Source organism: Pseudoduganella sp. LjRoot289, from assembly GCF_964252925.1.
Lineage (GTDB): Bacteria > Pseudomonadota > Gammaproteobacteria > Burkholderiales > Burkholderiaceae_D > Rugamonas.
In genome coordinates, this window is the sequence record NZ_CAXUPN020000001.1 from 2795854 (window position 1) to 2852956 (window position 57103).

Consider the following 57103-nt stretch of genomic DNA (forward strand, 5'->3'; position numbering starts at 1 on the left):
TGCCGTCTCAACGAGAATAAAATTGATAAATGTTTAACATATGCAACGCGACGCTGCAGTTCTAATAATTCAATATTTATAATCGTTCTTAATCGGCTGCGTTATCATGCTGTCGCGGGAATGAGGCGACAATCGAATCGATATGGCTCAGAACTTACAGCGGGGATTTTTGGCTGGCTGAGCACCTACAAGGTACACTGTTTTTAACAAAAAAGTAATTGCTTTGTGTGCATATTATTTTTTGCCAGAGGAAAATAGCTTACCCGTTGCTATCATGCAACATTGATCGCTCCAAATATGAAAGCTTCCAATTTAGAAAGCACTTGCGCGCCATGTCAGACCGTCGGTTCCCCATGTTGGATTGATGATCAAGGTTCGTGGTGTTACAAGAATGAGCATGAGCGATATTCCCATTTTTGATGGGCATGGCAGTGTGCCAAGAGGGCATGTACGCCTGCCATGATTTCATTATGCAAGTATTGGCGTCGGGCTCAGCCCGCGGTATTTCAGCAGTCACAGGTTCAAGAAGCATCACTGAGGAACTCCCCATAGAGCACGCCGGTTGACGTGTTGAGGGCCGGGGTCCCCACCGACCGCAGCTCGTCAGAGAAGTGTTGATACGCCCCGCCATAACCGAACGTCAACGCGGTGCCGCGCGCCCAGCCGCCGCCCTCCCGGTCCATGGCGAATGCCACTTCCGCGGGCTGCACACGCCGTCGAAGCGAAACACATCACGGGGTGTTCAAGGTCAGCGCAGGGACGATACCATCCCCGACATCGGTATCGGTATCGGTATCGATCAACTGTACTGAAAAGCTTCTAATTTCAGTCTTTTCCGAAGAAGCCTGCACACTCGCAGCACCGAGCGTCAGGCAAAAATAAATGGGCTGCGAACTAATATTTTCCTATTGCACATAATTCCTACTCGAAATAAAAATTAGACTAATTAAAAAGTAAGAATTGCCAATAGATTTAACCAGAAAAGGAAAGAATAAGCGAACGATGTTACCGGTGCGGTGGAGTAAAACCATGAATGGCGTGATGAAAATCCGCGGCCACCAGGCCGTCATCGCATACCATCAGCTTGACAGTCCTTTTGCCAGTCGCGTGAACCGGATTCGACTACCGCGGCGAGCCATCGCGGCAGGCGTGGCCCTCGGTCCGCTCGCTCGTTCCCGCTGGGTTCTTGCAAGCAGGACAAGACCAATCCTGCTCGTCCCCGGCCAGAAGTGCTTGCGCACATTCGGCGGAGTATCCGTTCCTCTCCAGGTATGCAATCGCGTCCGGGATGCCAAGCATAAGCTCGTACACCTTCGCGACTTCTATCATTTGCGACCGCAGCATTAATTGTCTTTGAGCTCGCATTTTTTCGCCTTAGTATCAGATGAAAACGTAGCTAAAGTATATTTGTGCGACGCAACAGAGACAATCAGAAAGGTTGCTTCTTTCCATGAACCAACGGGATGCTTGATAAATATCAAAACATCGGCGGATTCCGTGCGAAAAACGTGACAATTACGCTCAGCAGCCTTGCCAAAGACCGCATAGGCTGCACGGCACCGCAGGCCTGCCACGCGAGCTAGCGCGCGGCAGACCGCAAACGCCACCCTCTCGGTGGCGCTTCCTACAAAATTTACAGCTTGCCGACACCTGCGGTAGCCGGTACGGAGACCGCCATATCGGTGGTCGCGTCCACCGAATAGCCATAGTAGCTGGATGGCGTGGCCGACGGCGTGGAGGCCGGGCTGGCGGCCGACGGCCATGGCGTGCTGGAGATGTTCACCAGCGAATTGGCGCTCTTGGCGGTCGAACTGAGGTTGACGGACACGCCGTTGAGCAGATTGCCGCTGTCGAAGATATACGGCGAGCAGCGCGCCGTGCTCATGCCGGACAGGGCCGCGCAATTGCTCAGCGCGCTGCCGGACGTGACCGACGCGCCTATCGTGTCGCCTGCCGATGCGCCGCCGGTGATGTCGAACACATTGTTCTCGGCATACAGCTTCGAACCCTGGCCCGACGTCAGGCCCACCATCCAGTTGTAGAGCGTCACGCTGTTGCTGCCGGCGAAGTAGTTGTTGTAGAGGTGGACCATGCCGTAGCGTACGCGCGGCTTGCGCTGCACCAGGTTCTGGAAGTAGTTGTGGTGGAAGGTCGTTTTCAGCACGCCCGGATTTTCCGCCGTCAGGCTGGCCGTATCGGTGCCGCCCATCAGCATGGCCTTGTCGTGGTCGTGCAGGTGGTTGTACGACACGGTGATCAGGTTGGCCGACTTGGTGATGTCGAGCAGGCCGTCATGGTGCTGCACATGATAGAGCTCGCCGTCGTACGGGGCCGCCCACACGGACGGGAACTGGTCGTCGGTGCGCGCGCCGTCGGAGAAGGTGCAGTGGTCGATCCAGACATGGGTCGCGTACTGGATAGACATGGTGTCGTAGTTCGAATTCCAGCGCCCGCCCGAGTCGGTCGGATCCCAGGCGGTGAAGAAGTCGAACGCGTCTTCGAAGGCGACGTTGCGGACGACGATGTTGTCGACTGGCGCGGTCGAGCCCGTACCGCTGAGCATGAGGGTGCCGTGGATGATCTTGGCGGTCGCGCCGTTGCCGATGATCGACGTGTTCGACGGCACGGTCAGGACCACGTTTTTCTTCATCTGGTTGCTGGCGCAGGCGCGCGCCGCTTCGACCGGATCGCTCGACGGCGGTACGTTGGCGTAAGGCGGCTTGTAGGCGGCCAGGTAGTCGTTCCAGATCTGGCTGAAGGTGGTGTAGCCATACGCGGCGCAGGTGGTGCTGTTGGCGTTGGCGTAGGTCACATAGTCGTCGGCCGTCAGTTCAGTGCCGGCCGCGTTCTGGTTCAGGCTGATGGTGCCCGAGATGTAGATGATCTTTTTGCTGGTGTCCAGCGTTCCGCTGAAAGCGCCGTTGGTCTTGATGGTGGCGGTGTTGCCGTACAGGGCCTGGATCAGGCCGGCACGCGTGCTGACGGTGTAGGTCTTGGCGGCGGTAGCGCCGTCGCCGCCGGTGGTGCCCGTCCCGCCCAGGTTGTTGGTGCCGGTAGCGGCCCAGCCGGTCGCGCCGAGCGAGGAAATCTGCGCGCTGGCGTTGGCCCCGGACAGCACCGCCACAGCGACGCACAGCGCCTGGCATATTTGTTTTTTTATCATTCTCATAGTCTCCAAGATGGATTGGTTGGGTGTTTTTTTGGTCAGTCCAATTTGACGATGCCACATGAACAACGTTAATGTGGTCTAGTCAATTTTCTATTTGGTCAGGCCAATTAAACCAGTGCAGTATAGATCAGCAGAGCCAGAATCGGTCAACCGGATGTGGGATGTGGTCAGGCCGCCACACTTTAGAATAGATCATCATTGCAAACCGCCAACACACCCAGCCAGGGGAGCCGGACGGCTCCCGCGCCGACAAGCTGGCCTCCCTCGCCGAGAGCGCCAAAATTTCTGGATAGAAAGCGAAATTTCCCGAGACTTAATTGCATATTACATTTTGTGAGAATTGTCCTACACTGTATTTGGGTTATCATTTAGAAAACTTGCGATGTAGAAAATATAACGATTTTCTGTTGCGAGACCGCATCAGAATTGTTACAAGAGCACGAAATCTGCACACAATTCAAGCGAGCCACCGTACTGATGTGTTAGAATTTTTCTACACTGCAACGGGTAGAGTCAAAATGAAAACATTTACTATCTCGGCAATTGCGTTTTATTTCTTCTACGTACTGAACGGATTGATGGCGCCGAGCCACGCTCAACGCGCCAACAGCGCGTGTACGAATGTAATTGCAGGCATCGACAACGGTGCCAAAACGAGCAACAACTGCAAGCGCGACGCGCTGGTGGTACAACAGGTCGCAGCGGCGATCCCAGGCAACTGATCGAACGCTGGCAGGATCCAAGTCCGGCCTGTTCGAGACAGGCCGGCGTCCCCCGACTCACTGACATGCGCCCTGGCCGGCAGCCGCTGGCTATACTCGGTCATGGGCAAAATATTCATCGGCATTTCCGGTTGGCGTTACGCGCCGTGGCGCGGCGTGTTCTATCCGCACGCCCTGGCACAGGGCCGCGAGCTGGAATTCGCCTCGCGGGCGCTGCCGACCATCGAACTGAACGGTTCGTTTTATTCGCTGCAGCGGCCCGCCAGCTACACCGCCTGGCATGATGCCACCCCGCCCGGCTTTATCTTCAGCCACAAGGGCAACCGCTACATCACGCACACGCGCAGGCTGAAGGATATCGAAACGCCGCTGGCCAATGTGCTGGCGTCGGGCGTATTCAATCTGCGCGAAAAGCTCGGGCCTTTCCTGTGGCAGTTGCCGCCCAATTTCAGCTTCGACGCCGAGCGCGTCGAGCACTTCCTCTCGCTGCTGCCGCATGACACAGAGGCGGCGCAAGCCCTGGCCCGCAAGCACGACGCGAAGATGGCGGGCCGGGCCGCGCTCGATATCGACGCCAGACGCCCGCTGCGCCACGCCATGGAGATACGGCACGCAAGCTTCGGCGATCCGGCCTTCATCAAGCTGCTGCGCAAGTACAAGGTGGCGCTGGTGGTGGCGGACACGGCGGGCAAATGGCCGGACTACGAGGATGTGACGGCGGACTTCATCTACATCCGCCTGCACGGCGAGGAGGAGTTGTACGCCAGCGGCTATTCGGACGCCGCGCTGGACCGCTGGGCCGCCCGCATCAAGGCATGGAGCAAAGGTGGCCAGCCATCGGACGCCAGGCTGGCCTCGCCCACGCTCCCGCCCAGGCGCGCCAGCCGCGACGTGTACTGCTACTTCGATAACGACATCAAGGTCAAGGCGCCGTTCGATGCGCGCAAGCTGATCGCCAGGCTGGGATTGGAAGACGGCCTGGCCGATATCTGACTAGCCGCCGCCGGGTCTTCCGGTCTTCGCGTGGTGACGGCGCTGCGCATGGTAGATGCCGGTGTGGCCGGAGAACAGATAGCTCACCACGCAGGCCAGCGCCGCGTAAGGCGCGATTTCAGGGCCGAACAGTTCGATCGCCATGACGGTGGAGGCGATCGGCGTGTTGGCCGCGCCGGCGAACACCGCGACGAAGCCCAGCCCCGCCAGCAGCGAGAACGGCAAATGCAGCAGCGGCGCAAGCGCGTTGCCCAGCGTGGCGCCGATATAGAACAGCGGCGTCACTTCCCCGCCTTTGAAACCGCTGCCCAGCGAGGCCACCGTGAAGGCGAACTTGCCAAACCAGTCCCATGGCGCCAGCGGCTGCCGGAACGCGTCCGCGATCACGGGAATGCCGAGGCCGATGTAGCGCTCGGTGCCGATGGCCCACACGGCCAGCGCGATCACGGCGCCGCCCAGCAAGGGCCGCAACGGCGCGTAGCCGATGCGCCGCTTCATGAACGCGCCGGCCGCGTGCGTGGCCTTGGCGAACAGCATGCCGGCCAGGCCGAAAACGACGCCGGCCGCCATCACCGCCAGCAACGCCAAGGCGGTGACCGGGGTGCCGGCCAGCCCTTGCGCACCCAGCGCATAGTGCGTGTGCTGCACGCCCCACGCCAGGCCCGCCTGGTCTGCGACGATGGCCGCCAGCATGCAGGGGAAGATGGCGTCGTAGCGCATGCGGCCTACGGCCAGCACTTCCAGGCCGAAAATGGCGCCGGCCAGCGGCGTGCCGAACACGGATGCGAAACCGGCGCTGATGCCCGCCATCAGCAGGATGCGGCGGTCCTCATGGCGCAGGCGGAACACGTGGGTGAGCTGGTCGGCCAGCGCGCCGCCCATCTGCACCGCCGTGCCTTCACGGCCCACCGAGGCGCCGAACAGATGCGACACGATGGTCCCGCCCAGCACCAGCGGCGCGAGACGCAGCGGGACCACTTGCTTGGGGTCGTGGATTTCGTCGATCAGCAGGTTGTTGCCCGCTTCGACCCCGCGGCCGAAGCGCAGGTAAATCCAGCCGACCGCGAAACCGGCCAGCGGCAGCAGCCAGACGATGGCGGGATGCGCCTGGCGCCACGCCGTGGCCGTGTCCAGCGCGTACAGGAAGAATGCCGACGCCGAACCTGCCAGCGCCGCAACCAGGCTGGCGATGACGGTCCATTTGGCGAGATAGGCGTAGGGCCGCAGGAGGGGCTGTAGATAATAAGGTGGTATCAAAGTCGGGCCATCGTAGCAAAGGAATGGCAGCCCGGCAAGCCGGCCACCGCCTTCGCCGTCAGAACCAGGCCACCAGTTCTGCCGCGACCGCGCGCCCGACCTGGGTGCGGTTGCGCACGTCGGTCACTTCGCCATGGCCGCCGCCGAACAGGTTGGCGCCCGTCAGCGACAATTCCAGTCCCGGGCGCAGCCTCCACGCATAGCGCATGTCGGCGGCGGTGTAGGCCGGCACGTCCGGGTTGGAGGCGCTGGCCACACGGCGCACCGCCACGTCGAACTCGCGCGTATCCGCCAGCTGCCAGCTGGAACGTAGCGAGGCCGTGTACGCCGGATCGGCATCCATGCGCTGCAAGGCCCTGCCGAAGTCCCTGATGCCCGGCTTGAGCCAGGAGTCCTGGTGCTGCGCATACACGGCGGCGCTCACGCGCCAGGCCTGCGTGGCCTGCCAGCTGGCCCACGCCTCCACGCCGCGCGTGGCAGCCATCATGTTGTTGGCGTAGAAAAATTGACGCTTGCCCGGAACCTGCTCTTGCGTGCGCAGCTTATCGTACAAGGCGCGGTACAGGTTCACCGAATACAGCAAGCGCTCGCCGGCCTTGCCGCGATAGCCCACTTCGAATACGCGCGCCGTCTCGGACTGGAAATTCGGACCGCCTATCAGCAGGAACGGCGGCACGCCGGGCACCACCGGATCGCGGTCCTGGCGCGACGGCGCGCGCACCGTGCGCGACGCCGCAGCCCACAGCAAGCTCTCCGGCGTCGCCTTCCATGCCAGGCGCGCATTGGGCAGAAACTCATTGCCGGTGTAGTCGTTGCGCTCGGCGCGCAGGCCCAGCGTGAGGCGCAGCGTATCGGTCAGCGTGATGTCGTCCTGCGCGAACAAGCTGGTCCAATTCGCATTCTGTCTGGCGGGCAGGAAGCCGAAGTAGACGCTGTTCTCGAGCCGGTCGCGCGCATGGCGGTACTGGCCCCCGATTGCCAGCGCGTGGCGTCCGACGGGCGCCGGCGTGTACTGCGCCTGCAGGTCGAGTATGTCCAGCTTCTCGCTGACAAAGGGCGGAATCTCGCGTTCGGTGCGGTCGTAATAGGCTTGCACGCTGACGCTGCCGCCCGCGTCGAGCTGCCGCGTCCAGCGCGCCAGCAGGTTGCCGCCGCCGGTCACCACATTACCCAGCGGGACCACCGTGCCCGTGACAACGTTGCCAGGCTGGGGCTGCCCGCCGCGCGCACGGTAGACATCCCCCTGCGCGGTGAACCTGTCGTCGCCCGCCTTCCAGTCCGCGCGCAAGCCGGCCTGCGTCTTGTGGCGGGCGTCGTCCAGTTCTGTTCCGTTGGCCGTCTCGGTATTGCGCATGACGAAGCTTTTTCCGTACACGCGATAGGCGCCGTTCTCGCCGAGTGCGCCGCCATAGCGCACGGTCGCATCGGAGCGCTGGTTGCCTGCGCCGGCCGCCACGCGTCCCCCCTGAGTCGCGGCGGCGCTCTTGGTGATGACGTTGATGACGCCATTGACGGCGTTGGTTCCCCACAAGGTGCCGCCCGGCCCGCTCACCACTTCGATGCGTTCGATGTCGTCCAGCGGCACGTCCTGCGCGTCCCAGAACACGCCGGCGAACAGCGGCGTGTACACCGAGCGGCCGTCGACCAGCACCAGCAGCTTGTTCCTGTCGCCGGCAAAGCCGCGCGCGGTCACGGTGTAGCCACCGCTGCTAATTTGCATCACTTGCAGATTGGGAGCCAGACGCAGGGCTTCAACCAGGCTGGCGGCGCCGGAACGGCGTATGTCGCCGGAAGAAATGACGTAGACGGCGGCAGGCGCATCGGCCACGCTTTCTTCGCGTTTGGAAACGGAGGTGATGCGGATACTGCCAAGTTCTTCCAGCGACATGCTGGCGAACTTGTCCTGAACAACGGTTGCCAGGGCGGAGAGGGTCTGCAGGCCAAGCACTGCACCGGTGAAACAGCTTTTCAAGGCCATAAGCACACTCCCGCGATTGAAACATTGTCTACAATCATACCCGCTTTAAGAATGCTTGCGATATGCGTTTTTTTTATATAATGCGCGACATGACGCCACAAATTCAAGCTTTCTTCGACGCCGCCACGTCCACCGTCACCTACGTCGTGTACGACGCCGACGGCGGCGACTGCGCCGTCATCGATTCGGTGCTCGATTATGATCCGAAGTCCGGCCGCACGTCCACCCGCTCGGCCGACCTGGTGGTCGACTTCGTGCGCGCGCACGGCCTGCGCACGGCATGGCTGCTGGAGACGCACGCGCATGCCGACCACTTGTCCGGCGCGTCTTATCTGCAACAGGAACTGGGCGGGCCCATCGCCATCGGCGCTGAAATCCGCACCGTGCAGAACGCCTTCTCGCACGTCTACAACTGCAAGGACGGCCACAACCTGGATGGCTCCCGCTTCGACCACCTGTTCGCGGCGGACGAGGAGTTCCGCATCGGCGCCCTGCAGGCGCGGGCGCTGCACGTGCCGGGCCACACGCCGGCCGACATCGCCTACCAGGTGGGCGACGCGGTCTTCGTCGGCGATACCATGTTCATGCCCGACGTGGGCACGGCGCGCTGCGACTTCCCCGGAGGGAGCGCGAGCACGCTGTACAAATCGGTGCAGCGCCTGCTGGCGCTGCCGCCGGAAACGCGGCTGTTCATGTGCCACGACTATCCGCCGGCCCAGCGCGAGGCGCGCTGGGAAGTGACGGTGGCCGAACAGCGCGCCGCCAACATCCATATCCGCGACGGCGTCGGCGAGCGGGAATTTGTCGACATGCGCACCGCGCGCGACGCGACGCTGCAGATGCCGGTGCTGATCCTGCCTGCCATCCAGGTCAACATCAGCGCCGGCCACCTGCCCGAGCCGGAAGACAACGGCGTGCGCTACCTGAAGATACCGCTGAACGCCATCTAAGCTTTCGCTTCCTTTATTTCTCGATCACCGGGGCGCGCCCCAGCGGCTGCTCCATATTGGCCAGGAACCAGGACAGCGTGGACATCACCGCCACGTGGCGGCGCAGGTTTTCCGGATCCACCTTGTCCAGCGTGTCGGCCGGCGTGTGGTGGTAGTGGAAGTAGCTGGCGGTGTCCACGTGCGGCTGGAACAGCGGCACGCCGTCCTTCTCCAGCAAGTACAGGTCGGCCGCGCCGACGTGGTCGCGCCGCGTGAACACGCCAGCGCCCATAGGCTGCAGCGCCGCCTGCACCGGCGCGAAGTACTTCTCCGCCTTCGGCTCGATACTGCCCATGATGCCGAACGGCCGGCCGCCGCCGCTGTCGCTTTCCATCGCCGCGAACTGCTTCACGATATTGCCCTTGTTGGCGTCGTGGTAGGCGCTGCCGCCGCGCGTGCCGTTCTCCTCGTTCATCCACGCGATCATGCGGATGGTGCGGCGCGGCTTCAGGTTCAGCGCCTTCAGCGTCTGCAGCACGCCCATGGCGCCGGCCACGCCGGTGCCGTCGTCATGGGCGCCGGTGGCCAGGTCCCACGAATCGAGGTGGCCGGAAACGATTACGATCTCGTCCGCCTTGTCGGTGCCGGGCAGGTCGGCGATGACGTTGAAGCTGTCCGCGTCGGGCAGGTTTTGCGGCGTCAGCGTCAAGCGCATCTTGACCGGACCGCGCTTCGACAGGCGGCTGATCAGCATCGCGTCTTCGGCCGTCACGGCGGCCGCCGGAATGCGGTCGGCCGCCGTCAGGGCGGTCGCACCGGTGTGGGCGATACGGTAGTCCGCGCCGCCCACCGAGCGCACCAGTACCGCTGCGGCGCCCATCTGCGAGGCCACTTTCGGGCCGTTGGTGCGGAAATTGGAACCGTGGCCGTAGGCCGGGCCGGCCAAGCCGCGGTCGGCCATTTCCTGGTCGAACTTCACGTCGAACAGCACGATGGCGTTCTTGACCTCGGCCGCGCGCACTTTCAATTCATCGAAATCGCGCACCACGACCACCGGCGCGGTGAGGCCGGCGGCGGGCGTGGCGCTCGATCCGCCCAGCGCGGTCAGCACCACGCGCTGGCTCAAGCCGGCCGGGCGGCCCGCATAGTCCACCAGCTCGGCCGTCTCGGCGCCGCGCACCCAGTGCGGCACTTTCACCGGCTGCAGCGTGACGGTGGCGCCCAGCTTGCGCATCGCCTCGGCCACCTGCTGCACGGCCGCCGCCGCGCCGGGGGAACCGGACAGGCGCGGGCCGATCAGGTCCGTCATGTCGGCCAGGCGTTCGTAGGCGTAGTCACTTTTCATCGCTGCGTCGCGGATTTGCCCCAGGGTGGCGGGGTCGTTGGCTGGGGCGGCGATCGCGCCGGCGCTCAGCATGCAGCTCATCAAAACGGTCAAAACGGTTTTCATGCGGGTCCTATGGTTCGGGTTAACAATAAGGACGCAAACGATAACGTATTTAATAACGTTGCGCAGCAGTTTTTGGCCTTAAACTAGGCGTTCCACCTTCTTCCGGAAGCAGCCATGCTTAAAGGACAATTGTGCACGGTGCGCCACCTGCTCACCGCAGACCTGAATACCTTCATCGCGCTGGCCAACGACCTGCCCTCGCGCGGCGATTACTTTTCGTCGCAGTTCAAGTCGCCCGAAACCATGCGCAAGGAATTCATGCAGAACGGATTCGTCACCGAGGACAGCGAGTTGTTCGTGGTGGAGGACCAGTCGCACCACATCGTCGGCGTCATCACGCATTTCAAGAGCCGCACGCCGACCAGCCGGGAAATCGGCTACCGCCTGCTCGAACCGGCGCTCGCCGGGCGCGGCTACATGAGCGAAGCGACGCAACTGCTAGTCGATTACCTGTTTAAAGTGCATGTCTGGCACCGGCTGGAGCTGCTGATGGCGCCCGCGAACGCCGGTTCGGTGCGCATCGCGCAAAAATGCGGCTTCAGCGAGGAAGGCACGCTGCGGCAGGCCTTCTTCATCAACGGACGTTATCAGGATGTCAGGATCTACAGCCTGCTGCGCCCGGAGTGGGAGCGCGGCAGGTGAGCGGCGGCGCCGTCGGCCGTGCTTACATGCCCGTTGTTACATACCCGTCCGCTTTGTAAGAATGTGTATATTCGTTCCGTGCGCGCGGCGGACCGGACTATAGTGACACCCATACGACGGCGACACGACCATCCCGGTCCGGGCCGAGCAGAGGGGAACACCATGCTGATCAAAAAATTCCTGGGCGCGGTTGCAGTGCTGGCCACCGTTGCCGCCTCGTCTTCCGCCATGGCCGCGGGCGACCGTGACTTCAACACCGCCGCCGGCGCCGTCATCGGCGCGGCCATCGGCAGCCAGAACGGCTCGGGCGGCGCGGTGGTCGGCGGCCTGGTTGGCGCGGCGGTCGGAAATAGCCTGAGCACCGGCCGCCACCACGGCGGCGGCACATATGTGTCGACCCGCGTCTACGCGCCGGCCCCGGTGTATTACGAGCCTGCGCCGCAGCCGGTGTACTACGCTGCCCCGCAGCCGGTCTACTACGCCCCTGCGCCGCGCTATTACCAGGAGCCTGCCGTGGTCTACGTGGAACCGGCCCGCCCTTACTACTATCGCGACTACCGCCATGGCGACGGCTACTACCATGACCGCGGGCACGGCCACGGCCGGGGCCACGGTCACGGCTACCGCTAATCCCCGCCAGCCCTCCTCAACGGCCTGACGCCCTCGCGGCGCAGGCCGTTTTTCACGTCCCCCCGCTAGCTTTCCGCAACGGCATGCCGCCGTGCGGGGAGCATCATGACAGCAAGCGACAGCATCATCACCCTTGAACTGGGCCATTACCGCCTGCGCGAGCAAATAGGCGGCTCCGCTTATGGCGTCATCTGGCGCGCAGAGGGACCGCGCGGCACCCGCGACGTGGCGCTCAAGCTGATCAACGAAGCGCAAATGGCGCGCGCCCTGCCGCCGCAGCGCGAACGCTGGATCGCCAGCGCCTCGAACGAGATCACCTTCCTGCAGCGCCTGGAGCCCTGGGACGAGCGGCATATCGTGCGGCTGCTGGACAGCGGCTGGCACAACGGCCTGCCGGTGCTGGCGCTCGAATTGCTGAACTGCGACCTGGGACGCCACATGAAAACCCTGCGCAGCCAGCGCGCACCGCTGCCGTTGGGGCGCCTGCTGGCGTGGATGGCGCAGCTGAACCAGGCACTTGCCAAGGTGCACCAGTACGGCTGGCGCTACCTCGACCTGAAACCGGCCAACGTCCTGGTCGACGCGCAGCTGGGCAGCGTCAAGCTGGCGGACTTCGGCACCAACCGTCGCCTGGACGCGCTCAACGCGCATTCCTATGCCGGCACCGCCAACTGGCAGGCGCCGGAACAGTTCTTCCCGGCGGACGGCGGCTACGTCACTGGCACGCATAGCGATTATTTCGCTCTTGGCGCCCTGTTCTACTTCATGGCCACAGGTGCGCAACTGCGCTACTGCGGCGACTGCGCGCAGGCCTACCGCGAGCATCACACGGCAGGCGCGGACGTGCTGCTGCGCCGGCACGGCGGCTTGCCGGCAATTCTGCAGGCCGACGAGGAAGCCCTCTTCGTGCGCGCCATCCGCGCAGTGGGCGCTCCAGGGGCTGCAGGTTCCGGCGGCCCGGCCTTGGCGGACGAGCGCCCGGATTCCTGCCGCGCCTCCGCAGGGCAAGCCGCGGATGCCGCGCTGCGTCTGCTGCGCCAGTTGCTCGCCGCCGAACCGGACGCGCGGCCGCGCCATGCCATCGACATCAGCCGGCAGCTCACTGCCATCGGCGCCGCAGCCGGGCTGGAAGTGGCACTGCCGCTACGCAGCGTGGCAGCATGATGCGCAGCCGTCTCTTCTCAGCCACGGCCACGCTGCTGCTCTTGCTGACAGCATTGCAGGCATGGAGCCTCCTGCGCGCACCGGCAGCATGGTTTCCCGCCGCCATTGAAGTCCGGCTTGACCGCGGCGAAACGATCACGCTGGGCACGCGCGACCTGGCTGCACCGTCAGCCGACCGCGCGCATCTGCAATTGCGGCGCGATGCCGGCGGCGCCTGGCTGCTGCGCAACCTGAGTACAGGGAGGCCGGTGATCCTCTACAGCGGCGACGACGAACAGCGCATGGGCAGCGCGCCGCTGGCCGGCTTGCGCCAGTTTCAGATCGGCGCAACAGTCTTCGCTGCCCCGCCCCAAAACGGCGGCCGGGCCCGGTTCGGCGCAAGCGACACTCAGTTCAGCTTCGGCGGCGGAACATGGCGCTACGACGGCGCCACGCTGTACCGCAACGGACAGGCCCTGCCCTCCTGCCCGGACGCGCATGCCGCCTCGCAACTGGTGGCGCTGTGGAATCGCGCCGTGCCGCGCGCGTGGACGGTGGCCCGTCCGCTCATCTTCGGCGGCAACCTCCATTGCGGCAACCGCTTGGGCTTGCCCGGCGTGGATCCCGGCGCAGCCATCCTGGCACGCCGCGCCGGGCAGTTGCAACTCAGCGCCGGCAACCAGGACGGCGGCCACACCGCGCTGCGCATTACCGGCATAGCCAGCAGCAGCCCTGCCATTCCCGACAGCATCGCCAGCATCAACCCGCAGCCCGCCGACTTGCGGCAGCAAGAACAGCCCCTGGCAGAGATCACCGCCTTCAGTGTCGGGCGCACGCGTTACCAGATTGCTCCGGACACCGCCGGCAGCAGCATCAAACTGCTACCGGCGCGCCACGTTGCGCTGTTCACGGCGCCGGATGCGCGTCTGGGACCGCATCTGGGCTGGCAATGGCAGCAGCGGGAATTGTGGAACCTCCGGCCGGCGCCGCTCGTCCTCGCCCTGCTGGCAGTTGCCATCTTCGCCCTGGCAATCGCTGGTGCCGCACAGGGGCGCGGCGCCGACGCCGTTCCGCCCGCTCAGGGCTCCACCTCCGCATCCAGCTCCGGCGCCAGTCCCCGCACCGCCCGGGTGCAAGGGACATGGGGAGTAGTGCGCAACGGGACGATGGCTGCAACGGATCCCACAGCAATGGCCCTCGCGTCGGCAGCGCTGCTGGCGGCTGGCGTGGCCGCAGTGCTGGCGCAGCGCGGCGGGCAGCCGGCCAGCGCAGCATGCTCATTACTGCTCGGCGCAGCCGGCCTTGCGCTGTGGCTGATCGCGCCCAAACGCCTGCCGCTGCCGGTCGCCGCCGCGCTGGTCCTGCTGGCGGCGGGCCTGCTGGCGCAACTGGAGCTGGGCCTGGGCGCGGGCGAGTCTTCCTGGCTGCGCTACTACCAGAAAAGCACCGCCCTGCTGGCCGCCGGCAGCGGCGCGGGTGGGCTGTGGCACTGCTGGAACCGCACTGCACGGGGCATCACTCCCCAGCGCACCATCGAATGGCTGCTCGCCATCGTCGCCGCCGCTGCCCTGGCGGCGCTGGCCGCGCAAGTGCTGTGGGGCGACGAAACCGGCGTGTTCGACTTGCAGCCCGTGGAACTGGCCAAACTGGCCCTCACCGCCCTCACCGCCCACTGCCTCGCCCTGCGCATGGGCTGGAACGATCCCGGCTACCGCCAGCACGGCCAGGCCGCACGCCTGCTGCAACTGGCCGCGCCCGCACTGCTATTTCTCTTCCTGCTCGGCCTGGCCCTGATCCAGGTGGACGACTACTCGCCGCTGATCCTGCTGCTGGTGTGGAGCTTGTCGATGGCCTTCTCCTACGCCATGGCCGCGCACAAGCGCGCCATGGCGGCAGGCTTGGCCGCCATGGCGCTGGCGGCGGTGGCCGGCATCGCCATGGTGCGTGGCGCCGGTGCCGACGGCATGGCGCAATGGCCGCTGGCCGGCGGCTTCTATGCCGACCGCTTCCAGGTCTGGCTGGCGCCCTCCGCCCATCCGCACACCGGCCAGCAACTGCTGCTCGGCGCGCGCGCCATCGCCGACGGCGGCTGGCTGGGCGCCGACAGCATGCTCGGCCTGCGCTCGCTGGGCATGTCCGCCGGCGGCGCCGTCAACATCCCCGCCGTGCAAGACGACTTCGCCCCGTCCTTCTTCCTGAACCGCCACGGCCTGCTCGGCGCGATGCTGCTGTGGGCCGGGCAAGCGGCGCTGGTGGCCGGCATGCTGCACCTGGCCGGCCGCGCCTGTGCGGCCGCCGCGCAGGCACGCGACTTCCGCCATGCCTGGCTGGGCCGCTTCCGCTATTTCGCCCTGTGCGGCGGCGCCGCCTTCGTGCTTGGCCATCTGCTGCTCTCCTGGGGCACCAATCTCGCCATCTTCCCCATCATGGGCCAGCCCATGAGTTTCCTGTCCGCCGGCGGCAGCCACCTGCTGTTTTTCCTCTGCCCCCTGCTAGCTTTCTGTGCGGTCAGCGCGCAATCATTAGAGGAGAACCTGTCATGCCGATCTACGTCCAACACGAAGTCCTAGGCCGGATTCCGGATGTCTTCAACGCCGAAGCCATCTGGCAGGCACCGGGACTGGCGCTGTTTTCGCGCCGGCCGCTGCTGCGCGACCTGCTCGAACGCTGCCCGCGCGAACATCGCGGACGGTCGGCCACGCGCTGTTTTTCCCACGTGACGCTGATGCTGCCGCAGGAGGAAGTCGACGACGACTACCACCTCACGCGCGGCAACCGCGCGCGCGAACTGGCGCGGACGCTGACGGCATTGCATCAGAAAGACTTCGGCGACCTGCTCGGCAGCGATCAGGTGCGCTACGACGTGCTGGGCAAGGAGGAGCTGGCGCCAGGCGAAGTGGAAGTGCGCTTCGGCCACGCGGTCTATCTGCCGGCGCCGGACGAGAAAGCGCTGTTCAACGTCAGCGTATCGCGCGACAGCGCAGTATGGAAGCCGGTTTGCCCGGTCTATCCCGGCCAGCGCCTGGCGCTGATAGGCGGCAGCGAAGCCAGCGCAAGCTATATCGCCAGCGGCTGGCCCTTCGGCGACGACGGCGCCATCCTGCTGCTGAACGACGGACCGGACGCGCAGCCGGTGGTGCAGATGCGCCCCAAGGACGCCTTCGACTGCAGCTTCGACGCCAGCCATGGCCACTACGTCATCAAGTCCCGTCGCGGCGTCGACGCGCAAGGCGGCAGCGCGCGCCTTCTGCTGAAGATCACCCGCAGCAGCTCCGCGCCGCCCGTGCGCACCGTGCCACTGCCCGAGTTCAGCGCCGCGCCCATACCCGTCCCCGCAACCGACACCCAAGGCACAGGCGCTGGGCGCCCTGCCGCACAACCGCGAGCGGCAGCGGCAATGCCAGGCAGGCCGCAAACGCCGGCGCGGCCGGCGCACGCCGGCAGCGGCCCCTCCGTCTGGCAGACGCGCCCCAACGACAGGCCATCGCTTGAAGACCTGACCGCCGTACCGCTGCCTGCCAGCTGCCGCCCAGCCGCGCGCGGCGGAGAAACCGATGCGACCTATGCGCCCGTATTGCAGCGCCAGCGCGTCAGCCTGGTGGCGCTGGCCTTGCCGCGCCTGAGCCGCTACCGCGACACCGGCGCCACCTCGCTCGAAATTCCGTTCAGCCGCGCGCTCGGCCTGAACGCCGATCCCGCCGCCGACAAAGCCATCAGCTTCCTGGTCGACGCCAGCGATGAGCTGTATGCGTGCACCGACGGCGGCCGCCAGCGCATCAGCGCGCCGGCCAGCTTCACCCCGGTCGACGCACGCGCCATCCGGCTGCTGGCGCCGCCGCCCGAGATGGCGGAACGCTATTGCGCAACCTTGTGCCTGGCGCAACCCGTCGGCACGACGGTCGCCGGCGGCGCGCGCTTCAATTTCGGCCGCGGTTCGCCGGCGCTGGCCTGCCTGCGCGTGCTCGACTCGCCGCGCTTCCTGCGCAGCGGCGACGGCGGCGGCGCCAGCGCCGACCGCATCGGGCTGTCGCGCAACGCCTTCAGCTTCGAAGCGGCTGTGCAGGGCTACCGGATCAGCCGCCTGTCCGCCACGCAAGCGCTGTACCACCTCGACGAGCACCTGCAGTTTGTGTCCAGCATCGCCGATGCGGGAGCGGACGCACCATACCTGCTGCCGGCTGGCCACCATCTCGTCGCCGGCCACTACGTGCTGCGCTTCGAGGCGTGAGCGCAGCCATGCGACCCGAACTATACCTCGGCGCCTGCGCCATCCTGGGCGGCCTGGCCATCACCCTGGTGCTGGCCTCCTGGCTCACGCCGCACGCGTGGTGGCGGCGTCCCACCGCGCGCAACCTGTTCATCGTCTGCGCCGGCACCTGGGCTTTCGGCAGCCTGATACTGAACTTCGCCATCGCCCCGCCGCCGCACACGGCGCAGGCAGGCTTGCCCGGCGCCTTCTCGCCGCGTCCGGTGGCATTGGCGGCAATGCCTGCCGCAACGTCCGCAGCAAGGTCCACGGCGCCGTCCACCGTAAAGTCCACGGCCGCGGCGGCGGCGCCACGCTCCTACCGCGTCCACCGCGACCTGAACCTGCGCGCAGCCGCCAGCGTGGAAGCGCCGCGCCTCGCCTTGGTGCCCGCCGGCGCCAGCGTCACCCCCACCGGCCTCCGTTCCGGCGACTGGTGGCAAGTACGCACACTTGCAGATGGCAAGCCTGATACCGGATGGGTAAGCAGCCTGTGGCTGCGGCGCGCAGCAGAATGAGCCGAAGCGAAAGCGGCGCCGGGTGCGCCGCCCGCATTTCGGCTAAGCTGCCCTATACCCCGCCAACAAGGCCACCATGTCATCTCCGCGCGCCACGCTCAATTTCGGTCCCCATCTCGACATCGCCGCCCGCAGCGCCGCCAGCGCCAGCAACAGCCACGTGCTCGAAAACCAGGACAATTTCGTGCTGGTCGACAGCAGCGGACGGGCCGTCATCATGCACGCCGAAATCGAGCGTGCGCTGCAGTTGCCCAACTGGCCGCAGGGCCATGTGCGGCTGGCGGTGCTGGACGGCATGGGCGGCCACGGCTACGGACGCCAGGCCGCCGAGGCGGTCGCCGCAGGCCTGTTGCGCATGCCCGCCTGCGCCACGCTGGAGGCGCTGACGGCGCATCTGGACGCGTTGCACGCCCATTTGCAAGCGCAATTCAGCTCGCCGAGCGACAAGGGCAAGGCACACCGTCCCGGCACCACGCTCACGCTGCTCGAGCTGCCTCCGCAACAGGCGCCTCTGCTCTACCATGTCGGCGACTCGCGGCTGTACGAGATCACGGCGGAGCGCGCGCTCTCTCTCACGATCGACCATGTGCCGGCCACCGTCTGCGCCATGCATGGCCTGTTGGGCGCACAAGAGTGGTGGCAGCAGGTGCACGGCGAGCATCGGCCGCAGATCGCGCAAGCCTTCATCCTCGGCAACGCCTTCGCCGATCCGCAGCATCTCGACGACGCGCTGTGCGCGCTGGACGAGGCGCGCCTGCCCGCCTTCCTGCAGCCGCTGGCCGACCGCCGCGCGCTGGCCGTGCGCAGCGACGCGGTCTACCTGCTGGCCACCGACGGCTTCTGGGCCTGCCGCCGGCCGCAGGAATGGATCGCGCAATGGCCGCAGCTGCTTGGCCGCCTGGACAGCGCCGGCGGCGCCATCGACATGCTGTTCGGCGCCTACCGCGGCGCGCCGCCGTCCGGCCTCCTGCTTGACAACCTGACAGCGATCGCGCTGCGTTTCCCGGCCGCGCCGGCAGGCTGCAATGATGATGAAACGGCACTGCCCCAGGCGCGTTCGCAATCATTTTGACAACAGGGCTGTTGCATCGATGGCGCAGCCGCCTGACGCGGCGCAAAAAATGCCGGGCGACATCGCCACGGACGGGCAAAAGCGCGTAAGCTCTTGTTTATGCCGCCGGTCCTGAATCCATGAAAAAATGCAGCAATACTGACCACCCGCACTGCACCTTCTGGGTCATGCCCGGCGAGGATGCCTGCGCCGGTGGCCATGCGCAGTCTGCAGCCGCGCCCACCAGCTACGACATGCTGAGTGCCTTGCGCAGCGCCCGTGCCGCCGCCCCGGCTGCGGCGCACGATGTCGTCCATGGCCGGGCCCACGGCGACACCGGTCCCGCGCCCGCCTACCAGCCGGCGCGCGCGCGTCCGCAGCTGCACATCAGCGGCTTCGATCCGCGCGCGGCAGGCGGCCGCCAGACCCTGAAAATGGAATTGCGCGGCATGCCGGAAGACTGCGCGCCGCAACTGGCTATTCATCTGCAATCCGAATTGATACCGAACGGCGCCTCGCGCCAGCAGTTCGTGCGCGCCGCCGACGGCAGCTGGCGCCCGGCTTTTATCGAATTCACATCGAAGAACAAGGAACACGGCCAATACCAGATCAGCGCCGAAGTGCTGAGCCAGCACGCCGGCTTGGCCACGCGCCGCTGGGAGTCCGTCTTCGTCATCCTGGTGCCGCGCCTGGACGCCACGCTGACCGAAATCCACCGCATCTTCCTCAGCACGCACAAGAATGTGCGCGTGCTGGCCGACGATGCCTCGATCGCGCGCCTCAACGTGCATGGGGGCATCCAGGGCGGGCATCACCTGGACATCGACGTCACCGCGCGCAACGCGGGCATCGCCCACGTCAACCTGGAAGCGCCACAGGGCAAAGTGGACATGGGCTTCTCGACCATCGCCTGGGACGAGGACCTGATCGAAATCGCCATGCCGCGCAGCGAGCCTGTGCACCCGCACCCGTCCTTCTCCGCCAGCTTCGTCAACGCCGCGCCGGAAGCGGGCGCACAGCGCCAGATCCGCCTGTTCGCGCTGGACGAATGCGCGCTGGGCCGCTTCGAGCTGGTCGATCCGGAAGCGGACGTGCTGCTGCACCATTTTGCCGACGCCGGCCCGGACGCCAGCGGCCTGACGCGCCGCCTGTCCGGCCGCCACGCCGTGATCCGCCGCGCCGCGCAGGGCGGATTCGACATTGAAGACGTGTCGCGCTACGGCCTGCTGCTGGACGGGGTATGGCCGGGCAAGCACAAGCCGGTACGGCTGCGCCAGGGCATGCGCATCGAACTGAGCGCCAGCATCAAGGGCATCGTGGTGCTGCAGGTGTCTGCCATCATGCCGCACGGCGTGGTTCTGCACCGGCTGGACCAGGGCGCGCAGGCCGAATGCTTCCTCCTGCTTGCGCCGAACTGCCATCCCGGTTACCCGATGCCGGCCTTCCAGGCCACGCCGCAAGCGGCGGCGCTGCCGCTGATCGTCCACCACGACGGCGGCTTCTGGCACCTGGACGCGCTCACCGGCAAGGAGACCGCGCTGGCGCCCGCCACGTCGCTGGAAAAACTGAGCCGCGTACCGCGCCTGACCCGCTTCGCCAGCGAACCTTACCCGGAGAGCTGGATCATCCGCACCGGCGCGCAAGACCTGCACAGCACCGTCACCGCAAGCGATATGCATACGGCCTGAGCTGGGCCGAGCTTACGGCTTATGGCCCCCGCCTGCGCGGGCACGGCACGGCGCGTCAGAGCGGCTGCGGCTCCTTGTCGGCCGGCCGCTTGGGCAAGGGAATGCGTTCGGTTTCGCCGGGCACCTGGGCGAAACGCTGCGCTTCCCAGTCCTCGCCCGCCTGCACCACGCGTTCCTTGCGCGAGGACACAAAATTCCAGAACATGAAGCGGCGGCCATCCAGCGGCTCGCCGCCGATCACCACGAATTGCGCGGCCGATCTGGCCAGCACGCGCTGCGCGCTGCGGGTATCCAATAGCGCCATGGTGTGCAGCGCCAGCGGGGAGCCGTCGATTTCAAGCTCGCCGCTGATCGGGTAGATCGCCGCCTCCGCAGGCAAGCCGGCCAGGCCGATCTCCTGGTCAGCCTGCAGCGCCACGTCCAGGTACAAAGTCTGGCTGTAGGTCTTCACCGGCGAAGTTTTGCCGAAAGCGGTGCCGATCAGCACGCGCACACTGGCGCCGTCCACCTGGAACGATGGAATGGCCGCCGACGGCGTGTGCTCGAAGCATGGCTCGTCCTCCTCGTGCGCCACCGGCAGCGCCACCCACAGCTGCAGGCCATGCGTACGGTGCGGCTGGCCCACCAGGTCTTTTGGCGTGCGTTCGGAATGCACGATGCCCTTCCCCGACGTCATCAGGTTGATCGCGCCCGGTTCTATGCGCTGGAAAGTACCCAGGCTGTCGCGGTGGTCCATCGCGCCTTCGAACAGATAGGTCACCGTGGCCAAGCCGATATGCGGGTGCGGCCGCACGTCATGGTCCGCATCCGGCGCCACGTCGATGGGGCCGAAATGGTCGAAAAAGATGAAGGGACCGACCGCCTGCTTGACCGCCGACGGCAAATAGCGGCGCACCACGAAGCCGCCGCCCAGGTCCTTCTCGTGGCCCTTCAACACATTGGAAATAGTCATGGCGGCTTATCCCAGCACGGTGCTGATTTCGGTCGTCACGGCCGTCATCAGTTTATGGATCGGGCATTTCTGCGCGACGGACAGCAATTCGGCGCGCTGCGCCTCGCTCAAGTCGCCCGTCAGGTGGACCGTGGCGGCCAGCCGGTACACGCCTGTGCGCTCCTCGCTGTCGTCGCGCTCCGTGGTCACTTCCACGTTCTCCAGCGGATAGCCTTTGCGCTTGGCAAACCAGACCACGGTAAGCGCCTTGCAGGCGCTGATGGCCGCGTCATACAGGTCGTGCGGCGAAGGGCCCGCGTCGTTGCCGCCTTCCTCTATCGTGCCGTCGACCGAAATCAGGTGGTTGCGCACGTGCGCAATATGGCGCATCGGCAGCGACTGGTCACGGATAACTTTAATGCTCATGGGTCTTCCTTGGTGCATAGGTCTTGGAAGCCACAATGTACACCGTTTGCCGCGCCTTCGCCTATCCCATTAGAAAGCGAATCTCATGACATAGCTCAAACCTGCGCCGCTTATGGCTGGCAATCGGCGCTTGCGCTTCTTACAGTCTAAAGGTACTGAAAAAAACCGGAGACTATCATGAGCGAGATTGGCGGTGCGATCGACCTGGGGAAGATACCCGAAAACGAATTCGATCCCGAGCTCGGCCTGCGCGTGGCCGTGGTGCGCGAAGGCGCAGTGCTGGGCTCCACAGTGGTGAAAGCGGGCAAGCGCCGTGAGCCGATACGTTTCGCGGTGCAGTTTGAACCGCCCTTCCTGCCCGGTTCCCGCCTGCCCTGCCCGGTGCGCCTGCTGGTCGGGCCGGACGTCGGCGACCAGGAACTGATGGGCATGGACACACTGCAGGTGATGGTGGACCTGCCGCCGAAAGACACGCAACCCGGCGCCTCGGCGGAGACGGGCCCCGGCGCCGGCGACGAAGCGGCAACCGAGGCCGCCAACGAGGCTGAAAACGCCGGCGACTTCCACGTCGACGTCGGCACGCTGGAAGTGGCCATCTCCCTCTACCATTGCTGGCTGTTCTGCTGCCGCAGCTACACCATCCGCGGCCGCGTGGTGTGCCGCCACTGGCAGTACAATCCGGCCACCGGACAGTGGAGCTTCTGCGACGCGCCGGTGCCCGGCGCCACGGTCGAGGCCTACGACGTGGACCGCATCTTCATCTGGTACTTCCGCGACCTGATCAAGTCGGCCGTCACCGACGTCAATGGCAACTTCGTCATCCAGTTCCGCTGGTGCTGCCTGCGCTGGCGTCCCTGGCTGCTGCAGAACTGGGGCATCGACTATGAACTGTTCAGCCAACTCCAGGAGCTGCTGGCCAAGGCCGGCCTGCGCCTGCCAGCCCTGCCGCCCGGCAACGGGCCGGACCCGCTCTACCTGCAGCAGATCGCCGCGCAAGCGGTGTCCCTGTCCAGGAACCGCAGGCTGCAAGCGCCCGGCGTGGTCGACGAACCCATGTCGGCCGAGTCGCTGCTGGCGGTGCTGCCGCCGTCGCCGGAGCTGGCCGCGCTGCATATCTGGCCCTGGTGGGACCGCAACGATTGCGCGCCGGACGTGGTGTTCCGCGTGACCCAGCAGTGCAGCGACCAGCTGCGCGTGATCCGCAACGAAGCCAACGCGCAGATCCGATGGGACATCCCGACCAATCTGCACGTCACCTTGCTGGCCAACAGCCAGGCCTGCTGCCTGCCATCCTGTTTCGACCCCGAGTGCCCCGAATGCCTGAAAGTGACCTTCGTCGGCTGCGTCGCGACCGAACAGCTGGGCGTGACGGCAGGCCCGCCGGATTTGCGCGGGTATGCCTACACGGCGCCGACGCTGGACCGCCCTTTCTACGGCTCGCTGCAGATGCGCGGCGGCGCAGGTGCCGATGTCGACTACTTCAAGGTGCAAGTCTCGCGCGACGGCGGGCCGTGGAGCGACCTCGCGGTGCCCGCCTTCGACGGCTTCTCGCGCAGCTACTGGGACGGCAGCACGGCCGTGGTCGCTCCGGCGCCCGCATTCACGCCCATCCTGAAAAACGGCCAGACCGTGATGGTCACGCGCAAACACTACGAGGATCTGCATCCTGCCATTCCGCGCTTCGGCGGCGCCGTCATCTGGTACGACTACGACACCCTGTTCTACTTCGACACGCTGGCCAACCCCGGCCTGACGCCGGACGCGCTGTACCAGCTGCGCTTCGTCGGCTATTCGGCCGATGCGGCGGACAACCTTGTGCTGTCGAGTGAACGCATCCTGCCGGGCTGCGGCCAGCAGACCACGGAGTCGGTCTACATCCGCATCGACAACCAGGCCATGGTCCATGCCATGCCGACCGCGCTCCATCCCTGCGGGCCGGGCACGGTACACGACTGCACCAGCGAGCCGGATTGCTATATCCGCGACATCTGCGTCAACGAGGGCACGGCCGGCCAGTACTGCATCAGCGCCTGCGACATGGTGCGGCTGTCCGCCAACGACACGCTGACGGTGCACTTCAGCGTCACCGTGCCGCCCACGGTGCAGGACGGCCACCTGGACGCCTACACGCTGACGGCCGAATACGGCGTGGCGCAGACGTTCGACATCGGCACCGGCGTGCACGGCACCTTCAGCCCGGACCCGACCTTCGAAGTCGGCCCGACCTATCAGGAGGCGCTGCTGCAGGGTTCGCCCCGTCCGCACTGGTACGGCGGCCATTACAAGGTGACGCTGCGCGGCACCGACTTCGATCGCTGCTGCGCCTACATCCTGCGTTTGCGGGCGTGGAAGCGCACGGCCAACTGCAGCCATCCGAGCAACGTCCACCACAACGAGTTCGAAGTCGCCTTTACAATACTGCGGCCGGAACTGTGTCCCGATGTTTGCCCCGAACCGAACGGGCAACGGGACTAGGCGCTGCCATGGCGGGCGCCTGGTACGAATTGCTGCTGGCCCTGCTCGCGGTCTGGCGCGTGACGCACCTGCTGCACCGCGAGGACGGACCGTGGGATGTCATGGCTCATTTGCGGGAGTGGGCCGGCGAAGGCTTCCTGGGACGGATGATGGACTGTTTTTACTGCCTGAGCCTGTGGGTCGCGCTGCCGCCGTCGCTCATGCTGAGCACCGGCTGGCAGCACTTCGTACTGCTGTGGCCCGCGCTGTCGGCCGCCGCGATCATGGTCGAGCGCGCGCGCGGCGCGCTGCGCCGGGAGGAGGATTGATATGGGATGCTGCGGAAGCAAGCGCCAGCAGGTGGTGCAGAAGATTCAAGCGGCGCGCGGCGGGCCGGCCGGCGAGCAGTCCGGTGTGCAGGGACGCTGGGCGGCACGCATGGCGGCCGGCGTGCCCTTCGCCACGCCGGCCACCGCATCGCCAGCGCAGATGCAGCGCGCCGCGCCGACTGGCGTGCCTTTCATTTATGACGGCCTGCCCGAGCTGGTGGTGACCGGCAGCGCAACCGGCCGCCGCTACCGCTTCGCCGCGCGCGGCGCCCGCCTCATGGTCGATGCGCTGGACGCCCCCTCCATGCGCAAGACGCCAAAGCTGCGCTGCCTGGCGTAGGGCGGGTTAGGAAGCGCCCGCCGACGTAAGCCGCCCGGACCGGCCCGCGCGGGCAATGGCGGCTTACGCGAGCTTGCGCGCCACGCGGAAGCCGACGATGTCGTTCGCCAGCACCGCCGAGTAACCGTTGCGCAGCGCCGAGCGCAGATAGCGCGGCTGGTAGAGCCACGACCCGCCGCGCAGCACGCGCCGCACCGGGTCGCCGCCCTGCTCCCACGCGCCGCCATCGTTGGGCGCGCCATCGTAATTGTCGTGCACCACGTCCTGGGTCCATTCCCACACATTGCCGTGCATGTCGAACAGCCCCCACGGATTCGGCTGAAAGGCGCTGACCTTGGTCGTGCCGTGCCGGAACTCGCCCTTGACGCCATTGTTATAGGTAAAATTGCCATCGTAGTTGGCCATCTCCGTACTGATCTCGTCGCCGAAACTGAAGGCCGTGTGCGTGCCCGCGCGGCAGGCGTACTCCCATTCCGCCTCGCTCGGCAGACGGTAAGTCTGCCCGGTTTTCCCGGACAGCCAGGCCAGATACTTCTGCGCGTCGTTCCAGCTCACGCCCACCACAGGATGTTCATCGCCCTGTTTGAATCCCGGCGAAGCCCAGTCCGTGTCCGACATCGACTCCCAGCCGGTCGCCCGCACGAACTGGCGCCACTGGCCCACCGTCACCGGAAAGCGTCCCATGGCAAACGAGTAATCGATACCCACCCAGTGCTGCGGCGTCTCCCGATCCAGCCAGGACTTCTGCGAACCCGCCTTCATCGCGATACCGCGCTCGTACTCCGACGAGCCCATCTGGAAACGCCCGGTCGGTATCAGCACCAGGTCCGGCCCAACCCCGTTACCGTCCACAAAGCGGTCGCGCAGCACGCCGTTAGGGTCCGCCACCGGGCTGCCGGGCGTGGGCATCAGCGCCGCCAGCTCGGCCGCGTTGCGCTGCGCCTGCTCCTTGCGGTGGCGCTCCTGCTCCGCGCGATAGGCCGCCTCGGCCTTCAGTTGAGCGGCCTTGCGCTGCTGCTCCTCCTGCGCCTGGCGCGCCTTCAGCGCGTCGGCCTCGCGCCGCGCAAGCAGCTGCTCGCGCAAGCGCGCCTTGCGCTCTTTGGCCGCCTCCTCCGCCTCGACGCGCTGCTTGCGTTCCAGTTCGCGCCGCTGCTGGTCCAGCTTTGCTTTCTCGATGGCCGCCGCCTGCGCCTCGGCCTGGCGGCGCCCGGCCAGTTCGGCCTGGCGTTTCTGCTCCACCGCGCGGGCCTGCTCGGCGCGCGCCGCTTGTTCCCGCTGCTGCTCCTTGGCGCGCTGGCGTTCGCGCTCCTGCCGCTCCGCCGCCTGCGCCGCCAGCTCTTCCTCGCCAGGGCCGGCCGCCTGCTGCAAGGCGTCCAGCAGCTCCGTCACCGACTGCGGCCGCTGGTCCCGCGCATAGGCGAAACCGCGCTGCAGCACCTGCCATTCCACCTGGTTCAGCGCGGCGGGTGCGGACGGCAGGAACTGCGCATTGCGGCTATCGTCAAACGGCAGGCGCCCTTCGAGCAGCTGGTAGATCATCACCGCCACCGCATACACGTCCAGCTGCGGGCTGGGCTGACGCTGGCTGGCGCCCGCTTCCGGCGCACGGTAGCCGGTGGTGCCCGCGTTCGGCGTCTGCAGGCCCAGGCTGCTGCCCGCATTGCGCGCCCGCGTCGCAATGCCGAAGTCCAGCAGCTTGACCTCGCCCTTCTGCGTCAGGAATACGTTGCCGGGCTTGATGTCGCGGTGCACCAGCTTGTACTTGTCCCACGCGTAGTCCAGCGCATGCGCCAGCGGCCGCAGCAAGGTCTGGATCTGGTCCGGCGTGGCGTGGCCGTGGGCGGCCAGCCAGTCGTCCAGGTCCTGCCCGTCCAGGCACTCCATGATGATGAAGTAGCTCGACGTGGCGGGGTCTTGCGCCCATTCATACACCCGCACGATGTTCTCGTGCGCCAGGCGGCGCGCCTGCGTCGCCTCCTCGATCAGCAGCTTGGCATGGGTGGCGCTCTGCGTCAGTTGCGGCGGCAGTATCTTCAGCGCCACCTGGTCGCTATGTCCCAACTCCTCGTGCGTGGCCAGATCCGTCGCGCGCCACACCTGGCCCATGCCGCCCAGGCCTATCAGCCGCTCCAGCCGGTAGCGGCGGTTTTGCGGGCCGATCTCCTGGCCGGCCATCAGGCCCAGCTCCGTACCCTGTCTTAATTGTATCGGTGCCGCAGTCGTTGCGGCAGGCGCAGCACTGCCTCCCAGCGGCGAATACTCGGCGTCCAGGATAGCGTTTTTGCGGCGGTCGAACTCCTGCAGGCTCAGTAAGCCGTCGTCGTGCAAAGCGCGCAGTTCGCGTATCTTGTCTCTTGCTGTTTGCATCGTCACGCTTATAGAGGTACGCCGCATTCGGCGCAAAATTTCGCGTTCGGCCGGTCGTCCGGAACCTGGTGGCCGTTGACGCAGTACCTGTGCCGATGGATGTGCACCGGCGCCCCCGCCTGCGCCACGCCCACTCCGAGCTGCATCTGCGAGCTGAGGGCGTTGGCGTGGGTGGCGTTCTGCAGCGTCAGGAGATCAAGCTGATGCTGCTTGTCCTTCTGCTCCTGCGCGTCGCGATGGGCGCGCTCCTGCGCCACTTGCTCCTGCATCATGCGCATCGCATCGGCCGGGCTGACGCTGTTTTCCGCCTGCACCACCGCGGCCATGGCCTGGATCTGTTCCGGGCTCATACCCGCGCGGACCTGCTCCTTCATCACCTGCGCCAGCGCGGCGGCATTCGGCGCGGCAGCCATGGCGACCTTGCCGGTGTCGCTCAGGTGGCCGATGGTTTCAACCCGCGCGATGTCGATGCGCGCCAGCTCTGCCGCGTGCGCTTGCTGCGCCAGCAGCGTGTCGTAATCGCCCTTCCAGCGCGCGAATTTCTCTTCGCGCTCATGCTCCATCTTTTTGAGCTCGCGCTGCCAGTCGGCTTCCTGCTCGCGCTGCTTCAGCGCCAGGCGCTGCTCGTCCACCGCCAGCTGGTCCAGCATGGCTTGCTTGTTCAGCGTCTGCGCCTGGCGCTGCTGCGCGCCGTCCGCCTCGATGGTGCGCAGCAGCTTCTCGTACTGGGCCACGGCGTCCGCGGTGGCGCCTTCGCGCCGCATCCGGTCCAGCTTCTGGTTGACCTCCGCCACCTGCACGGTGTTCTCGGCGTCCTTCACCGCTTCGCCGCGCAGCAGCGCGCGCTGGTGCGCCAGCTGCTGCTGGTCCTGCCATTCCTGCACGCGCTCGGCCTCGCGCTTGCGCGCGGCGTTTTCCAGCGCCACACCGTGGAAGCGCGCCTTTTGATGCTCGGCCTCGAGTTCCACTTCGCGCTGCTGCGCGTCCGCTTCGCTCTTGCGCAAGCGCAGCAGTTGCGCGCGGCGGTGCGCCTCGTCCTCGATCAGCAGCGCCTGCGCCACCTGGTTCTGGATCTGCTGCAGGTGCAGTTGATGGGAGAAGCGCTGCTGCGCCAGTTGCCGCTGTTCCAGCGCGGCCTGCTGCGCCAGTTCCAGTTCGGTGCGCATCTTGATCTGTGCCAGCTGGCGCACATGCTCCCAGTCGGCCACGTCGCCGGCACGGCCGGCCTGCTTCTTCGCCAGCTCGTGTTCCAGCTCGATCAGCGCCGCGCCGGCACCCCGGTCGAAGGCATGGCGGCGGGTTTTCGATTCGATGATGCGGCCGTACAGATCCACTTCGCGCGCGCGGATCGCCTGCACGCGCTCGGCCTCCTGCTGCGCCAGTTCCGCCTTCTCCACGGCGGCATCCTGGCGCAGTTCGGCGCGGCGGAAGTCGCTGCGGATCTTCTGCTCTTCGCGGAAGATGGCCTGCCATTCCTCCTCGTTGTACAACTCATCGAGCTGCTTGACGTGCTCCAGCTGCACATGGCGCTCGTCGGCCACCAGCCACAGGGAGCCGATGCGGTCGCGGTTATGGTCGAATTTATCGTGCCGCAGCGCCAGCGTTTCCACTTGCGCCACCGCCAGGCCGAATTCCGCGAGGCGCAGCTTCAGCGCGGCTTGCAGGCGCTCGTCGAGTTGCGGGCGCAGGTCCGGGTTGTTGCTCATGTCGCGGATGGAGCGGCCGCCGATGAATTCGGCCGCCACCTGGCGCACCGAAGACGCAAGCAGGTCGTGCAGGTGCAAGGTCGTGACCGTGCCCGGCACGGTCATGAAATGCTGGGCGAAAGCGGCCACGTTTTCCACCTTGATGCCGGCCGTGAAACGAGCCGACACTTTCAAGTGCTCGGCGGTGTGCAAGTCGCTGAACGAGAACTCCACCGGCAGCGGCGTGGTGCGGGTGATCAGGATTTCGGCATGCTGGTCGCGCAGCAGATGGTTCAGGCGCGTGAAGAAGCCTTCGAGTTCGTATTCCCCCTGCGGCACTTCGGTCGCCCTGTCGGCCTGCAGGATGTAGGCGCGGGTGGTGGCCGGCACGCGCAGGGTCTTGTTGAAGATGCCGGACAGCTGGCGAACGCTGAAATAGACGGCCAGTTCATCGCTGGCGGGGATCCAGCGGTTGTCGCGCAGCACAGGCTCATTGCGCGGCGCACCGAGGATCACGCCGCAGTTCGTGCAGTAACCCAGGCCGGCGCCATTTTTATGCTCGCAGCGCGGGCATTTGACGCCGCCAAAACCAAACATTCGGAACATGTCGAACTCCTTGTTAGCCTTATCTATTCCAACATCCCCAGCCGCCCCGTCCATCCGGATTTTAGCAGGGCAGCCGCTTGTCTTCTTGCGCACGATTCAGATCACGCCGATACGCTCTATGCAGGCCAGGGAAGCGCCTGCGGCGCGCAGCGCGCCGGCGTAGGCCGGCGAAATGTCGTTCTGCCAATCTTTTGGCAGCAAAACCCGGTCGCCCTGGACTGCTTGTTTTAGTATCAACTCCAGTTTGGCCTCGCGGCCCTCGACCGTGTCCACCCGGCCCGCGTGCCAGGCGCTGGAACAGCCGCTGGCGACGATGCGCCCGCGCGGCACGAATTCGCGGCCACGCGCCAGGCGGTCGGCCATCACCAGCGCCAGTTCGTAGGAAGCGCCCTGGAAGCGCGGCTGGCCGAAGCGCACCACGGTGCGCCAGCGGCCCAGTGCCCTGCCATCGAAATGGCGTGCACCGGACAGCGCCTGGCGCACCGCCAACTGGGCGGTCAGGCCGACGCCGGGAACCGCTATCGTGTCTTCCTCCCCCGCGTCGGACTGCTCGGCAGGGTAAACGCTGACTTCAACCCAGCAGAGGCTATCGTTGATGCCGCCGCTGTGCAGGGGGAACCAGGCCCGCGCGCTCGAGACGGCGGCCGACGGATCGGCGTGGCCGGTCAAGCCGCCCAGATGGGTCAGCAGCAGGCTGGCAATCCCGCCGCCCAAGGGGGTGGACGTGGGAGATGGCAACGCCGGTCGCGCTCCTTGCGGTCCTGCAGTCACTGGCTCGACCGCCTCCGCCAGCTCCCCTTCCTGCGCGCCGCCAAGTACCGCCACGGCCGGACAGGGACTGGCTGGCAGCGCCCGCAGGCCGGCCGCGGCCAACGCCGGCTGGCCGGTGACTCCGCCCAGATGCCAATGGTCGGACCAGCCATGCGCGTAGGCCAAAGGCTGCGCCGGCTGCCAGACCCCGCGCACCATGCGGTCGGCCAGCACGGCGGCCAGCTCCCAGCCGCGCTCTTCGGCGTCGGGCGCGATGTCCATGCTGAGCACGACCTGGTCGCGGCTGTCGAAACGGGATTCCGTGTGGCGCGCAAGCCGGACCAATTCCTGCATCCGTTCGCTCAGCGCCGGGGCGCCGGCGACCACGCATTTCACGTCGGCCCGGTTGGCGCGGGGGCGGCGGCTGGCGGTAACGGTCAGCACCCGGCCATCGGAGAGCACGCAGCGGCATTCCGCGTTGGCAGGGAGTTTGCTGGGAATCGCGCGGTTCATGATGCCGTCTCCTCCACGCGGACGAGCCGGCGCTGGTTTAAATGGTAGTCAAGATTGGCGAGCAGGCGGTCGGCTTCGTCGAGCAAGGCTTCCAGCGCCGGTTCGCCGGCGGCTGCCTGCGCGGGCGCCGGATGCAGCGCGTGGCCGGTGGCGATTTGCAGCCGGGCCAGCAGCGCCCATGCCTGGTCCAGCGCCTGCGCGGCCAGCGCGCTGTGACGCGCACGGCGCTGCTGCTGGTCGTGCGCCAATGGTTGGCCCGGCGCGGCCCATGCCAGCGCAGGCATCGTGTTCACGTCCAGTGCGATCAGGGCGATGCGCTGCAACAGGCTGCGGTGCGCCAGAAAGACGGTAGGCCCCGGCGGCAATGCCGCCAGCCGCAGGCCGCTCGACAGCACCGGGAGTTCCAGGAATAAGCGGCGCAATGCATGCGCGTCAACGGCAGGCAGCTCAGACGCGGATGGCTGACGGCCAGGCAAGGCGGCACGGTCCTGAACCGGTTGTGCATTGGCATGGGCGTCGGCATGGGCATGGGCATTGGCATTGGCATTGGCATTGGCATTGGCAGCAGCAACGCAATTGGCTTCGGCATTGGCGTCCGCATTGGCATTGGTTTCGGCATCCGAAGCGGCTCTGTAGCTGGTACGGGCGGCGTTCTCGGCAGTCATGGCTGCGGGGACCGAGGCGGTGGCCCCGGAGCGGGCACGCAATTGTGCCGCGTAATCGACCTGGTCGCCAACGTCGACGGGAATGCAGTCGTCCACCGTGATGCCGAACCGTGTGTAGAGCAGTTGATTCAGGCCCGCCCTGAAAGCGTGCCATTCGTCCAGCGAGGTGCAGGGCGGCAGTTCGACCGTACCCTGCCTCAGCGCGTCCTGCACCGCCGCTTCGACGGCAGCCGCAAGCTCGGCGAGCGTCAGGGTCTCCTGCACTTCGCTGAACAGGTAAAGATCGAATCGCTGCTGCGCCACGCGCGGGTCGGCGGCATCGATGACGAAGCTGATACGCAATCCCATTTCGGGCGCGGCTGCGAAAGGAACGATATCCACGCAGTATGGACCTGGATGAAAGCAATAAGCCATCTCAGCTTCACGCGCACTCGCCGCCGCCACGCGCCGTGACTGGCCCAGTTCATTAAAGACGATCTGCACGCACTCCGCCGGCGCCTTCTCACCCCGCAAACGCAGCGCCACCATGCCGCCTCCCAGCTCCGCAACGGGAGCGGCGCTGCTGTTGCCACGACTATTGCTGCGACTATTGCTGCGGCTATCGCTGCGGCTATTGCTGCGACTGTTGCCGCGACGGCGGGCGAAAGAGAACAGGCCCATGGTTTAACTCGCCACCGGTTCGACAGCGAAACTGGCGCCGTACAGCTGGAAATGCGGCATCGGCGCAGTATCGAACGGCCAGGGACGCTCGCACTCGCCGTCCGCATCCAGCCGGCCTTGCAGCAGGATGGCGCCGCCGCCGTCGACCACGCGCAGCATCGGCAATTCGCGCAGCAGCCGCGCGGCGAACGGCGCTTCGGCCTCCAGCTTCAGGATCAGCTGCCACCCGTCGCCCCGATGATTGGGCAGGAAATGCAGCGTCCAGTGGCCATCATCCGTCACCAGTTCCTCCAGCACCGCGCTGCTCGACGCGGCACGCAGCAAACCTGCGCTGCCCCGCCAAACTGCGTCGTTCGCGGCTCCGGCGGCCGCTCCATCCGGCGTCTCATCGCCCCTTTTCGGCTCGGCGCGGCCTTGCAGGGAAAGTTGACGGAAGCGGCGCAGCGTCAACGGTGACGCTTGCAAAGCCTGGCGCTCGTTGGGTGTCAGCGCACGGCTGCCGTCCAGCGCTGCCAACAGCACGGCGTCGGCAAGCATCAGGCGGTCGTGCGGAACGGCGCGCGACAGCAGCAGCCGCGCTTGCAGTTTTTGGTCTGGCGTTGTCATGTTCGGTTCCTTGCGTTGGCTGCGTACAGCTTGTCGATCGCTTCATTGCGCCGCTTGCGCAGGGTCGGCATCGAGATTCGGTCCAGCGCCGCCAGTTGCTGCAGTGTCGGCAACTCGCCAGTGGCGGGATCGAGCCACTCGCCCGGATAGCTCTCGTCCTCGGCGCCCAGCAGCTTCTGGTAGACCGCGAGCCGGATCGGCAGCGACTCTTCCTTCAGCACTTGCAGCATGCGGCTGCCGCCGTCCTGCGCGGCGGTCGCCAACTCCATGAAGCGGAGGGGCAAGGAAAGGCTGGCGGCCAGCGCTTCGTCCGCAGTTGCCAAGGCAACTGGCGCCAGGGCCGGACGCCCCGCAAAGCCAGCCGGCCCAATTACGCCCAAGCCGGTGGTGGCGTCGGTTCCGGCATCAGTGCGCGTGGCCGTAACGGCGCCCGTGCCGGGACTGGTGCCGATGTTCGACGCAGCTTCTCCCGCCCCTGCAGCACCAGGATCGTCGCCCTCATCCGCATCGTCGTAGCCGCTGAGGGCATCGCAGGCGGCGTCGAACTCGTCGCCCTCGTCGCCCTCGTCGCCCTCGTCTTCTTCGCCTGGTGGCTGCAGTATCAAGTCAACCACGTCCGCCAGCGGCGCTTCCTCCTCCTGCGCTTCCGAGTCGCCAATCACGCGCAGGTAATCGTCCAGCCACGCCGTAGCCTCGTCCTCGTCGCCCAGCCAGTCCTCGCCGCCGCCCGCATTGGCCGACAGCGCCTCGTATTCACCGATCTCCGCCATCAGGGCCGCGATCTTGGCCGGGCTGTTCTTCAAGCTGGAAAAGCGCTTGGATTTGGTGTGCAGCGGCCCGGGCGAGCCGCCGAAGCGCTCCAGCGATTCGCTCCACCGTATGACCCACTCGGCCTTGCAGCCGCCGATGGCCTTCATCTGCCGCGCTTCAATGGGAATGCCCACGGCCGCCCGGCCCAGAATGGCCGCCACCTGCTCCGCATGTTCGCGCCAGTTGGCGAACACCTGCTCGATCTCGCGGTAGGCGGTATCGAGCATGCGGTAGGTGTACATTTTGTTCGGACTGCAATCGCGCGCCGTGGTCACGACGTAGTTGTCGGCGTCCACCTTGTCGCGCAGCCCCGAGTACATATCGTTGAATTTTTTGCGCAATATGCCGTCGCTGCCCGGGTCGAGCCAGAATGGGCCATGTTTCGCATGCTCGCCCGCGATGGCCGACACGAGCGCGCTCCAGTAGGACGGCTGCGCCTGCAGTTCAAACGCGAGGCTCAACGCCAGCTCGGACACGCTCTCGCCATAGCTGTTGCCTGCTGCGTCGCCGCGTCCGCCGCGCTGGCACAGTTGAAGCTCGGCGGCCAGCGTGTCGGTGTAGATGTCCAGCTGCTCCGCTTCCCGCTCGCTCTCCAGCAGCAGGCGCAGGTCCATGCGCCGCACAGCCAGCAGCGAGCAGCGGCCCAGGAGCTTGCGCACCTGTTCCCATCCATGTTCCTGATAACGCGTTCCCGGCAGCCGCATGCGATCCCGTTGAGCAGTGGTTGCGCCGCCGGACCATGGGGATCATACGGTCTGCGACGGACACTTCAAAATCATGCCACATCCCGGCATGTTGCATTGCCCGGCTTACACGGCTATTTACCCCTCTGTTCGGCGTTCTGGCCGCCACGGGCGGCCATGCCGGCCAGCAGCGCGGCGACCATGGGTGCGGCGTGGTCGCCGCCGCTGGCGTCCGAATGGCTGACGAATGCGGCCATGGCGAGGCGGTGGGTCTGTCCCGGCAGGCTGCCCGGCTCCAGCCAGCCGGTGAACCACACGGTGGCGGCGCTGTCGCTGACCGGCGCGGTGCCGGTCTTGCCATACAGGCCGCGGCGCAGCGGCGCCAGCGCCGGGCCGCCGAAGGCATGGGCTGCCGTGCCGGCGTCGACCACGCCTTTCATGCCGGCGCGGATGCGGTCCAGCCGCACGCCCAGCGCCGCCGGCTGCGGCGCCTGGGCGGCCTTGCCGTTCAATTCCAGCAGCAGGCGCGGCGTAACGGTGGCGCCTTGGCCGATCGCGGCAGACACCAGCGCCATTTGCAGCGGCGTCGCCTGCATGCGCAAGCCGATGGCCATCTGGCGCAGTTCGTGGCGGGTGTGGACAACGTCCATGCGGGCGGGCGTGGCCTGCAGCGCGTCATAGGCCGACCAGGCGAAATCGTCCGGCAGCAGGCCGCCGTCCAGACGCAGGCGCTGCTCGAAACCGAGGCGGTGCGCGGCGGCCATGATGGGCCGCACCGGGTCGAGCGCACCCGGCTCCAGCGCTTGCAAGCCTGGCACGCCCCCATCCGGGCGCCCGAACAGGCTGCGGTCGCTCAACTCGCTGGACCAGGCGAACCAGGTGTTCAAGCTGTAGGTGATCGCTTGCGCCAGTCCCAGCTTGCCTTCCTGGGCGCGGCGGTCGAGGCTCTGCTCCTTGTAGTTGGTGATGTGGGCGCGGCGCTCGTTGGCCGGCTGGCTGACCGGATACGTCGCTGCGCCGGTCTGGAAAGCGTAGCCCCGCTGGCGCGCGATGGCATTGATGGCCGACAGCGGCATCCCGCCCAGCAGCGCGTCCAGCTTGGGATCGGATTTCGCGGCCAGTTCAAGGCCGACCGCGCTGACGATCTTGAATGTGGAGCCGGGGCTGCGGTGCGCGCCGCCGTCGTGCTGCAGCGCCGGCAGGCGCAACGGGCTGCGGGCCGGGTTGGCGCGCTCGAAGTCGCGCACTTCGGACCAGTCGGCGGCATGCACGGGGGCGTTGCCGGCGCCCGCCGCGGCGAGAATATCGCCGGTTTCCGCGTCGAGGATGACCAGGCCGGCATGCCGGCCCTGCGGCGGCGCCCGGCCAGCCGTACAGGCCTTGCCATCCCAGCGGCCGCGCTGCATGCCAATGCAATCGAGGATGTGCTGGCTGAGCGCCTGCAGCGGCAAGTCGAGCGAGAGCTTGCCGAGCGAGGGCTTGCCGTCAAGGCCGGCGCCGCCCGCCGCAGGAACGCGGGCCAGCATGCCGGCCAGGCTGCTGGCGTGGCCGGGGCCGACGCCGAGCATGGCCGCAAGACCCGCATCCAGAGCGGGCGGCGTGCTGCCGCCATCGGCCCACAGCAGCGTTCCGTTGCGGTCTTGCAGCTGGACCGGCGACGCGGGCTTGCCGGGCGCTGGAGCGGCGTCTGGCATGCCGGTGTCCAGCGGCAGCCATGCCAGACGTCCCGCAACCACGCGCAGATGCCGGTACTGCTGGTCTCCGGCCACCGCGATATTGGTCATGTCCAGCGGCTGCACGTCCACGGTGACCGCGTGGGCGCCCGGTGCGGGCTTCAGCGTGAGTTGCGTCGCATCGCTCAACGAGCCGCATCCCCTGCCCGTGCAGGCAGCGCGCATCTCGGCGCTCGCGCCGCCGACGGCAAGAACGCGTCCCGCCACCAGCAAATGCAGCACGGCCTCGCCTGCATGCTCCGCCGCCGGGCGGGCCGCAGAGGCGCCCGCTGCCGCCGGCATTTGAGCCGGCCCCTGGGCGGCCCGGTTGATCGTCAGGCGCACGGTACTGGCGGCGCTGGCCTGGGGCCAGTAGGCGACACGCGTCCATGGCTGCCAGCCCTGCGGCAGTTCGGCGAACAGACGGGCGGCGGCGGGCGGCATCTGCGCCGTGGCGGACAAGGGGCTGTCGCCAGCGCTGGCCTCCCATGCCGGGCCGGACTTGACGCGCCACGCCAGCAGGCGGCGTTCGCTGTTGTAGATATCGATCTGCTGCCGCACGTACGCGCCATCAGCCTGATAGTAAAGGCGTTTGATCAGCTTCGCGGCTGCGTCGTCCAGCCGCACGTCCTTCCATTCGCCCAGCTCCGTGGCACGCGTCGACGCGCCGCCGGCCAGCCACTGCGGCAGATCGCGCGGGGCGATGGCGACCATGCCGCTGGCGTCCAGCCTGATCAAGCCCTTGGCCTGCAGGGCCAGGAACAGCGCCTGGTCTTCCAGCGCTGTGCCGGGCCGCGGCGGCAGCGTGTAGACGCCAGCTTGCAAATAAGCTGTCACCGCAGCGCCGGAAGATGGGAAGGCTGCCACCAGCACCTTGCTTTCGGCGTCGGCCAAACGGCCGCCGGCAAGCCAGGCGCGCTGCGCAATGCCTGCCGCCGCGCCATCGGCCGCCGCAACAGGCTCCGGCACCGGTAAACGGTACAGCTGCACCAGCAGCTCCCCCGCCTGCGGACACGCGACGCTGGCACGGCGTTCGATGCGCATGGCCGCGCCTTCGCCCCAAGCCAGCCATCCCTGCCGGCGAAAGGCGACAGTGGCATCCCCACCCTCAGCGATACGGCCCAGGCTTGCATCGCCCAGCCAGCGCGCCGCCAAGCCCGGCGCGCTGCGCCAGGTCAACTGGAGCGGTTCTCCGCTGTCGCTGTCGAAGTCCGCGCGCGCATTGCCGCTGATGCGCACCTCGGGCATGTCCGCCGTCGCGGCCGACTCGCCGCCTACCACCAGCACATTGCGCAACGCGCCGGACGCGGCGCCCTGCTGGCTCGCCATCCACCGCTGCACGTCGTCAAAGCGGTAACCCAGCCGCAGCGGCACCAGCCGCGTACTGCCCGGATCGCGCAACTGGCTGCACAAGTCAACGCGCACCGTGCCCATGCCTTGCATGCCTGCGAGCGTCACCACCGCGCCGCCCTTCACGGCACTGAACCGCACGCCTGCGCGCCGCTCGACAGCCAGCGTGGCGCCCGGCAGCGCGGACTGATATACGGCGGCTGCATGGCTCGCGCTGGCGGCATCCGCCGTGGTGATGGTGACCGCGCCAAGGTAGCGCGCGTGACCGACGATGACAACCGCGCCAAGCACGGCGGCCAGCACGCCGGACGCGACCAGCCACACGGCCCGGCGCGGCACAGCGGCGCCATGCGCGCGCGTGACCGGCCTGCCTGCTGACACGAATGCGAGCCATGCCGCGGCACCGGCAGGCGTGGATGCACGCGTCCCTGCGCGCAGGTTGCGGCGGCGGCGCCAGCTGCGCTGACGCTCTCCCATGGCCTGCAGGAGGTGACTGATGATGGCTCGCATATGCCCCTCGCGCTGGAGTTGTCGGTATGGCTGGGATTAGCGGAGGGGCGCAGAAAAGGTGCTGCAGAGGCCTTCGTCTTATCGCCGGATTTTGCATCTCGCGCCGCAAAATCGGCGGCTCGTCGCAATCCGATGGCCGCCCGTGGGGCGTTTGCATACAGTGCAGTCATCGGAACACAGCACCAAGCCGCACAAACCCAACCACCCACCACTTGAAGGAAGATTAAAATGAACGTCCTGAAAAACTTCGAAGCCCTGTTTGTCGTGACCCTGGGCCTGGCCTGCGCCGCCAACTACGTGCTCGATACCGACACCGCGGCCACCGCCGAAGCCCAGCCCATCGTCGCCCGCGCCGCCGGCCCCGCATTCGCTGCCAAGGACCTGCAAGTCGTCGTGGTCAGCGCCAAGCGCATGAGCGCCGAACAGAAAGCGCAATCGCTGCTCGACGAGCGCAAAGCCAGCGCTTCGTACAACGCCGGCGCCACGGGCAAAATTTGAGCCCCGCCCTGAACATTCGCCTGCACGCCTTGCGCTAAAAATCAACGCGCCCCGCGTGGCAGGCGAATCCCGCCTTTCTGTGCGCTAGCGCACACCAGTCTGTCCAAAGCTGTGTCAGTTGTAAGAAGTTGCATCATCGTTTCCCGCTCCGTTATGCGCTTGATATAGTGAATTCAGCGTCACACATCAACGGAGACCATCATGTTCAAGCCTACCCTTTATGCCGCCGCCGTGCTGGCTGTCAGCGCAGTCTTTGCGCCGATGCAAGCCTCGGCCCAGGTGAACGTCGACCTCGTGATCGGCACCGCGCCGCCCCCGCTCCGTTTTGAAAGTGTGCCGCCTATGCGCCATGGCTACGTCTGGGCACCGGGCTACTGGGACTGGCAAGGCCATCGCCACGTATGGGTGAGCGGCCACTGGATGCGCGAGCGTCCCGGCTACTACTACACGGAGCCGCGCTGGGTGCAATCAAACGGGAACTGGGTCCGCCATGACGGCCGCTGGGACCGCCGGGGCCGTGGCGATATGGACCACGACGGCATCCCGAACCGCTATGACCGCGACCGGGACGGCGACGGCATACCCAACCGCTACGACCGCTACGACGGCCGGAATTACAGCCGGGGCCATGACCGCGACCGCGATGGCATACCCGACCGCCACGACCGCGACCGCGACGGCGATGGCGTGCCGAACCGCCGCGACGAGCGCCCGGACAATCCGCGCCGGTATTGATTCGCCGGGCATGGTGCGATAATGGCGGCATGCCAAATGCAGACCACGCGACCGAACATGACCTGACCACGGCGGCTTACCAGGGCGAACGCACTAAGAGCCGCCGCCTCGCCAAGACAGCGGGGATCACCGAAACGGAAGCGCTGTTGCGCGTCCTTGAGCAGGCAGCCGGCCCCGCCGGACTGCCTGCTTTGCTGTTGGCGCGCGCGCAACAGCGCGGCGCAGACCAGGCCCGACGCGCCGCCAGGCTGCGCGAGCGCGCCGACAAGCTCGCCGTCAAACAAGCAAGCCGCCAGCCGCCGCGAGGCGCATGGAGCGCCTGGTTCGACGGTTCGGCGCATCCGAATCCGGGCAAGCTGGGCATAGGTGGATTGCTGTGCGGGCCGGACGGCCAGCGCACCGAGATCAGCGAACGCGCCGGCCATGGCAGCAGCAGCGAAGCCGAGTACCTGGCACTGATCGCCTTGCTGCAGGCAGCCGTCGCGGCGCAGCCGCCGGTGCTGGTGGTGCACGGCGACAGCCGCGTGGTGATCGACGATGTGACCGGAGCGACAACGGCTTCGGCGGGGCTGGAAGAGCAGCGCGCGCAGGCGCTGTCATTGCTGGCGCAGCTGGGGAACGTCACGCTGCGCTGGGTGCCGCGCCACCGCAACGGCGCGGCGGACCGCCTGTCGCAACAGGCGATCGCATCATGGTTGGAGCCTGCGGCGCAGCCGCTACTTCCTGTGCTACATCCTCCGCTGCTACCTTAGGCGGCCAGCGCGGTGTCCAGCAGGCCCATGTCGGCGCTGGTCATCAGGCGGTCGATGTCGACCAGGATCAGCATGCGCTCGTCGATGGTGCCCAGGCCGACGATGTATTCCGTGTTCAGCGTGGAAGTGATTTCGGGCGCCGGCTTGACCTGGTCCGGCGTCAGGATGGTCACGTCGGAAACGCTGTCGACCACCATGCCCACCACGCGGTGGCCGATGTTGAGGATGATGACGACGGTGAACTGGTTGTAGGTCGGCTCGCCCACATTGAACTTGATGCGCATGTCCACGATGGGCACGATCAGGCCGCGCAGGTTGATCACACCCTTGACGAACACCGGCGCGCTGGCGATGCGCGTCGGCGCTTCGTAACTGCGGATCTCGCTGACCTTCTGGATGTCGATGCCGTATTCTTCCTGGCCCAGCGTAAAGGCGAGATATTCAGCGGCGGCCGCGACATTGGCGGTCGAGTTGGCGTCGGTGGACATGGTTTCCTCGATTGGTTACTTGCAAAACGGAAGTTCAGAACTGAACAGAAGGTGCTTGATGTTACCGCAAGTCAAGAGCGTCCGCATTAAATAAATACGCCGTGGCAATACTTCAAAAACAAAGCACTATGGCCTTCCTGCCAATTCAATGCCACAATTGCGCAGCACGCACAAGGAGACCAATGAACACACTGTTAAGCAGCTGGCACCCGCGCCTGGTGGCGCTGGCCACCGCAGCCGCCGAGGACGACGGCGCGCACGACACCAACCATCTGCACCGCGTGTGGCGCAACGCCACGCTGCTGATGGACGACTATCCTGAAGCGGACGCACTGGTGGTGCTGGCGGCCTGCTACCTGCACGACCTGGTGAACCTGCCGAAGAATTCGCCCGACCGCCACCTGGCTTCGCGCCAAGCTGCGCTGCTGGCCAGCCGCCAGTTGGCCGAACTGGGCTTCCCCGCCGAGAAGCTGGCCAACACCGCGCACGCCATCGAAACGCACAGCTTCTCGGCCGGCATCAAGCCCGAAACCATCGAGGCGAAAATCGTGCAGGACGCCGACCGCCTCGACGCGCTCGGCGCAGTCGGCCTGGCGCGCATGTTCTACACCGCCGGCCGCATGGGCTGCGCGCTGGCGCACGCCGACGACCCGATGGCGCTGCACCGCGACCTGGACGACAAGGCCTATTCGCTGGACCACATCGACGTCAAACTGGCTACGCTGCCGGGCAAGATGCAGACCGCCGCCGGCCGCCGCCTGGGCCAAAGCCGCCTCACCGAGCTGATCGCCTTCCGCGACAGCTTCATCGCGGAGTGGGCCGCCAGCCCCGCCACGCCATAGTTTTCCGCACCGTTCATCCATGACCAGTCCAAGCGAAACCGTCCCCCTCTCCACGACCTCCAACGGCAACCTCAAGTTCGTTCTGGTGTGCGTCTTCATTGACATGCTGGGCATCGGCCTGGTGGTGCCGGTGCTGCCGATACTGGTCGGTGAATTCGTGCCCTCGCGCGACCAGCAGGCGCTGTGGTACGGCATCATGGGCGCGGTGTTCGGACTGATGCAGTTCATCTTCATGCCCATGCTGGGCGCCGTCAGCGACAGGGTCGGGCGCCGGCCAGTGCTGCTGTATTCGATGGCCGGCATGTGCATCAACTTCCTGTCGACGGCCTGGGCGCCCAACCTGGCCTGCATGTTCATCGGCCGCGTGATCGGCGGCGCCTCGTCGGCCAGCATGTCGGTGGCCTCGGCCTATGCCTCCGACATTTCAACCCACGAGAACCGCGCCAAGAGCTTCGGCAAGATAGGCGCGGCCTTCGGCCTGGGCTTCATCGCCGGGCCCATGCTGGGTGGCCTGCTGGGCAGCATCAACCTGCATTTGCCGTTCTACGTGGCGGCAGGCCTGTCGGCGGCCAATTTCATCTACGGCTATTTCTGGGTGCCCGAATCGCTGCCCGAATCGCGCCGCTCGCCGTTCAAGCTGACCCGCGTCAACCCGCTCGACGGCCTGTTCAAGCTGGCCCGCCGCGAAGACATCCGTGGCCTGATCATCGCCTTCGCACTGATGACCTGCGCGCAGATGATGCTGCAATCGACCTGGGTGCTGTACACCAATTTCCGCTTCGACTGGAGCCCGGGCCAGAACGGCGCCGCGCTGTTCTGCGTCGGCATGGCCGCCGCCGTGGTGCAGGCCGGCCTGCTCGGCATCTTCATCAAATGGTTCGGCGAAGTGCGCCTTACCTTGATCGGCCTGGCCTCCGGCTGCATCACCTACATGCTGTACGGCCTGGCCACGCATGGCTGGATGATGTACCTCTTCATCTGCTGCAACCTGATGGCGTTTGCCGCCGGGCCCGCGCTGCAAGGCATCATCTCCAAGTCCACCGACGCCAACCAGCAGGGTGAGCTGATGGGGTCCCTGCAGTCCATCAGCAGCATCGGCATCATCTTCATGCCGCTGCTGGGCAGTGCGATACTGGGCGAAGTGAGCCACCTGCCGGCCAACGACTGGCGCATCGGCAGCAGCTTCTTCGTATGCGCGGCGATGCAGGCGGTCGCCATCCTGGTGGCGCGGCACTACTTCCGCCAGCACCACATGAACCTGAAGGCGCCGCAAGCATGATGGGACATGCCGAGCTCAAAGCGCTGGCCGCAGCCGCACTGCTCTCCCTGGGCGCCCTGGCCCCGGCCGGCGCCGAGTGCTCGCGCGACATCGCCGTGCCGGTGGCGCTGATCGGCGTGAGCATCACCAACAACAACGGCACCGTCGGCGGCATTTATCCCGAAGCGCTGCGCGCCGCCAGCGCCAAGGCGGGCTGCAACCTGGTCTTTTCCGTGGTGCCGCGTGCGCGCCTGGAAGTGCTGTTCGAGATCGGCAAAGCAGACATCCTGGTGCCCGCGTCGCGTACCGCGGCGCGCGACCAGCTCGGCATTTTCGTGCCCATGATAGGCCACCGCGCCACGCTCATTTCCGTGCAGGGGAACCGGGCGCCCATCACCAGCGCGCAAGAATTGCTGGACAAGCACGAACTGCGCGTGGCAGTGGTGCGCGGCTACGACTACGGCGAACAGTACCAGGCCCTGATCAAAGAACTGGCCAAGCAGGGACGCCTGTTCCAGGAAGTGGACACCGTGGCCATCGCACGGCTGATGCAATCCGGCGCGATCGACGTCACCATCATGGGACCGACGACCTTCTCCGGCGCCGTCATGCGCGAGCCGCGCGTGGCGGGCCTGATGGACAAACTGCGTGTCGAGCCGATACCGGAGCTGCCATGGAGCTATAGCGGAGCTTATGTGTCGCGCCGCTCGCTCAAGCCTGAAGACCAGGCGGCCGTGCTGGAGGTGATCGAGAAAGTGGCCAAGTCGAGCGTGGTCATGGAAGGCTTCCAGCGCTACCACCGCGCCGATATCCTCGCCGAAAGCGTGCGGCCGCGCTGAGCGTCCGCCTGCAGCGCGCGTGTCCGGCTTCGTCGTCGCCGCGTTCGTCCTGCGCGAGAAGATCAGCCACCTGCGTCAGCCACCTGCGTCAGCCGCCAGCGCTACGCCGCCATCGCCCTCATCACTTGCGGCGCGGCGCTGATGCGCTACGCTTGAAAAGTGGGTAGCACCGCGGTCGACCAGGGGGAAATGACCTTCCAGCCAAGACGTTCATAGAGCGCGCGTCCGTCCTTTGTCGCCACGAGCAGCCGTTCGCGCGCATCCGCCCGGGAGGCGATGGAATCAAGCGCCTGCATGACGACGCTGCCCAGGCCACGGCGCCGATGGGACTCGGCTGTTTCAATCTGGTCGAATACCGCGCACCCGCCGTGCATCACCACGCGTCCCGCCGCTGCCTGTTCCTGGCTGTCGTGCATCACCCGGACCACATGCGCGCCGTGCTGCGTATCGAAGGCCAGTTGATACCCTGGAGGCGCCGCAACGTTGACCGGCGATAGCGACGGCCCCGTCATGAGGTAGCCCGGGCTTTCGACATGCCAGCGCGCTGGCAGCGCTTGTCTCAAGACCTCGGGATCGACCGCGGCCTTGAGAAAAATGTAGGGATCGCGTATGCCGTCGGCGCAGGCTTGAAGCGCAGGTCCCGCGTCGACAAAAACGTAGCGCCGCAACTGCGCCGGCATGCCGACATCAACCAGCAGGCCGCCGCCATAGGGAATCGGCAGAGGCACTCCCCGCGACAGGCTCCAGCCCGTGAGCCAGCGTTCAATCAGTGCAAGATCTATGGTATTCAAGCCGGCTCTCCGTTAAAGTCAGGTCGATAGCCTAGCATTGATTCGGCCTCAATAGACCCCAGAAATCATCTCCTGGAAAAATCTGTCATAGGTGCCATCATTTTTCAACTCAAGCAGGCCGGCATTGAATTTTGCAGCCAGGTAGGCGGTGCGCGGCCGGTGCGCCGGGAAGAGCAGGTAAGCCGGCGTCGTCCGCAAAGGGCGCCGCTCGGTCGCAAACAGTTCCTTGATCCCCGGCAGAAAAAATTTGGCGTTCGACAGCAGCATCCATCCCGAAATCTCATCCATCGGGAAGGCATCGATCCGTCCGACCGCCACCTTCTTCAGATTCAGCAGGTCGCGCGCCGCGACCTCGACATTGAGCTGTCCGGTCTTCGCCAGCTCCCAAAATTCGGCCGTGTAAGTGTAGCCCAGGGTGGCGCCGAACTTTACGCCGCCAAGATCGGACAACGTTTGCCAGTGCGGAAACGGTTTGGATTTCAAGTGGAAAAACACCTCTTGATGGTGCGAAATCGGCTGACTGGGCACAAAATCGTTCTCCAGGGCCTGGCTCGCGAACCAGAATGAGCTGGCGTCATAGCGCCCTACTTTTGTTTCAACTTCGGCGCGCTTCCAGGGCATATAGCTGAATTTGGCATCTATCCCCTTGCGGGCAAACGCCGCGCTGACGACCCGATTGATAAAACCGCCGTGCCTGGCCGTGTCCGTGGTCCACGGCGGGAATTCACCCGTGGCGATGGTGACCGTTTCGGCCCGCACCGGGACGGTCATCAGTAGTATGCCGGCAAGTAAAAATATCGCCGCCGAGCGCATCATTGCACCTCCATCCCATGCGATCGCCCGGCGCCACTGGCGGATCGCTGTATAAAACCGATTCCTGCCAAACTAAAGGGTAACTCGGCATACCTGTCGTTCCGCCTCGGCGAACCGCCGCGCAAGGTGTAGAGCTACCCTAGAAATAATACCCTGCCTGCAAATTGATCCGGTGGCTGACACCGTCGTATTTGCTGGCGGCCGACGCCAGGCCGCCAAAATCCGGCGTCATGTATGGCTGGTGCTTGCCGAACATATAGTCGGCGTAGAAATACCACTTCCCGGACGAGAAGCTGAGGCCGGTCACATTCTGCGCCGAACCGTGATAATTGCCGACCCGCTTGCTCAAGACGCTATAGTCATTGTAAACCTTGAAACCGGTAAATGGGCCGACCACCCCTGCAATGTCATAACTGATGTTGGCGACAAAGATGTCACCTTTCGACGCCACCGGATACGGATAGCCGAAGGCGCCGAGCATCACAAAGCTGTTCGGGTCCAGTCCGCCGTAAGTCTGGCTCGCCGCGTGCCGGGTATGGTAGCTGTAGCGCAGCGCCTCCAGCATCACGCCCACCGGCCCGTACGCGCCCTTGTAATGGATAGCCAAGGCGTTGCGCCTGGAGTTGTCGCCGGCGCCGTTGCGTATTTCCCCGGTCAAGCCGGAAATACCGGCCTCCTGTTTACCGTCCGGGCCAAAGCGCCACGCGGTGCGCGCCACCAGGGTATTGCGCTCGCTATCTTTTTGGCCCGTTGCATAGCCCTGCGCGCCATCGTCCGGGACGATATTGAACGAATAGCGGTTCGAGGCGCCCGCCGTGTTGGAACTGCCGCCATAGGATCCGCCGTCGCGCGGATAGAAACCGAGCTGCCACTCCACCGGGCCGGGCTTGCTGGAGTAAGTCACGCCCAGGTCGTACATATCTTCGAAGCCGGTGTAAAACGCCATCGATTCGTAGAAGTTGTTGGAGGCGAACGGCAGCAAGCCGAACGGGATTTTATCCAGCCCGACATGGATGGCGCTCTTGTCGGCAAAGCGCACGCCTATCCAGCCGTGGTGCAGGAAATGCTGGGTGTAGTCGCCCTGTCCTTCCGGGAAATTGTTGTACCGGTATTGTGCCGAACCGATCACCTGCCCGTCGTCATAGTTCACGTCCAGGCGCGCCGTGTCCAAGCCGAAGAAGCCGCGGGGATGCGCCGCTTGCCAGTTCTTGTAGACGTAATTGAAGCGAATCGCGCCCCCGATGCTTAACGGCGACTTGGGTGCTTCCTCCGCGCCCGCAGGAGCGCAAGCCAGTACCGCTGCCGCGCACAGTGCGCCGCTCCAACATCTTTTGGTCAAGTTCAACTGCATGATGCCCCTCAGCTCGACGTGCTGCGTCTGTTTATCCGGCCAGCATTCCGTAATCGTTTGCACGGCGTTATTTGGCGCCCGCTTCCAGCCGCTTCAGATAAGCCGACTCCAGCTTGGCGAGATCGACCTTCTTCAACTCGGCATCGAACGCTTCCTGCAATGCCTTGCCGGCCGGCGAGCGCCGGAAGCACACGTGCAGGGTATTTTCGGTCAGCAAATGATCGCTGAACATAACGCTGTCCTTGGCACCGGAGTGCAGCGTCAGATAACGCAGCACCAGTTTGTCGACGACTATCCCTGGGATCTTCTTGCCCACCAGCTTGCGAACGTTATTCGTGTCGCTGCTGGCCACCTCCACCGCTTGCTTGCCCTGCTTCACCGCGGCGTCGAACTCGGCACTGTTGGCATAACCTTCCACCACGCCGATCTTGAACGCCGCCAGGTCGCTGGTTTTCTTCCATGGCACCGGCGTGTCCTTCAGATAACCGATACCGGTCTCGCTTTTTCCTACCGGCTGCGACAAGTGGCACTTGGTCTCCGCCCTTTCAGCCGTGTAATACACGGGAAAATACCCGGCAAACTCGGCATCGGCCTCGCCCTTGGCGACGGTCTCTTTCCATTCGAAATACTTCACCTTGACATTGTTGCCCAGGCGTTTTTCCACTTCGGCAATCACGGTGCTGGACAAACCGTCCCCAGGCAAGGCTGCGCCGCTGAAAGGCATCCATTCCAGGCTGGCCAGTTGCACGGTTTTGGCCGGTTCCGCAGCGGCTACTTGCAACGAAAGAATACTGACTGCGAAAGCAATAACTTTTCTCATTTCTTCCCCGACCACGTTGATTAATAAAGAAATTTCCGTGCAGCCCACGGTCTGTCAAGGCTGACTCTGTGCCTGCGGTCGGTAATTGTCAATCAAGGTGTTGCATTAAGGCACCTTCCAAGCGGACAGGGCTTGATCCGCTGCATAGGCTGTCCAGTGCAATTGGAAGATTTACCGATTTACCCGAAACTGCCGGCCAGGCAAGGACGATTTCGCCAGCGTCCGGAGGCCGTTACCACCGGTCCCGGTCTTGCTGGCTTTCCACCACCGGCAGTTCGATCGCGCTGGCCGCCGCCGGCGCGTGGTAGATGCGCTGGGTGGCTTTGATGTAGTCCGCAGGCTGCGCGTGGAAGATGTTGGGCACGAAGCGCTGCGGGTTGCGGTCATACAGCGGGAACCAGGACGACTGGATCTGCACCATCACGCGGTGGCCTTTCAGGAACACATGGTTCACATTCGGCAGCGCGTAGCGGTAGCGCTCGACCTTGTTCGCCGGGATCGCTTCGGCGCGTTCCAGGCTGTTGCGGTAGCGGCCGCGGAAGATCTCCATCGACAGCCCCTGCTGGTAGCCGCCCAGCTCCGGCTGCGACGGCATTTCGTCCGGATAGACGTCGATCAGCTTGACGACCCAGTCGGCGTCGGTGCCGCTGGTGGCGGCGAACAAATTCACCATCGGCTGGCCGGACAGTTGCAGCGGCGCCTTCAGCGGCTCGGTCACATAGGTCAGCACGTCCGGGCGGTCGGACGTGAAACGCTGGTCGCTGACCAGCCAGGGTTTCCACACGTTCTCGTCGTTCATGCGCACGGGGCGTGGGACGAAGGGTACCGGCTTGGCCGGGTCCGAGACGTATTCGTCGAACTCGGCCCCGGCTTTCGGCGCGTCGAAACCGAGCTTGAAGCCGTCCTGCAAGTAGATCGCTTTGGATGCCGCCGGGCAGCCGCTGGCGCAGGACTGCGGCCACTGCGGCAAGCGCTGCCAGCGGTTGCTGCCGCTCTGGTAGCTCAGTACTGGCGGCGTGTCCGCAGCCGGCGCGCCATCCTTCAGGTACTGGTTGAGGAAGGGCTGCATCACGTCGCGGCGGAATTCGAGCGCGGTGTCGCCGGTAAATTTAATGGCGCCCAGATTCGAGCCGTCGTAGTTCACACCGCTGTGCCGCCATGGGCCTATCACCAGGTAATTGAGCTTGTTGGCCTTGTCCTGCGGCTCCATCGCGGCGTAGGCGGCATAAGGGCCGTAGATGTCTTCCTGGTCCCACTGCCCCACCACGTGCATGGTCGGCACGGTCAGCTTGCGGCCGGCGATCAGCTTGTCGATGGCCTGGCCTTGCCAATAGCCGTCGTACGACGGGTGCTCGAAGAGCTTCCTGGTGTAGTTCAGGCGGTCCAGGCCGAACTTCCTGGCGTAGTCGCCCGCCGAACCGGCGTTCAGGAAGGCGGTGTAGTCGTCGTAATAGCCGTCGGCCACCGCTTCGCCGCGCCCTTTGACCGAGGTCTGGCCGCCGATATAGGGCAGGCTGGGCAGGCGGAAGGCGCCGTTGTGGAACCAGTCGTCGCCGCGCCAGCCGTCCACCATGGCGCTCATCGGCACCGCCACCTTGAGCGCCGGATGCGGGTCCATCAGCGCCATCATGACGGTGAAGCCTTCGTAAGAGGAGCCCAGCATGCCGACCTTGCCGTTCGTCTCGGGCACGTTTTTGGTCAGCCATTCTATGGTGTCCCAGGCGTCGGTGGCGTGGTCGACGCGGGTGCCGTTGAGCGGGCCGCGCAAGGGGCGGGTCATCACATAATCGCCTTCGGAGCCGTATTTGCCGCGCACATCCTGGAACACGCGGATGTAGCCTGCGTCGATCAGGGTCTCGTCGCCCTGCGGCAGCGTGGCGCGGATGCTGGGGCTGACATTGCGCTGCGCCCGGCGCGCGGCGTTGTACGGCGTACGGGTCAGCATGATGGGGGCGCGCTGCGCGCCCTTGGGCAGCACGATCACCGTGTACAGCTTGACGCCGTCGCGCATCGGCACCATGACCACCCGTTTTTCGTAGTCGGCATTGGCGTCCGGCGCCGTGAAGCTGGCTGGAATGTCCGGGGCCATCGGCGGCGTTTGCGCCAGGGCGGACGAGATCAGCAGCGATAGCGCGGCGAGCGCCGGCAGCTGGACGAGGGAAGGCGTGCGCATGGGTCGGTCTCCGGGACGATGAATAGCGGGCCATGGTAGTCAACTGCTTGTCCCTGCGCAACGCGACTTTTGTAACGCAGTTTTGCAGGCCATTGTTTCCATGCGCGCCCCCGCCGCCCCCCCCCGCCGCGCCGCGCCCGCAGGCGTTGCTGCCGCTCAACTTGACAGGGCGGCGGCAAACTGCAACCATACGGGCATGAATTTTATCCAACCGCATCGCTTCTGCCTGAATTGGTGGCCCCGCTGACATAGCGCGGCCGCTGCACAGTGATGTGAGTATTTAGTCAACGCCGCCTTCGCAGGGTGGCGTTTTTCTTGGCGCATCGTGCGGGGCGACAACAGGAACCCCAAGGAATCCGTATGAGCCAGCCTGCAACGCCCACCACCCCGTCCGTTATACTGACCGGCGACCGCCCGACCGGTCCGCTGCACCTGGGCCATTACGTCGGCAGCCTGCGCAACCGCGTGACTTACCAGCACGACTACCAGCAGTTCATCATGCTGGCCGACTCGCAGGCGCTGACCGACAACATGGAAGACACCGGCAAGGTGCACCGCAATGTGGTGGAGGTGGCGCTGGACTACCTGGCCGTGGGCATCGACCCGGCCAAGTCGACCATCCTGATCCAGTCGCAGATCCCGGAACTGGCCGAACTGACCTTTTATTACCTGAACATGGTGACCGTGGCGCGCCTGGAGCGCAACCCGACCGTGAAGCAGGAGATCATCCTGCGCGGCTTCGAGCGCGACATCCCGGCCGGCTTCCTGACCTACCCTGCCAGCCAGGCGGCCGACATTTCGGCGTTCAAGGCCTCGCTGGTGCCGGTGGGCGAGGACCAGATCCCGATGATCGAGCAGACCAACGAGATCGTGCGCAAGTTCAACCGGCTGGCCGACCGCGAGATCCTGGTCGAGTGCAAGGCGCTGGTGCCTGAAATCGGCCGCCTGCCCGGCATCGACGGCAAGGCCAAGATGAGCAAGTCGCTGGGCAACACGATCAACCTGGGCGCGACCGCCGACGAGATCACCGCCGCCGTGAAGAAGGTCTACACAGACCCGCTGCACCTGCGCGTGCAGGACCCCGGCCACCTGGAGGGCAACGTCGCCTTCATCTACCTGGACGCGTTCGACACCGAGAAAGCGGCGCTGGAAGAAATGAAAGCGCATTACGTGCGCGGCGGCCTGGGCGACAGCATCGTCAAGAAACGCCTGGAAGTGGTGCTGCAGGAGATGCTGGCGCCTATCCGCGCCCGCCGCGAGGAATTCGCCAAGGACAAGGGCCAGGTCATGCAGATCCTGAAGGAAGGCACGGCCAAGGCCCGCGAAGTCGCGGCCAGGACTGCCGATGAAGTGAAGGCCGCCCTCGGCCTGAGCTACTTCTAAGGCCGCATGGCCAAAGGCGACGCTTCAAGCGCGCGCAGCCGCAGCGCGAAAGCTGCCGGTGGCGCGCGCGGCGCCAGGACAAGCGGCGGCGCGCGCGGTGCCTCGGGGGCCGGCGTGCCGGACGCGGGCAAAGGCACGCGCGGCGGCGCCGCTTACCTTGCCATCGGCGCGTTCGCCCTGCTTTACCTGGTGGCCATCCTGCTGTGGCGCCTGCCCGCCTGGCCCGGCATGCTGTACGCCGGGGCCAGCGTGCTCTGCTTCATCTTCTACGCGGTCGACAAATCCGCCGCCAAGGCGGGACGCTGGCGCACGCCCGAGAGCACCCTGCTGCTGCTTGGCCTGTGCTGCGGCTGGCCGGGCGCCATCCTGGCGCAGCAATGGCTGCGCCACAAATCCGGCAAGACCTCGTTCCAGCTCGCGTTCTGGGCCACGGTCGCCGTCAACATGGCTGCTTTCGGCTGGCTGGCGCAGCTACAGGCCTGACGCGCGCAGGTGGCGCGCCATGAAGGCTGTCACCAGGCGTTCATACTCCATTGCCGCATGCCCGTGCAGATCCACGTGCCCCGCGCCTTCGGCCAACCAGAGCTGTTTGTCGCCGGGCGCGGCGTCGTAGATGCGGCGCGTTTCGGCGGCAGTCGTGTGCAGATCGTCCACGCCCGAGGCTATCAGCACCGGCGCATTGAAGCCGGCCATGCGCTCGATAGGTGCCAGCTGGCCCGCGCTGACGCCCAGCCGTAGCGGCAACTGCCACAGCAGCAGCGGCGCCGCCGCGCGGCCCAGCGGACCGAGGCGCGCCTGCAGGCGGTCCGCGACCGCGTCGGTAATCGTGGGGTACATCGATTCGAGCACGGCAGCGTCGGGCTGCTCGCCGGAATACAGCAAGGACGCCGCGCCCAGCGACACGCCGATGACGCCGATCTTTTCGCCCGGCAACTCCTGCCTCAAATACGCCATCGCGGCTTTCACACCCTCCGCTTCGCGCCATCCGAACGCGATGCGCTCGCCGCTGCTCTCGCCGTGCGACGGCAGGTCCAGCAGCAGCACGGCGTAGCCGGCCTGGCGAAGAAAGCGCGCCCGCGCCAGCATGGAGCGGCGGTCTGCGCGCACCCCATGCAGTAGCAGTACGGCACCCGCGCCGGCCTTGCCGGGCGCAAACCAGCCTGCGACGTGACGGGGGGCAGCGGGGGGAGCGGGGATGGCCAGGGGCAGCAAGACATCGCGTGCGCCAAGGTCGGCTGGCGCAGCGCCTACGGCGTGCGTAGCGGGCCAACTGAGCGCCTCGCCAGTGGCGGCAAGCACGGCAAGGCTCGCGGCCAGGCCGCCAAGCACGAGCATGATCGAGCGGGTTCGCGCTGTGCGCATAGCCGTGGCCGCCAATATTAAAACAGCAATGATAGCAGGACGGCGTGCGCTAAACCTGATCGTGCAGCAGCAGGCCGCGCAGTACCGTGGCCGCGTGCCTGGCCGCGTCGGCCCGCTCCAGGTAGTCGCCCTCGGCCCGGCTCAGCCGGCGCGTGCCGGCTTCCCCGGCGAGGCGCCGCGCCAATTCTTCCTTCTCGTTCAGTGCGCGGATCGCCGACCACATGGCTTCTTCGACCGCGCGGTCCTGCGTTTCGTCCAATGCCTGCGCGGTGAAGCTGTGCCCGGTGTGACAGCGGAAGCGGGCCGGACTGGCGTCGCGCAGCTTCCACAGCGTGCCGCTGCATTCGGGGCAGGTAAAGGTGGTCGGCACGGCCACCTGCTCCAGGTCGCGCAGGGTGCCCTTGCCGCTGGCGTACAGGTTTTCTATGCGTATCCAGTCGGGCGTGGCGGGCGGCGCGTCCGGGGCGATGGCGAGTGGCGGTTTCGGCGACATGGCGGCTTCCTTGCGGTCCGGCGGAAGCGGCATGCTGGCCAGCCTGGCCAGCTCAGGACCGATATCGTCGAGCTTCAGATTGTAGTCAACCGCCACATTCTCGAGTGCGCTGGCGGGCATGCCGGGCGCGAACGCCTCGGCCGGGTCCTGCACGATGGCGGTGCCGCCGCAGGCTTTCACCGCCTGCAGCCCCGCCGTCCCGTCGTCCAGATAGCCGGTGAGGATGACGCCGGTCACGCCGCGCCGGAACGCGGCGGCGGCCGAGCGGAACAAGGGATCGACGGCGGGACGGGTGTAGTTTTCCATCGGCCCGGCGGTCAGGTGGAGGCGGCCGACCGGGCCGTCGCGCACGACGATCAAGTGGCGGTCGGGCGGCGCCACCAGCACCACCGGCTGCGCCAGCAGTTCACCGTCGCGCGCATGGCGCACCTGCAGCGCGCAGTATTTGCGCAGCAGCGAGGGCAGCGCGCTTTCACGCGCGCCGATATGCATCACCACCAGCACCGCCGCCGGAAAGTCCGCCGGCAGCGCGGACAATACCCGCTTGAGCGCCTCCACCCCGCCCGCCGACGTGCCGATGACGACCAGCTTGTCCACGGCCGCGCTCATAGCCCGGAGGGATACGTCTCAGGTACTTCGGCGTCGCTCCAGTAGGCGGAGCGCTCCAGCGGCCGCACCGCCGTGCTGCGGTCGACGTGGATCAGCGCGTCGAACTGGCTGGCGGCGTCGGCATGGAAGTAGTGGCTATGGCGCTCGGTGTCGGGCCGGTAGACCACGCCGATGGCGCGCTCCAGCAGCGGCGCCGGCACGCGCGCCAGGGCGCTGTCGTGGCCGCGCAGCGGCAGCAGGAACTCGTTGGCCTCCAGCCCGGCCCGCGCGCCGTGCAGCAGGCGCTCGACGCTGTCGTGGCGCGACGGCACCACCGGTTTCAACTCGGCCGGTCCGTCCCATTCGCTGGCGGCCGTGACGGTGCCGATATGGGTGGTGAAGCCGAGCAGGAAGGACTCGCCCTGCGCATAGTTTTCACGCACCAGCTGGCCCAGGTTGAGCTGGCCGCCCTCGCCCATCTCGGTGGCGCGCGCGTCGCCCAGGTGGGAATTGTGGGCCCACACGACGATGCGGGCCGGCTTGCCGTTGCGCAGCGTCAGGTGCTGGCGCAGCGCGTGCAGCGTGTCGGCCATGTGGGTGTCGCGCACATTCCAGGATGCGTCGCCGCGCTGGAACATGGCGCGGTAATACACCTCGGCGTTGCGCGCCACGCGCGCGTTCTGCTGTGCGTAGAACAGTTCGTCCGGGACCGCGTCGCCGGGCCGCGCCGTGTACAGCGCAGCCTCGGCGTTCATCTCGCGCAACTGGCGCAGCACTTCCTCCTCGCAGTCCGGCGTCATGCCGAAGGTGGTGGCGTAGCCGTAGTGCTGCGGGTCTTCCGCGATGTGGTCGAAGCAGGCGTAGCGCTCGCGCGCGCGGCGTGCGGCGGCCGGGTCGGCCTTGTCCAGATAGGCGATCACCGCGTGCATGGATTTGCGCAGGCTGTAGAGGTCCAGCCCGTAGAAGCCGGCCCGCCGCGCGCGGTCGCCGGCGTGCGCGTTATGGGCGCGCATCCAGTCCACCAGCGCCACCACCTCGGTGTTGCGCCACATCCACTGCGGAAAGCGCTGGAAGCCGGACAAGGCGCCGTCCGCCGAGCTGTCGCCGTCGGCGTGCTGCACGTAGCGGCTCACACGCAGCGCATCCGGCCAGTCCGCCTCGACGGCGATGGCGTCGAAGCCGCGCTCGACGATCAGGCGCTTGCTGATTTCCGTGCGCAGCCGGTAGAACTCCTGCGTGCCGTGCGTGGCTTCGCCCAGCAGTACGATGCTGGCGTCGCCGATGCAGCCGAGCAGGTAGTCGAAATGGGGATCGTCCGCCAGCGGGCGCAGTTCGCCGCGCAGTGCTTGGGTGATCGCCAGCTTAGCCGCTTCCGTCATGATGCGCTCCATCTCCAGCCGTTTTCAGCATCGTATCCGCATTGCCGTCGCCGCGACGCACCGCTGCCCTCGCGCAGGCGCGCGCGCTGTGAGACACTGTCGCCCTTGCAAAATGGAAATCACAACGATGTGGAACGGTGTTCTGTGCGGCCTGCTGGCCGGGGCCATGTGGGGCATGGTGTTTATCGTGCCGGAGTTGCTGGCGGCGTTCTCGCCGGTCGAGATGGCGGTGGGCCGCTACATCGCCTACGGGGCCATCGCGTTCGGGCTGATGCTGCCGCGCCTGGGCAATCTGTTTGGCCGGCTGGACCGCAGCGACTACGCCGCGCTGCTTCGCCACGCGCTGTCCGGCAACATCGTCTATTACATGCTGCTCGCCCTCGGCGTCAAGCTGGCGGGCGTGGCGCCGACTTCGCTGATCATCGGCGTGCTGCCGATCTCGGTCACGCTGATGGGCCGCAAGGACCATGGCGCCGTGCCGCTGCGCCAACTGGCGCTGCCGCTGCTGGTGGTGGCGGCGGGCATAGCCTGCATCAACGTGGACGTGTTCATGCACGCCGGCGCGGCGGGGAGCAGGGGCGGCGTCTGGCGCACCTTGCTCGGCGTGCTGTGCGCCACCGGCGCCTTGCTGTGCTGGAGCTGGTACACGCTGGACAACGCGCGTTACCTGAAACGCAATCCGCATTTCACGAGCGCCGAATGGTCGGCGCTGTACGGTCTGTCGAGCGGCCTGATCGCGCTGCTGATCGGCGCGGCGGCATTGGCCGTGTGGCATGGGGACGTGCTGGGCGCGGCGGGCGCGGCCAGCGGACGCGACTGGACCAGGTTCTGGATCACCAATGCCCTGCTTGCGCTGGGCGCATCGGTGATCGGCAACCACCTGTGGAATATCGCCAGCCGGCGCGTGCCGGTCACCCTGTCCGGCCAGCTGATCCTGTTCGAGACCTTGTTCGCGCTGCTGTACGGCTTTATCTACAAGGGCCAGTGGCCGCGGATGCTGGAAGGCGCGGCCATCGTGCTGCTGACGGCCGGCGTGATGTGGTCGGTGCGCGTGCACGCGATGGAGGACGAAGTGACGCCGCCTTGATGACTGCGCCTTGCTTGTCCTGCTATTCCAGCAGGCCGTTCTCGCACAGCACGTCCTGCACCAGTTCCAGCCGCAGGATGGGGTTTTGCTGCGCCATCAGCAGCTGCTTCTGGCTCGGCGTCATGCGCAGCAGTTCGCACCAGCGGTTGGCCACCCAGCCGGAATCGTCCAGCTTGTAAGGCGGCAGCAGCGGCATCTGGGTCGACGGCAACTGGCGCTTCTGCAGCGAACGGATCACCGCGCCCAGCGCGTTGGCCACGTCCTGCTGCTCGGCGGGCACGGGTACCTCCAGGTCCGCTTCCAGCATGTCCACTTCGCCCATCCACAAACCATGCTTGAGCTGGGAGGCCGAGTTGATGCGGAAGCGCTGGGTGCCGACACAGGTCAGCTGCAGCAGGCCGGACAGCGGCGAGTTCCAGTCGACGATGCGCGCCATGGTGCCTATCTCCGTTAATTCCTCATGCTGCTCAGGGCGCTGCACTTCGCTGCCCGAAGCCAATGCCACCACGCCGAATTCCTCGGACTTGGCGATGCATTTCTTAACCAGGTCCAGGTAACGGACTTCGAACACCTGCAATGGCAAATGTCCGTCCGGAAAGAGCACTGTATTGAGGGGGAAAAGTGGTATAGATGGCATCCCGTAATGATCGCACGAATTGTGTCGTGCCGCCGAGCAAAATTCCAAGACTTGCGCTAGATCAAACGGCCTTTCATGGCGAAAGCCACACCAAATAACGCGCCGCAAGCATGGTAGCGCTATAAGGGCGGAAAACCGATGATGCCCCTTGTGTACAAGGTATGGATACGCTGCAGTGGGAGCGTGATTGCATCTGGCCGCGTGCCGCCGCATTAGCCGCCACCCTTTAGGGAAGCTTGTAAAACATCCGAATCGTGTCATTCCCGCGAAGGCGGGAATCCATACGGCGCATGCCCAGAGGAGCATGGGTTCCCGCGAGGCGCCGAGCCCTGCGCGCCGGTCCGCCGGTGTGCAACGACAAGCTGGGGGTATTCGCGCCAGCCTTTATTTACCGCTCCAAAACGAAAATATCCGGCACACCCCCGAGGGATGTACCGGATATTTTTCAAGAATTACCGAAGTAGTTCTTATTTAATCAGGAAGTCTTCCTTGCTTTTACCTTCCAGCCATTTTGGAGCGCGGCCACGGCCGGTCCAGGTTTGGCCGGTTGCGGTGTCGCGGTACTTCATCGGCACCGGAGCGCGCGGTTTGCTTACTTTTGCAGGTTTGGCCGTACCAGCCAGGTCTGCCAGGGTCAGGCCGTGTTCACGCATAATGGCTGCGATCTTTTCTTTGGCCGAGTTCAGCTCGTCGCGGCGTGCCGATTCCGCCAAGTTCTGCAGTTCAGCGATTTTTGCCTGGTATTCCTGATATGTGGTCATGACTCAACTCTTCCTAATTGGTTGATAAGCGAATCTCCCGTGAAGCCGGAGTGACAATCTGTGAGAATTCAAGCCGCAATTTACCACAGGATCGCACCTGTATTCTAGCGAAATATGAAAGCCGATGCGTATTTTCCACGTTTCGCGAGTTTATTTCTTTTTACGGCGCAGTATCCAGGTGCTGACGCCGGTTATAAAGAAGAGTGCCGGCAGCAATCCGGCCAAGGCCACCAGCCATTT

The 57103-nt window shown here is 65.9% G+C and carries 48 protein-coding genes (1 of these 48 cut by a window edge); 23 read left to right on the forward strand and 25 right to left on the reverse strand.

Going from position 1 to position 57103, the window contains the following annotated elements; genetic code table 11:
• Positions 1–1633: 1633 nt before the first annotated feature.
• Positions 1634–3163 (reverse strand): pectate lyase family protein, encoded by a 1530-nt coding sequence (locus ACSQ8Y_RS11650; protein WP_436266628.1) that lies wholly within the window; start codon positions 3161–3163, stop codon positions 1634–1636.
• Positions 3164–3687: 524 nt separating this feature from the next.
• Between ACSQ8Y_RS11650 and ACSQ8Y_RS11655 the strand changes: the two genes are divergently transcribed.
• Positions 3688–3891 (forward strand): hypothetical protein, encoded by a 204-nt coding sequence (locus ACSQ8Y_RS11655; protein WP_436266629.1) that lies wholly within the window; start codon positions 3688–3690, stop codon positions 3889–3891.
• A 102-nt stretch (positions 3892–3993) separates the two neighbouring features.
• Positions 3994–4884: a DUF72 domain-containing protein gene (locus ACSQ8Y_RS11660; protein ID WP_436266630.1), complete on the forward strand. Its 891-nt coding sequence runs from the start codon at positions 3994–3996 to the stop codon at positions 4882–4884.
• On the opposite strand, the gene ACSQ8Y_RS11665 is transcribed toward ACSQ8Y_RS11660, so the two are convergent.
• A complete protein-coding gene (locus tag ACSQ8Y_RS11665; protein WP_436269805.1) occupies positions 4885–6138 on the reverse strand; it encodes a voltage-gated chloride channel family protein in 1254 nt (417 codons plus the stop codon).
• Between the two features lie 61 nt (positions 6139–6199).
• The gene (locus ACSQ8Y_RS11670; protein ID WP_436266631.1) at positions 6200–8119 is read right to left on the reverse strand and encodes a TonB-dependent receptor plug domain-containing protein; all 1920 of its coding nucleotides are present in this window, start codon (positions 8117–8119) and stop codon (positions 6200–6202) included.
• Positions 8120–8208: 89 nt separating this feature from the next.
• On the opposite strand from ACSQ8Y_RS11670, the gene ACSQ8Y_RS11675 reads away from it, so the two are divergent.
• Positions 8209–9069 (forward strand): MBL fold metallo-hydrolase, encoded by an 861-nt coding sequence (locus ACSQ8Y_RS11675; RefSeq protein ID WP_436266632.1) that lies wholly within the window; start codon positions 8209–8211, stop codon positions 9067–9069.
• Between the two features lie 13 nt (positions 9070–9082).
• On the opposite strand, the gene ACSQ8Y_RS11680 is transcribed toward ACSQ8Y_RS11675, so the two are convergent.
• Complete coding sequence (locus tag ACSQ8Y_RS11680) at positions 9083–10498, reverse strand: M20/M25/M40 family metallo-hydrolase (protein ID WP_436266633.1); 1416 nt, start codon at positions 10496–10498, stop codon at positions 9083–9085.
• Between the two features lie 114 nt (positions 10499–10612).
• Here ACSQ8Y_RS11680 and ACSQ8Y_RS11685 point away from each other — a divergent pair, with 114 nt between their 5' ends.
• The 8 genes from ACSQ8Y_RS11685 (at position 10613) to ACSQ8Y_RS11720 (ending at position 20416) form a co-directional block, all read left to right on the forward strand.
• Positions 10613–11140: a GNAT family N-acetyltransferase gene (locus ACSQ8Y_RS11685; protein ID WP_436266634.1), complete on the forward strand. Its 528-nt coding sequence runs from the start codon at positions 10613–10615 to the stop codon at positions 11138–11140.
• Between the two features lie 162 nt (positions 11141–11302).
• Complete coding sequence (locus ACSQ8Y_RS11690) at positions 11303–11770, forward strand: hypothetical protein (RefSeq protein WP_436266635.1); 468 nt, start codon at positions 11303–11305, stop codon at positions 11768–11770.
• 105 nt (positions 11771–11875) lie between these two features.
• Positions 11876–12934: a serine/threonine-protein kinase gene (locus tag ACSQ8Y_RS11695; RefSeq protein ID WP_436266636.1), complete on the forward strand. Its 1059-nt coding sequence runs from the start codon at positions 11876–11878 to the stop codon at positions 12932–12934.
• The gene (locus ACSQ8Y_RS11700) at positions 12931–15483 is read left to right on the forward strand and encodes an FtsW/RodA/SpoVE family cell cycle protein (RefSeq protein WP_436266637.1); all 2553 of its coding nucleotides are present in this window, start codon (positions 12931–12933) and stop codon (positions 15481–15483) included. The genes ACSQ8Y_RS11695 and ACSQ8Y_RS11700 overlap by 4 nt, the downstream gene beginning before the upstream one ends.
• Complete coding sequence (locus ACSQ8Y_RS11705) at positions 15453–17141, forward strand: hypothetical protein (protein WP_436266638.1); 1689 nt, start codon at positions 15453–15455, stop codon at positions 17139–17141. Before ACSQ8Y_RS11700 ends, ACSQ8Y_RS11705 begins: the two co-directional genes overlap by 31 nt.
• A gap of 8 nt (positions 17142–17149) precedes the next feature.
• Complete coding sequence (locus ACSQ8Y_RS11710; RefSeq protein ID WP_436266639.1) at positions 17150–17677, forward strand: SH3 domain-containing protein; 528 nt, start codon at positions 17150–17152, stop codon at positions 17675–17677.
• A gap of 76 nt (positions 17678–17753) precedes the next feature.
• Positions 17754–18749: a PP2C family protein-serine/threonine phosphatase gene (locus ACSQ8Y_RS11715; RefSeq protein ID WP_436266640.1), complete on the forward strand. Its 996-nt coding sequence runs from the start codon at positions 17754–17756 to the stop codon at positions 18747–18749.
• 119 nt (positions 18750–18868) lie between these two features.
• Entirely contained in the window at positions 18869–20416 is a 1548-nt protein-coding gene (locus ACSQ8Y_RS11720; protein WP_436266641.1) for an FHA domain-containing protein, read from the forward strand.
• A 55-nt stretch (positions 20417–20471) separates the two neighbouring features.
• Here ACSQ8Y_RS11720 and ACSQ8Y_RS11725 read toward each other — a convergent pair whose 3' ends face one another.
• Positions 20472–21368 carry a pirin family protein gene (locus ACSQ8Y_RS11725; protein WP_436266642.1) on the reverse strand — a complete coding sequence of 299 codons (897 nt, stop codon included), beginning with the start codon at positions 21366–21368 and terminating at the stop codon, positions 20472–20474.
• Between the two features lie 6 nt (positions 21369–21374).
• A complete protein-coding gene (locus ACSQ8Y_RS11730) occupies positions 21375–21773 on the reverse strand; it encodes an OsmC family protein (protein ID WP_436266643.1) in 399 nt (132 codons plus the stop codon).
• Positions 21774–21950: 177 nt separating this feature from the next.
• Here ACSQ8Y_RS11730 and ACSQ8Y_RS11735 point away from each other — a divergent pair, with 177 nt between their 5' ends.
• Genes ACSQ8Y_RS11735 through ACSQ8Y_RS11745 form a run of 3 tightly spaced genes read left to right on the forward strand, consistent with a single transcriptional unit; the run spans position 21951 to position 24896 of the window.
• The gene (locus tag ACSQ8Y_RS11735; protein ID WP_436266644.1) at positions 21951–24248 is read left to right on the forward strand and encodes a hypothetical protein; all 2298 of its coding nucleotides are present in this window, start codon (positions 21951–21953) and stop codon (positions 24246–24248) included.
• An 8-nt stretch (positions 24249–24256) separates the two neighbouring features.
• Entirely contained in the window at positions 24257–24556 is a 300-nt protein-coding gene (locus tag ACSQ8Y_RS11740) for a hypothetical protein (RefSeq protein WP_436266645.1), read from the forward strand.
• 1 nt (position 24557) lies between these two features.
• The gene (locus tag ACSQ8Y_RS11745; RefSeq protein WP_436266646.1) at positions 24558–24896 is read left to right on the forward strand and encodes a hypothetical protein; all 339 of its coding nucleotides are present in this window, start codon (positions 24558–24560) and stop codon (positions 24894–24896) included.
• Between the two features lie 63 nt (positions 24897–24959).
• Here ACSQ8Y_RS11745 and ACSQ8Y_RS11750 read toward each other — a convergent pair whose 3' ends face one another.
• The 7 genes from ACSQ8Y_RS11750 to ACSQ8Y_RS11780 all read right to left on the reverse strand — a co-directional run bounded on the left by ACSQ8Y_RS11750 (position 24960) and on the right by ACSQ8Y_RS11780 (position 37813).
• Positions 24960–27263: an SUMF1/EgtB/PvdO family nonheme iron enzyme gene (locus ACSQ8Y_RS11750; RefSeq protein ID WP_436266647.1), complete on the reverse strand. Its 2304-nt coding sequence runs from the start codon at positions 27261–27263 to the stop codon at positions 24960–24962.
• 8 nt (positions 27264–27271) lie between these two features.
• Entirely contained in the window at positions 27272–29554 is a 2283-nt protein-coding gene (locus ACSQ8Y_RS11755) for a hypothetical protein (protein WP_436266648.1), read from the reverse strand.
• Positions 29555–29650: 96 nt separating this feature from the next.
• Positions 29651–30817 (reverse strand): hypothetical protein, encoded by a 1167-nt coding sequence (locus tag ACSQ8Y_RS11760; protein ID WP_436266649.1) that lies wholly within the window; start codon positions 30815–30817, stop codon positions 29651–29653.
• Positions 30814–32142, reverse strand: coding sequence for a hypothetical protein (locus ACSQ8Y_RS11765; protein ID WP_436266650.1), 1329 nt, complete (start codon positions 32140–32142; stop codon positions 30814–30816). Before ACSQ8Y_RS11765 ends, ACSQ8Y_RS11760 begins: the two co-directional genes overlap by 4 nt.
• A gap of 3 nt (positions 32143–32145) precedes the next feature.
• The gene (locus ACSQ8Y_RS11770) at positions 32146–32748 is read right to left on the reverse strand and encodes a hypothetical protein (RefSeq protein ID WP_436266651.1); all 603 of its coding nucleotides are present in this window, start codon (positions 32746–32748) and stop codon (positions 32146–32148) included.
• Positions 32745–34217, reverse strand: a complete 1473-nt coding sequence (locus ACSQ8Y_RS11775; protein ID WP_436266652.1) for a hypothetical protein — start codon at positions 34215–34217, stop codon at positions 32745–32747. The genes ACSQ8Y_RS11770 and ACSQ8Y_RS11775 overlap by 4 nt, the downstream gene beginning before the upstream one ends.
• 158 nt (positions 34218–34375) lie before the next feature.
• Positions 34376–37813 (reverse strand): penicillin-binding transpeptidase domain-containing protein, encoded by a 3438-nt coding sequence (locus ACSQ8Y_RS11780; RefSeq protein ID WP_436266653.1) that lies wholly within the window; start codon positions 37811–37813, stop codon positions 34376–34378.
• Positions 37814–38041: 228 nt separating this feature from the next.
• Here ACSQ8Y_RS11780 and ACSQ8Y_RS11785 point away from each other — a divergent pair, with 228 nt between their 5' ends.
• From ACSQ8Y_RS11785 to ACSQ8Y_RS11795, 3 genes are all read left to right on the forward strand, one after another.
• Positions 38042–38311 (forward strand): hypothetical protein, encoded by a 270-nt coding sequence (locus ACSQ8Y_RS11785; protein ID WP_436266654.1) that lies wholly within the window; start codon positions 38042–38044, stop codon positions 38309–38311.
• A gap of 201 nt (positions 38312–38512) precedes the next feature.
• Entirely contained in the window at positions 38513–39046 is a 534-nt protein-coding gene (locus ACSQ8Y_RS11790) for a YXWGXW repeat-containing protein (RefSeq protein ID WP_436266655.1), read from the forward strand.
• Between the two features lie 29 nt (positions 39047–39075).
• Positions 39076–39798 (forward strand): ribonuclease HI family protein, encoded by a 723-nt coding sequence (locus tag ACSQ8Y_RS11795; RefSeq protein WP_436266656.1) that lies wholly within the window; start codon positions 39076–39078, stop codon positions 39796–39798.
• Here the strand turns inward: ACSQ8Y_RS11795 and ACSQ8Y_RS11800 are convergent.
• Positions 39795–40286 (reverse strand): chemotaxis protein CheW, encoded by a 492-nt coding sequence (locus ACSQ8Y_RS11800; protein WP_436266657.1) that lies wholly within the window; start codon positions 40284–40286, stop codon positions 39795–39797. The genes ACSQ8Y_RS11795 and ACSQ8Y_RS11800 overlap by 4 nt on opposite strands.
• Positions 40287–40468: 182 nt before the next feature.
• Here ACSQ8Y_RS11800 and ACSQ8Y_RS11805 point away from each other — a divergent pair, with 182 nt between their 5' ends.
• Genes ACSQ8Y_RS11805 through ACSQ8Y_RS11815 form a run of 3 tightly spaced genes read left to right on the forward strand, consistent with a single transcriptional unit; the run spans position 40469 to position 43225 of the window.
• A complete protein-coding gene (locus ACSQ8Y_RS11805; RefSeq protein ID WP_436266659.1) occupies positions 40469–41128 on the forward strand; it encodes an HD domain-containing protein in 660 nt (219 codons plus the stop codon).
• A 19-nt stretch (positions 41129–41147) separates the two neighbouring features.
• Positions 41148–42407 (forward strand): TCR/Tet family MFS transporter, encoded by a 1260-nt coding sequence (locus ACSQ8Y_RS11810; protein WP_436266660.1) that lies wholly within the window; start codon positions 41148–41150, stop codon positions 42405–42407.
• Positions 42404–43225 carry a substrate-binding periplasmic protein gene (locus tag ACSQ8Y_RS11815; protein WP_436266661.1) on the forward strand — a complete coding sequence of 274 codons (822 nt, stop codon included), beginning with the start codon at positions 42404–42406 and terminating at the stop codon, positions 43223–43225. Before ACSQ8Y_RS11810 ends, ACSQ8Y_RS11815 begins: the two co-directional genes overlap by 4 nt.
• Before the next feature lie 146 nt (positions 43226–43371).
• Here the strand turns inward: ACSQ8Y_RS11815 and ACSQ8Y_RS11820 are convergent, their stop codons facing one another.
• The 5 genes from ACSQ8Y_RS11820 to ACSQ8Y_RS11840 all read right to left on the reverse strand — a co-directional run bounded on the left by ACSQ8Y_RS11820 (position 43372) and on the right by ACSQ8Y_RS11840 (position 49173).
• Positions 43372–44016: a GNAT family N-acetyltransferase gene (locus ACSQ8Y_RS11820; RefSeq protein ID WP_436266662.1), complete on the reverse strand. Its 645-nt coding sequence runs from the start codon at positions 44014–44016 to the stop codon at positions 43372–43374.
• A 48-nt stretch (positions 44017–44064) separates the two neighbouring features.
• A complete protein-coding gene (locus tag ACSQ8Y_RS11825; protein WP_436266663.1) occupies positions 44065–44832 on the reverse strand; it encodes a substrate-binding periplasmic protein in 768 nt (255 codons plus the stop codon).
• 136 nt (positions 44833–44968) lie between these two features.
• Positions 44969–46168: a hypothetical protein gene (locus tag ACSQ8Y_RS11830; RefSeq protein WP_436266664.1), complete on the reverse strand. Its 1200-nt coding sequence runs from the start codon at positions 46166–46168 to the stop codon at positions 44969–44971.
• A 79-nt stretch (positions 46169–46247) separates the two neighbouring features.
• The gene (locus ACSQ8Y_RS11835; protein ID WP_436266665.1) at positions 46248–47048 is read right to left on the reverse strand and encodes a substrate-binding periplasmic protein; all 801 of its coding nucleotides are present in this window, start codon (positions 47046–47048) and stop codon (positions 46248–46250) included.
• A 184-nt stretch (positions 47049–47232) separates the two neighbouring features.
• Positions 47233–49173: a CocE/NonD family hydrolase gene (locus ACSQ8Y_RS11840; protein ID WP_436266666.1), complete on the reverse strand. Its 1941-nt coding sequence runs from the start codon at positions 49171–49173 to the stop codon at positions 47233–47235.
• Between the two features lie 360 nt (positions 49174–49533).
• Here ACSQ8Y_RS11840 and trpS point away from each other — a divergent pair, with 360 nt between their 5' ends.
• Both trpS and ACSQ8Y_RS11850 read left to right on the forward strand, forming a co-directional pair.
• Positions 49534–50556: a tryptophan--tRNA ligase gene (trpS, locus tag ACSQ8Y_RS11845; RefSeq protein ID WP_436266667.1), complete on the forward strand. Its 1023-nt coding sequence runs from the start codon at positions 49534–49536 to the stop codon at positions 50554–50556.
• Positions 50557–50562: 6 nt separating this feature from the next.
• On the forward strand, positions 50563–51039 hold the full coding sequence (locus tag ACSQ8Y_RS11850; protein ID WP_436266668.1) for a DUF1294 domain-containing protein: 477 nt from the start codon (positions 50563–50565) through the stop codon (positions 51037–51039).
• On the opposite strand, the gene ACSQ8Y_RS11855 is transcribed toward ACSQ8Y_RS11850, so the two are convergent.
• The 3 genes from ACSQ8Y_RS11855 to ACSQ8Y_RS11865 are packed head-to-tail and all read right to left on the reverse strand — an operon-like array spanning position 51028 to position 54378.
• Entirely contained in the window at positions 51028–51918 is an 891-nt protein-coding gene (locus tag ACSQ8Y_RS11855; protein WP_436266669.1) for an alpha/beta hydrolase, read from the reverse strand. The two genes, ACSQ8Y_RS11850 and ACSQ8Y_RS11855, sit on opposite strands and share 12 nt — an antisense overlap.
• Before the next feature lie 49 nt (positions 51919–51967).
• Positions 51968–53008 carry a chemotaxis protein CheB gene (locus ACSQ8Y_RS11860; protein ID WP_436266670.1) on the reverse strand — a complete coding sequence of 347 codons (1041 nt, stop codon included), beginning with the start codon at positions 53006–53008 and terminating at the stop codon, positions 51968–51970.
• An 8-nt stretch (positions 53009–53016) separates the two neighbouring features.
• Entirely contained in the window at positions 53017–54378 is a 1362-nt protein-coding gene (locus ACSQ8Y_RS11865) for an erythromycin esterase family protein (protein WP_436266671.1), read from the reverse strand.
• 127 nt (positions 54379–54505) lie between these two features.
• Between ACSQ8Y_RS11865 and ACSQ8Y_RS11870 the strand changes: the two genes are divergently transcribed.
• Positions 54506–55465 carry a DMT family transporter gene (locus ACSQ8Y_RS11870; RefSeq protein ID WP_436266672.1) on the forward strand — a complete coding sequence of 320 codons (960 nt, stop codon included), beginning with the start codon at positions 54506–54508 and terminating at the stop codon, positions 55463–55465.
• Positions 55466–55487: 22 nt separating this feature from the next.
• Here the strand turns inward: ACSQ8Y_RS11870 and ACSQ8Y_RS11875 are convergent, their stop codons facing one another.
• The 3 genes from ACSQ8Y_RS11875 to ACSQ8Y_RS11885 all read right to left on the reverse strand — a co-directional run.
• The gene (locus ACSQ8Y_RS11875) at positions 55488–56102 is read right to left on the reverse strand and encodes an LON peptidase substrate-binding domain-containing protein (RefSeq protein ID WP_436266673.1); all 615 of its coding nucleotides are present in this window, start codon (positions 56100–56102) and stop codon (positions 55488–55490) included.
• A 467-nt stretch (positions 56103–56569) separates the two neighbouring features.
• On the reverse strand, positions 56570–56863 hold the full coding sequence (locus tag ACSQ8Y_RS11880) for an H-NS histone family protein (protein WP_436266674.1): 294 nt from the start codon (positions 56861–56863) through the stop codon (positions 56570–56572).
• A gap of 150 nt (positions 56864–57013) precedes the next feature.
• Positions 57014–57103, reverse strand: the 3' end of a protein-coding gene (locus ACSQ8Y_RS11885) for a PepSY-associated TM helix domain-containing protein (RefSeq protein ID WP_436266675.1). Its footprint extends 1020 nt past the window's final position; only the last 90 of its 1110 coding nucleotides appear in the window; its start codon lies off the right edge, out of view; its stop codon occupies positions 57014–57016.

Coding starts and splice junctions, on each gene's coding strand:
- ACSQ8Y_RS11875 (WP_436266673.1), bottom strand. CDS start 56,102: ATGCCATCTATACCACTTTTCCCCCTCAATACAGTGCTCTTTCCGGAC.
- ACSQ8Y_RS11675 (WP_436266632.1), top strand. CDS start 8,209: ATGACGCCACAAATTCAAGCTTTCTTCGACGCCGCCACGTCCACCGTC.
- ACSQ8Y_RS11720 (WP_436266641.1), top strand. CDS start 18,869: ATGAAAAAATGCAGCAATACTGACCACCCGCACTGCACCTTCTGGGTC.
- ACSQ8Y_RS11770 (WP_436266651.1), bottom strand. CDS start 32,748: ATGACAACGCCAGACCAAAAACTGCAAGCGCGGCTGCTGCTGTCGCGC.
- ACSQ8Y_RS11705 (WP_436266638.1), top strand. CDS start 15,453: ATGCCGATCTACGTCCAACACGAAGTCCTAGGCCGGATTCCGGATGTC.
- ACSQ8Y_RS11710 (WP_436266639.1), top strand. CDS start 17,150: ATGCGACCCGAACTATACCTCGGCGCCTGCGCCATCCTGGGCGGCCTG.
- ACSQ8Y_RS11840 (WP_436266666.1), bottom strand. CDS start 49,173: ATGCGCACGCCTTCCCTCGTCCAGCTGCCGGCGCTCGCCGCGCTATCG.
- ACSQ8Y_RS11800 (WP_436266657.1), bottom strand. CDS start 40,286: ATGTCCACCGACGCCAACTCGACCGCCAATGTCGCGGCCGCCGCTGAA.
- ACSQ8Y_RS11715 (WP_436266640.1), top strand. CDS start 17,754: ATGTCATCTCCGCGCGCCACGCTCAATTTCGGTCCCCATCTCGACATC.
- ACSQ8Y_RS11750 (WP_436266647.1), bottom strand. CDS start 27,263: ATGCAAACAGCAAGAGACAAGATACGCGAACTGCGCGCTTTGCACGAC.
- trpS (WP_436266667.1), top strand. CDS start 49,534: ATGAGCCAGCCTGCAACGCCCACCACCCCGTCCGTTATACTGACCGGC.
- ACSQ8Y_RS11810 (WP_436266660.1), top strand. CDS start 41,148: ATGACCAGTCCAAGCGAAACCGTCCCCCTCTCCACGACCTCCAACGGC.
- ACSQ8Y_RS11680 (WP_436266633.1), bottom strand. CDS start 10,498: ATGAAAACCGTTTTGACCGTTTTGATGAGCTGCATGCTGAGCGCCGGC.
- ACSQ8Y_RS11815 (WP_436266661.1), top strand. CDS start 42,404: ATGATGGGACATGCCGAGCTCAAAGCGCTGGCCGCAGCCGCACTGCTC.
- ACSQ8Y_RS11790 (WP_436266655.1), top strand. CDS start 38,513: ATGTTCAAGCCTACCCTTTATGCCGCCGCCGTGCTGGCTGTCAGCGCA.
- ACSQ8Y_RS11690 (WP_436266635.1), top strand. CDS start 11,303: ATGCTGATCAAAAAATTCCTGGGCGCGGTTGCAGTGCTGGCCACCGTT.
- ACSQ8Y_RS11695 (WP_436266636.1), top strand. CDS start 11,876: ATGACAGCAAGCGACAGCATCATCACCCTTGAACTGGGCCATTACCGC.
- ACSQ8Y_RS11795 (WP_436266656.1), top strand. CDS start 39,076: ATGCCAAATGCAGACCACGCGACCGAACATGACCTGACCACGGCGGCT.
- ACSQ8Y_RS11745 (WP_436266646.1), top strand. CDS start 24,558: ATGGGATGCTGCGGAAGCAAGCGCCAGCAGGTGGTGCAGAAGATTCAA.
- ACSQ8Y_RS11670 (WP_436266631.1), bottom strand. CDS start 8,119: ATGGCCTTGAAAAGCTGTTTCACCGGTGCAGTGCTTGGCCTGCAGACC.
- ACSQ8Y_RS11880 (WP_436266674.1), bottom strand. CDS start 56,863: ATGACCACATATCAGGAATACCAGGCAAAAATCGCTGAACTGCAGAAC.
- ACSQ8Y_RS11755 (WP_436266648.1), bottom strand. CDS start 29,554: ATGTTCCGAATGTTTGGTTTTGGCGGCGTCAAATGCCCGCGCTGCGAG.
- ACSQ8Y_RS11685 (WP_436266634.1), top strand. CDS start 10,613: ATGCTTAAAGGACAATTGTGCACGGTGCGCCACCTGCTCACCGCAGAC.
- ACSQ8Y_RS11735 (WP_436266644.1), top strand. CDS start 21,951: ATGAGCGAGATTGGCGGTGCGATCGACCTGGGGAAGATACCCGAAAAC.
- ACSQ8Y_RS11700 (WP_436266637.1), top strand. CDS start 12,931: ATGATGCGCAGCCGTCTCTTCTCAGCCACGGCCACGCTGCTGCTCTTG.
- ACSQ8Y_RS11850 (WP_436266668.1), top strand. CDS start 50,563: ATGGCCAAAGGCGACGCTTCAAGCGCGCGCAGCCGCAGCGCGAAAGCT.
- ACSQ8Y_RS11855 (WP_436266669.1), bottom strand. CDS start 51,918: ATGCGCACAGCGCGAACCCGCTCGATCATGCTCGTGCTTGGCGGCCTG.
- ACSQ8Y_RS11650 (WP_436266628.1), bottom strand. CDS start 3,163: ATGATAAAAAAACAAATATGCCAGGCGCTGTGCGTCGCTGTGGCGGTG.
- ACSQ8Y_RS11740 (WP_436266645.1), top strand. CDS start 24,257: ATGGCGGGCGCCTGGTACGAATTGCTGCTGGCCCTGCTCGCGGTCTGG.
- ACSQ8Y_RS11865 (WP_436266671.1), bottom strand. CDS start 54,378: ATGACGGAAGCGGCTAAGCTGGCGATCACCCAAGCACTGCGCGGCGAA.
- ACSQ8Y_RS11655 (WP_436266629.1), top strand. CDS start 3,688: ATGAAAACATTTACTATCTCGGCAATTGCGTTTTATTTCTTCTACGTA.
- ACSQ8Y_RS11780 (WP_436266653.1), bottom strand. CDS start 37,813: ATGCGAGCCATCATCAGTCACCTCCTGCAGGCCATGGGAGAGCGTCAG.
- ACSQ8Y_RS11805 (WP_436266659.1), top strand. CDS start 40,469: ATGAACACACTGTTAAGCAGCTGGCACCCGCGCCTGGTGGCGCTGGCC.
- ACSQ8Y_RS11725 (WP_436266642.1), bottom strand. CDS start 21,368: ATGACTATTTCCAATGTGTTGAAGGGCCACGAGAAGGACCTGGGCGGC.
- ACSQ8Y_RS11760 (WP_436266649.1), bottom strand. CDS start 30,817: ATGAACCGCGCGATTCCCAGCAAACTCCCTGCCAACGCGGAATGCCGC.
- ACSQ8Y_RS11825 (WP_436266663.1), bottom strand. CDS start 44,832: ATGATGCGCTCGGCGGCGATATTTTTACTTGCCGGCATACTACTGATG.
- ACSQ8Y_RS11870 (WP_436266672.1), top strand. CDS start 54,506: ATGTGGAACGGTGTTCTGTGCGGCCTGCTGGCCGGGGCCATGTGGGGC.
- ACSQ8Y_RS11730 (WP_436266643.1), bottom strand. CDS start 21,773: ATGAGCATTAAAGTTATCCGTGACCAGTCGCTGCCGATGCGCCATATT.
- ACSQ8Y_RS11785 (WP_436266654.1), top strand. CDS start 38,042: ATGAACGTCCTGAAAAACTTCGAAGCCCTGTTTGTCGTGACCCTGGGC.
- ACSQ8Y_RS11660 (WP_436266630.1), top strand. CDS start 3,994: ATGGGCAAAATATTCATCGGCATTTCCGGTTGGCGTTACGCGCCGTGG.
- ACSQ8Y_RS11765 (WP_436266650.1), bottom strand. CDS start 32,142: ATGGGCCTGTTCTCTTTCGCCCGCCGTCGCGGCAACAGTCGCAGCAAT.